Below are 57671 nucleotides of genomic sequence, written 5' to 3' on the forward strand. Positions count from 1 at the left end.
ACCACCGCTGGGGACGACAGCAACAGTCCGAGCACGGCGATGCCCGCCGACATCATCGTCATGAAGGCATAGCGCGGCGACCAGCCGCTATCCTCGACGATCCGTGCGATGACCGCTTCGTGATCGACCCGTCCGACGACCGCGCGCCGCCACCAGCGGTACAGCGCCATCCGGGCCAGTTTTTCGTTCAGGTCCGGACCTGCGTGCTCGGTGGTCTCAGCGGTCATGCGTGTTGCTCATGCGTCATCGGGGCTTTGCGGGATAGCGTGTAAAGCCACAGCGCCACGCCGATCGCGATCAGGTTGAGGTAGAAGGTGTAGTTCAGGCTGAAATCGGTCACGCGCTCGCGGATCGACACGGCGCGGTCGGGCACGAGGTGCAGCCAGGTGAAGGCGCCCTCCATGACGAGCGCGGCGATCGCCATCGTCACGAAGAACACGCCGCCCATATAGGCCGCCATGCGCCATCCGAAATAGCGGCGATAGGCGTCCAGCAGCGGCAGCACGATCAGGTCGGCATAGAGAAACGCGAGCACGCCGCCGAAGCTCGCGCCGCCCGCCCATAGGACCGCCGCCAGCGGCACGTTGCCGATCGAGCAGACGAAGGTCAGCATGGCGACGATGGGACCGATGACCGCGTTGGCCGGCGCCTGGATCGCCAGCGGCGCGTCGGTGAAGAACAGCGCGCGCCAAACGCTGTCGGGCACGAACGCCGAAATGATCCCGCCAATCAGGAAACCGGCGAGCAGGTCCTTCCATAGCATCCGCCATTCCATCGTGAAATTCCGCGCGACGGCGACGCGCGTGCCGGGGGCGGTCAGGCGCTGGCGCCAGGTTTCACCCTTGCCGGTGGCGCCTTCGTGCTGGTGGCCGGCGCCGGTCTCTTCGTGATGTCGGGCTTCGTCGACCAGCGATTTGGGTAGCGTGAGCTTCACCAGCATACTCATCACCGCGATCAGGACGAGCCCGCCGATCCATTCCGCGACCATGAACTGCCACCCGAGCAACAGATACAGGATGATCCCGAGTTCGATGACGAGATTGGTCGAGGCGAAGAGGAAGGCGAGGCTCGCGACCAGTGCCGCGCCCTTCTTGAACATCGTCCGCATGATCGCGGCGGATGCGTAGGAGCAACTTGAACTGGCCGCGCCCGCGACGGTGGCCAATGCGATCTGGCGGATACCGCCGCGTCCCAGCGCACGCTGCATCTGCTCGGCGGGCACGATCGCCTGTAACAGCGCGGAGATGCCGAAGCCCAGCACCAGGCTCCAGCCGGTCTGCCAAAACATACCGGCCGCCATCAGCAGCGCGTGCTCGATCTTGTCGATCATGCGTCGTCGGATACGCGAGCGGGACGACGTGCGGCTGGCGGGTTGGCGCCCGCAGGCCAGCCCTCGCGCTGCGCCGATCGATCGCCGTCGGTCGCCTCGCTCTGATCGTGGAACAGCATGACGGTGGTCGGATAGGGCAGATCGATCGCAGCCTCTTTCGCGGCCTTGTACAGAGCGAGAATGACGCGTGCTTGGGTATGCGCGACATTTGTGCGCTTGGAGTCTGTCCACCAGCGCGCGCGCAGCATCACATAGCTGTCGGCGAGACCCCAGGGCAGCACCTCCGGTGCGGGGTCGGCCTCGACCCCTTCGACCTTCGCGACCGCCTCCGCGAAGACGCGGCACGCCTCCTCGGGATCGTCGCCATAGCCGATGCCGACGTCGAACTGGCTACGGCGCGTCGGAAAGGCGGTGTTGACGATGACGGGCGAGGTATAGACGTCGGAGTTGGGGATGATGACACGCCTGCCGTCATAGGTCTTGATGAGCGTGGCGCGGCTCTGGATGTGTTCGACGGTGCCCTCGAAATCCTTGACGACGATCTGGTCGCCGCGCCGATAGGGCCGGTTGATGAGCAGCAGGATACCGGCCAGCAGATTCTGCAGGATGTCCTTGAAGGCAAAGCCGATCGCGACCGATCCGATGCCGAGGCTGGAGATGATCGTGGCCGGCTTGACGCTGGGGAAGACGATGACCGCCGCGATCATCACCGCCGCCGCCACGATCAGCCCGAACACGAGCGAGGAGATCACCCCGCCCAGATCGACCAGCCCCTTGTGATGGAACCCCTTGCGCACGCCGCGCGCGATCAACTTGCCCGCGAACCAGGCGATCACGACGAACACGATGCCGCCCAGGATATTGGGCGATTGCAGAAAGAAGTCGTTTGCCGCGACGTGGAGCTTGGCGACGATCAGGTCGACCGGGTTCTTGACGGGTGGGGGCGTAACGGGCTGCATCCTCTGCGAACGGGCCGGTGGCGACGTTGTTCCGGGCCCGTGACGGCTTTCCTTCCTTCAGATCAAGGCGTTGATCGCAAAGCAGGTGGCAAGGCCGACGATGACGTTCATCGGAATGCCGATCTTCACGAAGTCCGAGAAGCGATAATCGGCCGCCGCATAGACCATCGTATTGGTCTGATAGCCGATCGGCGTCGCAAAACTGGCCGATGCGGCGAACATCACCGCGATGATCAGCGCGCGCGGATCGTTGCCCGTAGCGTGCGCGAGGCCGATCGCGACCGGCGTCATGATGACGGCGACCGCATTGTTCGTCACCGTCTCGGTCAGCAGCGATGTCAGGAAATACAGGACGAGGATCAGCATCAGCGGCGACAACGTGCCGAGCCAAGGCGAAATCGTGTCGACGACAAGTCCGACCGTGCCGATCGCCTCCAGTCCGCTGCCGATCCCGAGCATCGAGAAGATCAGGACGAGGACGCTGCCGTCGATCGAGCGCCAAGCTTCTTCGGGATCGATGCAGCCGGTGATCAGCACGACGCCCACACCGATAAGGGCCAGCGCCACGACCGGCAGCACGCCTATCGCGGCCAGCACGATGACGCCCGCCAGCGTCAGGATCGCGATCGGCGCCCGGCGGCGGCGGAAGCGGCGGACATGGCTGGTGTCCTCGGCGATCAGATTCGTGTTCTCGCGCAGTTCGGCGATGGCGGATTCATCGGCGGCGACGAGCAGGCTGTCGGCGGCGCGCAGGCGGACGCTGCCGAGATCGGGACCCGGCAGATGGCGGGCGCGCCCGATCCCCAGCACCCGTGCCGGCAGGTTCGACAAGAAGGGGATATCGCGCAACTGGCGACCAAGGGCGGGATGCGACGGGGCGATCGTCAGGCCGATCAGGCGCACGTCGTCGGCGCGCTCGTCATCGGCCAGCCGGATCGGCCGCCCGACATTCTGCAACCCGACGACCACGTCATGGCTGCGCGCAAGCCCGTCGAGTTCGTCGGCCGAACTGGACACCACGAGCCGATCTCCGCGCAGAAGCCGCGTGTCCGGGGATGGATCACGGAGCAACTCGACGCCGCGACGGATCGCGACCAGGCGAACTGCGTCACGCTTCAGGAACGCCAGATCCTGGACGATGGCGTCGCGTTTCGAAAGAGCCACGGCCAGCGTCAGTTCGGTCAGATAGGTCAGTCGATGCCGGTCCGCAATGTCGTTGTCCGCGCGCGCCGGCAGGAGCTTGGGACCCAGAACGAGCATCGTCACGACGCCCGCCGCCATCGCCGCCAGACCGACCCCGGTGATCTCGAAGATTCCGAACGCGCGCTGTCCGTTCGCCCGCGCGACGCCATCGACCAGCAGATTGGTCGAGGTCCCGATCAGCGTCAGCGTGCCGCCCAGGATCGAGAGATAGGATAACGGGATCAGCAGACGTGTCGCGGGGATCCCGACCGTCTTGGCCAAGCGGCGCACGAGCGGGATCAGCACGATCACGACGGGGGTATTGTTGATGAAGGCAGGCGCGGTCGCGGCGCCCGCCAGCATCTCCGCAACGGTACGGCGCGGCGCCATGCCCGCGCGTCTGACGACGGTACTGGCCAGCGCCTCGATCGTGCCGGTGCGAACCAGCGCGCCCGACAGGATGAAGAAGGCGGCGATCGTGATCGGCGCAGAATTGGCGAAGGCGTCGGTCACGAGCTCGGGCGTCAGCCAGCCAAGCGCGATCATCAGCGCGGCGCCGAACACCGCGATCGTGACGGGAGGAAAGCGCTCGGTGGCGAAGGCAACGAACAGCGCGAGCACGAACACCAGCCCCAGAACGGACTGATGGGCGGTCATGATCGTCGTCAGTTCGTGCAGCAAGTCGCTATCCCGACGGTCATTTTTCGTTTCCGGCAGGACGACCGGTGGCTGTCCAACGCGCCGATCCGCGCTAAGGCACCACCATGTTTCGCCCGGACCTGCCCCCCGTCGAGCGCTCACCCGTCCTGCGCCAGCGCGGCCGCACACCAATATGGCTGGCGTTGTCGTGGCGGATCGGCCTGGCGCTGGCGCTGATCGGCGTCGCGCTGGCCGGGCACTGGTTCGACCGGACGGGATTGCGCGACAATGTCGATGGCAGCGTCAGCTTCGTCGACGTCGTGTATTTCACGATGATCACGGTGACGACGGTCGGTTATGGCGACATCGTCCCCGTCACCGACCGCGCGCGCATGTTCGATACTTTCGTGGTGACGCCGGTGCGGCTGTTCGTCTGGCTGATCTTTCTTGGGACGGCCTACGACTTCCTGTTGAAACGCGTTTGGGAGAGGTGGCGCATGCGCGTCCTGCAGAACGATCTTCACGGCCATATCATCGTGGCGGGCCACGGCACGAGCGGCACCGAGGCGGTCGCGGAGTTGATCCGTCGCGGCAACTACCGCGACAAGATCGTCGTGATCGACCCGCGTGCCGACGCCCTGGACAAGGCCGAGGGCGAAGGCGTCGTCGTGCTGGCCGGCGATGCCACGCGCAACACCACGCTGGAGGCGGTGCACGTGGCCCGCGCGAGCGCGATGATCGTTGCGGCGGGGCGCGACGACACCTCGATCCTGATCGTCCTGACGGCGCGACGGCTGGCGGCAACCCTGCCGATCAGCGTCGTGATCCGGTCGGAGGACAACGAAGCGCTGGCGACGCAGGCCGGTGCCAACACCGTGATCAATCCGGCGAGCTTTGCCGGTCTGTTGCTCGCCGGATCGACCAGCGGGCCGCATCTGGCCGATTACATGATGGATCTGGCCGGGCTTCACGGCGCGGTGTCGCTCCACGAACGCGCCGTCGCGCCGCACGAGATCGGCAAGCCGCTATCGGCGATCACCACCGGCATGGGGTTGCGCGTGTACCGGAACGAGGTGCGTTACGGTTTCTGGCAACCGGAAGTACACGTGCTGGAAACGGGGGACCGGATCATCGAGGTCGTACCAAGCAGGACGGTTTAAATCGCGTCTCCGGTCCGCCATCGGAGCAGATGATAAGTTGGCTGCCAAAACGATCCGACACGGAAAACTGAATGAATGCCAGAAACTGAATAGTCTCGGGTGCGTCGCGAATGTCCCAGTTTGGGTCACCTTCTCAGCGGCGGCCATCCTGGAGGTCGTCAGTCGTCAATCGGCTGTTCCTATCGATCTGTGACGTGGTTGGCCGTGGGCTGAACGTCTCCTTTTGACAGGTGCAGCCGTTCGGAATGCCGCATGAGTACGATGGTTTTGTCGCAGGCGCCCGTGTTCGGCTCCCCCGGACACGGGCTCCCACAAATTCAGATCTCGGTGTTTTCGGCAAGCGCGAGCGCGTCTTCCACGTCGATCCCAAGATAACGCACCGTGTTCTCGATCTTGCTATTGACGTGATACCGCGCTCGAACAGCAGGTCCTCGACATTCCGCAAGCTCAGTGGAAAGCGCACGTACATCATCACCACGAGCCGGATCACCTCGGATGACGAGTTGAAATAGCGAAATGGGCTGGGAGGCTTGCGATGGCGAGGCATCTCGCCGTGCTACCGGCTGGTTCCTAACATCCGGTGCATTTGCTCTGACAGAGTCCTCCGCAGTGACAGACCCTCTCCTGCTCGAACGGTACTATGACGGTGCCGGGCGGCGATATGAGCAAAGAGAAACAGCCTCCCCAAGAAGGCATTGGACGACAGCAACGCCGCTCCTCCAAGTTGACCGGCGGGTTGATGCAAGGGCCATGACCCTGTGGGCGGCCGGCTCGTACACCGCCCTAAGAACAAAAACGATATGGGAGAGACGCATGTCCACGCTCACGGCGCGTTTGAGACATTCCTACGCGAACCCCGCGACGGATGCCTCGTTCGATCTCACGGCCGCGCTCGAGGAGGTCCTCGGTGGCGTCGGCATGTCGGTGGCGGATGCTGATGGTAGCGTGACGCATGCCGGGGCGGATCCGGTCATCCGCAGTCCGTTGCGACTGGGCGGGGCGGCGACCATCGCGCTTCTCGCGAAATCGGTTTCGGCGGCGGCCTTTCATCGCTGGCGGGGTGGTGCCGGACAGGACATCGATATCGATCTCCGCAAAGCGCCGCATCGGCTATGCCCCTTCTACGACAACAAATGGGAGCGTATCGGCCGCTATCCGACTAAGACGACACTAGAAGTCGGTAACGAGATGATGTTCGATTTCTATCGGACGGCCGACGATCGCTGGGTCTTTCCGCAGGCTGGCTATCCCAATTTGCGCCTTCGCGCCCAGAAGTTGCTCGGGGTGCCGCTGACGCGGAATGCCATCGCTAAGGCGATCGGTGGCTGGAAGGCGGCGGACCTGGAGCAGGCGGCGCACGAAGCCGGCGTGGTCATGCCGGTGGTGCGCACACTGCCGGAGATGATGGAGGAGCGGCAATATACCGAGGTGCTGGCTGATCTGCCCCTGATCGAGGTGACGAAGATCGGCGAGTCCGATCCCGAGCCGCTGCGGCCGGTGGGGGCGCTGCCCTTCTCCGGCTATCGCGCGCTGGGCATGGCGCATGTGATCGCGGGGGCGGGGCTCGGCCGGTCGCTGGCGCTGCACGGATGCGATGTCCTTAATCTGTGGCGTCCGGGCGATGGCGAGCATGAGATCACCTATTGCTCGGCCCACGTCGGCATGCGTTCGGCATGGCTCGATCCGCGCGCCGATCGGTCGCTCGCGATCGAGCTTCTGCGGGGAGCGGACATCTTCTTCCAGAACCGGCGGCCGGCTTTCCTCCGCGAGATCGGCATGACGCCGGACGAGGTCGCGCGGGAGCGGCCCGGCATCATCTATGTGTCGGTCTCCCTGCATGGCAACGGCGGGCCATGGGCCGAGCGGCCGGGGTTCGATCAGTCCGCCGGTTCGGTGACGGGCATCATGGCGCTCGAAGGATCGCCGGATCGGCCCGCGCTGCCGCCAGTCGGCGTCGTCAACGATTTTCTGACACCGTGGCTGGCGCAGGCCGGTGTCGTGTCCGCGCTGCGTCGTCGCGCCGCGGAGGGTGGCTCGTACCATGTCCATGTCTCGCTATCGCGGGTCGCGCTGTGGATCCTCGCGCTCGGCATATTCGACAAGGATTGGGCCTATCGGACGGCCGGCATGTCCGAGCCGCATCGCTATCTGGACCCGGATATCTTCACCGCGGAGACGCCGTTGGGCGATTATCAGGGGGTGACGGATCAGGTGACGATGTCACGCACGCCCGGTGCCTACGATCCGGTTCTGGTGGCGCAGGGAAGCTCGCGACTGGAATGGCGGTGAGCGGCCGCGCCGTCAGATGAACGGCGCGGTCACGCCGAGCGCCCGGTAGGTCGCCGTCAGAAGGCGTGACAGGCGCTCGTCCGCGATGCGCGGATCATCGACGACCATGCGGTTCGGCGTATAGGCGAAGCTCAGGCGAAGTTCGGGATCGGCGAAAGCGATCGCGCCGCCCCAGCCCGAGTGGCCGAAGGTAGACCGGTTTGGCCCCATACGGCCGCCGGTGGCCAGTTGGTAGCCGGCCGAAAGCCGGCGATAATTGCCCGTGGCCTCGTCGATGCCGTCGATCCGTTCCAGTGAAGCGGCGGCGATCGTGTCCGGCGACAACAACCGGACATTGCCCAGTTGCCCACCGTTTGCCAGCAATGCGTAAAGACGGGCGAGACCGCGTGCGTTGGCCATGATGCCGCCTGCCGGTAGGCCGCCCTCCTGCCAATCCCGCTGGTTCGCCCAAGCGGCGGCCAGCGGGGGATTGAGCACTGCCGCGTCGAATGCCTCCTGATTGGGCACCACCTGTAGTGAATATTGCCGGTCGCCGGACGGGGGAATGGTCTCGGTCAGCCGAGACGCCTCCGCCACGGGCAGGCCCATGAAGATGTCCAGCGACAACGGCCCCGCCAGTTCCTGACGGAAGAATTCGGCGACCGTGCGGCCGTCGACCCGGCGGACCAGTTCATCCGCCAGAACGCCGATCGACAGGGCGTGATAGCCCCATGCCGAGCCGGGCGTGAAGAAGGGCTTTTCCAGCGCCAGCAGCCGCGCCACGGTGTGATGGCCGTAATAATCCTCGATGGTGATCGGCGTCCGCACGCCGCAGATGCCGGCCTGATGCGACATCATCTCCGCCACAGTGACCCGGCCTTTGCCCTCCGCCGCGAATTCCGGCCAGTAATCGGCGACCGGCCGCTCGTGATCCAGCTTGCCGTGTTCGACGAGCAGGGCGATGCAGGTCGCGGTGACGCCCTTCGATGCCGACCATATCGCGAACAGGCTGTCGCGATCGACCGGGCAGGTGCCGGCCTCGTCGGCATGGCCGCCCCACAGATCGACGACGATCTCCCCGCCCACGGTGATGGCGACCGCCGCGCCGATGTCGGCCCCGGTGGCGAGATGCTCCTGAAAGACCGTGGCGACATCCTCGAAGCCGGCCGCGACATAGGGGGCTGGGCTGATCGGCGGGGCGATCCGCTCTGGCATATCCATCTGGTTCAGCATCTCGGATCCTCGGATTGATGGCCTCAGGCGTTCGCGCCGGCTGGGGCGGGGCAATGCGTCAGTGAGAGACGGTGTGGCGGGTTTCGAAGCGATACGGCCCGAGCCGCGTGGCGAGCAGCGCGGCAAGGGCCGTCAGCGAGACGCAGGCGAGGATCGCGAGGTGATAGCTGCCGAAATGATCGAAGATCGCACCCGAAAGATAGGAGGCACAGCCGCCGGAAATCCCGAAGACGCCGAACATCCAGCCATAGATCGCGCCGAACTCCCGGTGGCCGAAATAGCGCGATGTGAAATAGGCGATCATGTCGATTTCCGACCCGAAGGCCAGGCCGATCAGCAGCACGGCGAAGGGCGCCGTGACCGGGCCGGGGAGCAGCAGGAGGATGCCGGCCGAGGCGACGATCGGCACCAGCACCGCGATGATCGGCCCTCTGGCGCGATCCAGCGCGAAGCCGACGAGCAGCCGCGCCGCCATCGAGGCCAGACCGAGGATCGAGGCGATCGCCACCGCGCGGGCCGGGGAGGCACCGGCATGGTGGAACAGCGGGATGAGGTGGCTCGTCATCCCGACGATCCCAAGTGTCAGCGCGGTACCGAGGATGATGAGCAGCCAGAAGGTCCGGGTCCGCGCCGCCTGATGGAGCGTCAGGCCGTCCAGCTCATCCTTTCCTGCATGCGTGACGGCCGGGGTCGCCGCAGCGTCGGCCGACGGCCCCAGCAGGAACCAGACGATGGGCGCGGCGGCGAACGACATCGCGCCGAGCGCATGATAGGCGAACCGCCAGCCGCCCTGCTCGATCAGCCATTGCGTCGCGAGCGGCACCCAGAAGGCGCCCAGACCGATACCGGCGAACGCCACGCCGAGCGCGATGCCGCGCGCCGCGAAGAAATTGTCGTTGATCGGCTTCGTCAGAGCGGCGGCGGTCGCCCCGGTTCCGGCGATGCTCGTGATGAAATAGATCAACCAGAAGGGGAGAAGGTGGATCAGATCGGGCGCCGACGCCAGCAGCGTACCGTACACCAGCAGCGATAATACCGCGACGCGCCGCGCCCCAAAGCGATCGGACAACGCACCCCAGCGCGCGCCGCCGAGCAGGACGGCCAGCCCGAAGGCGGTGATGCCCAGCGACAGATAGCTGCGCGACCAGCCATATTCGGCCTCCAGCGGGCCGATCAGCGCGCCATGGCTATATCCGAGGGTCGAGGCGGCCCCTGTACTCAGGCCGATGACGACCGCCAGCAGCGCGCGCCAGTGCGAGCGGAATTCCGCCACCTTCGCGGACGACCCCGAAGAGGGCCGCGCCTCGCCGTCGATGGAAGGCGCGATATCGCTCAAAACAGCCCGCCATCGATGGGGATGAGCGCCCCGGAGACGTATGATCCCAGGTCGGTGACCAGAAACTCGATGACCCCCGCGCAATCGTCCGGCGTGCCGAACCGCTGGAGCGAGATTTTCGACTTGGTATCGCTGCCCAGCGCGTCGTGGATCGGCGCCGTCCGGCCGGTGCGGATGATGCCGGGCGCGATGCAGTTGGCGGTGATGCCGAACGGGCCGAGTTCCTGCGCCAGATAGCGAGTATAGGCTTCGATCCCGCCCTTGGCCGCGCCATAATGGGCATAGCCGCCGCCCATCTCGGGGCGCTTGGCGGCGAGGCTGGACGTGGTAACGATCCTGCCGGATCGCTGCGCTTTCATGATGGTGGCGGCGGCGCGGCAGGTGTACATCGTGCCGTAAAGATTGCGCCTGATGACGGCGTCCAGCACCTCGTCCTCCAGTACGCTTCCACCGGTTTCGGCCAGACCGCCCATGCCGCCGCCGGCGTTGCAGACGACGATGTCCACCCGGCCGAACGTCTCGGCGACCTGCGTGACCGCTGCTGTCACCAGATCGGGTTGGGTCACATCGACCTCGATCCCGACGCTCCGGCAACCCATGGCCTCGACTTCGGCCATGGCCGTGTCGGCGGTCATCGCCGACTTCTCCTGCTCGAACGCCTCGAACGAGCGGAGATCGGCGTCGAGGATCGCGACATCTGCGCCCAGCGACGCCAGCCGGAGCGCATAGGCCCGGCCGAGGCCCCGCGCCGCGCCCGTCACGATGGCGCATTGTCCGGCCAGTTTGTGCTGAAGCTCCATTCCCGTCTCTCCAATCATTCGTCTGATATTCGTGCCTGCCGGGCGCCGATCGCTTGGTGCTACGACAGGATCACGTCACTGGGGGCGGGCTGGTCGTAGACCAGTGACCGGCCATCCCATTCAGCAGCGCATGTCCGCATGAAAGCGTAGAAGGCGTCGCTCGCCGGCAACAGCTCGATATATTCCTCGATCGCGTGCGGCGCGCCCTCGCGGCGGACCATGACGCACCGGGCGCCGCGTGGCGTTACCCCATAATGCAGGCTTTCGAGGCCATCGCTGCGAAGCGTCTCCGCCACCGCGTCGAAATCGCGCACGCCGAAGCCGAGATGGTGGAGGCCGTATCCCTGCCGATCGACCACCTCGCGGAAGATCGAGGGCATCTCCGGGCGCGGGCATGCGAGTTCGTACATCATGTCGCCGGCATAACCCAGCGCCACACGGGTGCCCATCGGTGTCGGCCGGCCACGATAGAGCGTCCGGTCGAGGTGGGCCGGCGGCTCCTTGTAGAGGAACCACGGGCCGGCCCCGAAAATCCGCGAATGGTCGGCCATGGCGGCCTCGAGATCCTCGACCACGAAGCAGAGCTGGATCAGCTTCGCCTGAATTCTGGTCGAGGGTGAGGCCGGAATGGTCATAGGTCGCGATGTCCTTCGATCGATGGGCGGAGTGGGGGGAGAGCGGCGGGCCCCCCGCCCTCAGATTTCCAGTTCGAACTGCACGCCGATCGTGCGCGGGCGGAGGCGGTCGGCATAATCGTTCACCGGCTGGGGACCGACGCGGCGGACACGGCCGTAATCGTCGGTGATGTTGTCGGCGAAGAGGGAGACGTTCCAGCCCTTAGTGGACGTGAGCTTGATCTCGGTGTCCACCTTGGTCGTGTTGTTGCCGTACAGCAGGGTGAACCCCGACGTATTGTAGATCTTCGACATGTGGGTGAGCGCGGTCGACAGGCGCAGGCGGAAATCTTCGGATACCGCGAAAGCATAACCGGCCTGGGCCGTCGCGGTCATCTTCGCCGATTCGGGCAGCCTGGACGATTTGCGGAACAGCACCGCCGTGCCCGAGATGATGTCCTGATCGAATTCGAGATTGTTCACGCTGATCGTGCCACCGAAATCGAAGCCGCGTGCCGGGCGCACGGTGACCGCGAGATCGGCGCCTAGGCCGCTTGCCGAGCCCGAGTTGATCGCCTGGTTGACGCCGAACTGACCCGCCGGCGTCTGGACGATGACGTTGAGGACCTGAACCGTGTCCTTCCAGTCGATATAGTAAAGCGCGGTGTCGAACTCGAACAGGCCGTCGGCAAGGCGCCCCTTCGCGCCGATCTCGTAATTGTGGAGGCGATCGGGCCGCACGGATTGGGCGGCATTGGTGATCCGCAGGACTTGGCCGTTCTGGCTGAAGCCGCTGCGGAAGCCTTGCGAATAGCTGGCGTAGAGCGACAGCGCCGTGTTCGGCCGGAACGCGATCACGGCGCGCGGCGTCACGGCGTCGAAATTCTCGCGCCGATCCGGGAGCAGCGGCCCGGCGACCCAGTAGGAAGTTTCGTGGTAGCTAGTCTTGTCCTTGAAGTAGCGCAGCCCGCCCGTCACCGTCAGCCGATCGTCGAGGAACTTGCGGCTGATCTCGCCAAACACGGCGTAAGACTTCGATCCATAATCGAAATCCAGGGTCAGGCCTGAGAAGAGCGTATCGAAATTCTGCCGCTGATTGTCCTGCGCATCGCGGTAGATGCCGCCGATCGACCATCCCCACGGGCCGTCATTGCTCGAAACCGCGCGAACCTCCTGCGACCACAATCTGGCCCCCAACTCGGTCAGATGGCGGGCGCCACCGACGGGCGCGTCGATGATGCTCGAATTCTTGAACTTGATGTGGCTGGTGGCGCTGAGGAGCGAGAAGGTCGGGAAGTCGTAGGAGACCGTCAGCCCGTAAGCGTCGAAATCGGTGCTGGCCGGCTGGCGGAAGCGGGCGAGCCAGGTCTTGTCGTCACGCGAATTGTTCGATGAGCCGATGTCGTTACGGTTGATCCAGATCAGGCCCTCGACATTCAGATTGTCGACCGGCTCGGCATTGGCCTTGAGCCGCAGGTTCTTGGTCTTGCTGTCGTTGACATTCTTGATGCCGGGGATCGGCAGGTCGATCCAGCCCGCATAGTCCGAATAGCCGCCGACCGCGCGCACGGCGAGGCGGCCCGGCACGATCGGGATGTTGACCGCCACGTCGCCGCGCAGATTGTCGCCGCCGTAGCGCGTGCTCGATGCCGAGCCGCGCGCCTTGAGCTGAAATTCGTTGAGGTTTGCATCCCGCGTCAGGACGCGGACCACGCCGTTGAGCGCGCTGGAGCCGTAGAGCGTACCCTGCGGGCCGCGCAGGATTTCGACGCGCTCCATGTCATAGGCATTCGCGTCCGGCGACACGGGGAAGCGGGCAAAGGCGAAGGGGATTTCATCGAGATAATAGCCGACGACGCTGCTGCCGTTGAACAGTGACGGGTTGGACGAGACGCCACGGACCGAGAATTTGGTCATGCCGCCCTGGAAGGAGTTATAACTCGTGATGCCGGGCACCGCGCGGAGCGCGTCGTTGACGCTTAGCACGGCGCTGGATTCGAGTGCGACGCCACCGAGAGCCGTCACGGATGCCGGAACATTCCGCAGCGATTCCGAGCGTTTCTGGGCAGTGACGACGATCTCCTGCACCGGGAGCTCGCCATTGGCTGGCGCCGCAGGGGTGGCCGAGGTCTGGGCCAGAGCGGGGGCCGCCAGCAGCGTGGCGCCCGCCGTGGAGCACAGCCAGAGTGAAATCCTGTTCTTCATCGCATCCCTCCCGGATTGCCGAGCTTGTTCTCTTTGCGGGGCAGGGCGGCATGCGCCGTTCTCCTGCCTTGGCCGGCCTATCACCACAGACCGGCCGGGTCGGGCAAATGCCTAGTCTTCCCGGCCTATTCCTGCCGGGAATGGCGAATTCGAGCCATGAAAGAAGGGGATGGGGCTTCGCTAAAAGGAATTGGACGCCGGGTCCCGCCGTGCCCCAGATCGAAGCCCGAAGATCAGGTCGGGCCAGCGTCCGCCCGACCCTGACAGCGGGCGAGCATCGCCCGCCGATGCGAAGCGCGAGGGGCGGGCCGACCGGTCGCCAGCCGCCTTCGATGGCTTGTGGAGAGGGCATTGATGAAGGTTTCCGACGTCGTCGCCGCCGCCTTGCAGCGGCATGGCATCAGCCTGTTCTTCGGGCAGAGCAATCCGATCTCGTTCAGCATCTCGGCCGAAGAGGCGGGGATGCGCCAGATTTTCTACCGCACGGAGAATGCCGGCGGCGTGATGGCCGATGGCTATTCGCGGATCACCCGCAAGATCAGCGTTCTCGTCGCGCAAAACGGCCCGGCCGCGACGCTCGCGGTCGCGCCGATGTCGGAGGCGTTGACGGCATCGCTGCCGATGTTGGTGCTGGTGCAGGAGGTTCCGGCGTCGCTCAGGGATCGCAACGCCTTTCAGGAACTCGATCACTTCGCTTTGTTCGCGGGCGTCTCGAAATGGGTGCGCCGCCTCGACGACCCGGCTCGGGCGGACGATTATGTCGATCTGGCGATCACGGTCGCTAATTCGGGGCGCCCCGGCCCCGTGGTGCTGCTGCTCCCCCGCGACGTCCTCGACATGGAGGCGAAGCCGGCGCGGTTCGCCCGTTCGCGGAGCAGCGGTACATTTCCGCTCGATCGCACGCGGCCTGATCCCGAAAGCGTCCGCGCCGCCGTCGATGCGCTCGCCACCGCGCGATCGCCGCTGATCGTGGCGGGCGGCGGCGTCCATCTGTCGGGGGCCGCGCAGGAATTGCAGCGGCTGGCCGAGATCGGCCAGATCCCGGTCGTCACCACCAACATGGGCAAGGGCGGGATTGGGGAGGACCATCCCCTGTCGCTCGGCGTCGCCGCCAACGTCACGGGCGAGAACGGGCCGGCCCATTTCCATATCCCGCTGATCGCGGGGGCGGATGTCGTGCTGTTCGTCGGTTCGCGCACGAATGAGAACGGCACCGATGGCTGGACCCTCACGTCGCCCGAGGCGACCTACATCCACATCGACGTCGATAGCCTGGAAGTGGGACGCAATTACGAGGCGATCCGCCTCGTCGGCGATGCCCTGCTGGCGCTTCAAGACGTGTCGGACGGGCTCGCACGGGCCGATCTGTCGCAGCGCACCGCCGGGGCCGCGTCGCTGCTGACCACGATCTCCGAGGGGCGCCGCCGACATAAGGAAGTGATGGCACCGATCTTCCGGTCGGATCAAACGCCGATCCTGCCCCAGCGCATGCTCGCCGAACTCGATGCGCTGCTCACCGCCGACGATATCGTTGTGGCGGACGCGAGCTATGCCTCGATCTGGGTGTCGAGCTACCTCACCGCCAAGCGGACCGGGCAGCGCTTCCTCCTGCCGCGCGGCATGGCGGGGCTTGGCTGGGGCATGCCGCTCGGCATGGGGGCCAAGCTGGCCTCGCCGGCATCGCGGGTCGTGGCGATCGTGGGCGACGGCGGCTTCGCCCATGTCTGGTCGGAGATCGAGACGGCGGTTCGGGAGAATATCCCGGTCGTCGTCATCCTGCTGAACAACGGGCTGCTGGGCTATCAGCGCCACGCCGAGAACCTCTTCTACGGCAAGACCTCGTCGGCGATCGCCTTCGCGCCGGTGGACCATGCGGCCGTCGCCCGCGCGGCCGGTGCGCTCGGTGTCAGGATCGAGGATCCCGCCGATCTGCGCGGCGCGCTCGAGGCGGCGCTCGCCGCCGATACGCTGACGGTACTCGATGTGATCGTCGATGCCGACGCTTATGCGCCCTCGAAATTGTGGGACGGCAACGCCGCGAAGATGAACCTGAAATAACCCTGCCCACGATCCCGGCCGGCTGCAAAACATAAGATGTGCGGAGCGGAACTGACCATGGCGAACATGCGCGACTTCGTGATGACGATCGACGGGCGATCCGTCACGACCGACGGGCGGCTGCCCGTCGTCAATCCGGCGACCGAGGAGGTTTTCGCGCATGCGCCGCACGGTTCGCCCGGCGATGTCGACGCAGCGGTCGCGGCGGCCAAGGCGGCCTTTCCCGCCTGGGCCGCGCTGCCGCTGGCGGAGCGGCAGCGCTATCTGCGCGCGATCGGGGATTGCATCGCCGAACATCGCGACGAACTCATCGAAATCCTGATCCACGAACAGGGCAAGCCGCGCGGCAATGCCAGCGGCGAGGTGGATGGCTCGATCTACTGGTGTCACGCCTTGTCGGAGCAGGATATCCCGGTCCAGGTGATCGAGGACAGCGCCGAACGGTCGGTCGAAGTCCATCATCTTCCGCTAGGTGTCGTGGCGGCAATATCGGCGTGGAATTATCCGCTGATGATCGTGGCGTTCAAGATCGCCCCCGCGCTGCTCGCCGGCAATACGCTGGTCGTCAAACCTTCGCCCTTCACCCCCTTGGCCACGCTCCGGCTGGGGGAGTTGCTCCAGCCGATCCTCCCGCCCGGCGTCGTGAATGTCGTGTCCGGCGAAGATGATATCGGCCCGGCACTCACATCGCATCCCGATGTCGCCAAGATATCCTTCACAGGATCGACCGCCACCGGACGCAAGATCATGCAGAGCGCTTCGGCCACGTTGAAGCGATTGACACTGGAGCTGGGCGGTAACGATGCCGCCATCGTGCTGCCCGACGTGGATATCGGCAAGACCGTCGAAGCCCTGTTTTGGGGCGCTTTCCAGAACAGCGGTCAGCTTTGCGTGGCGGCCAAGCGCATCTATGTCCACGCCGACATCTACGACGCTTTCCTGGCGGCTTTCGTAGCGTTTGCCGATGGGGTGCCGCTCGGCAGCGGCGTTGATCCGGCCGTAAAGTTGGGGCCGGTCCAAAACCGCATGCAATATGACAAGGTGCGTGGGCTGATCGCGTCATCGCGCGAAGCGGGGCACAGGTTCGCGCTGGGCGGTGAGGAGCGCCATGGTCCCGGATTTTTCGTCCCCGTCACCGTGATCGACAATCCACCGGACGATGCCGCGGTTGTGACCGAGGAGGCGTTCGGCCCGGTGGTTCCGTTCCTGAAGTTCGCCGACGTCGACGAGGCTATTGCGCGCGCCAACGACAGCCCCTTCGGCCTAGCCGCCTCGATCTGGACGAAAGATTGGGAGTTGGCACGCGGCATCGCTGGTCGGCTCGAGACCGGAACGGTGTGGATCAACGAGATCCACAGCATGTCGCCCGATCGGGTGTTCGCCGGGCGCAAACAATCCGGGCTGGGCGCCGAACACGGCCTGGCCGGCCTGCTTGAATTCACCAGCCCGCAGGCGGTCGTCATCAACAAGGCCGCCTGAGGCGATAAGAGGATCATGGCTTGGAACTGATGCGGGAGGCCTGCCTCATCGGCGGCGAATGGGTTACGGCCGAGCGGTGGATGGAGGTCGACGATCCCGCGACCGGGGCGATCATAGGCCGCGTGCCGATGATGGACGCCGCCGCGACCGGGCGGGCGATCGCGGCGGCACAGGCCGCGATGGGCGAGTGGGCTGCCCGTCCCGCCAAGGCCCGCGCGGATATCCTGCGCCGTTTCTTCGATCTCGTCCGGGCCAACCGGGCGGCTCTGGCCGACCTAATGGTGGCCGAACAGGGCAAGCCCCGTGCCGAGGCGCTCGGCGAGATCGATTATGCCGCTTCCTTCCTCGAATGGTTCGCCGAGGAGGCGCGGCGGGCCTATGGCGAGATCGTGCCGGCGCACGCCGCCGACAAGCGCATCATGGTGCTGAAGCAGCCGGTGGGCGTGGTCGCGGCGATCACGCCTTGGAATTTTCCGGCGGCGATGGTCACCCGTAAGATCGCGCCTGCGGTGGCGGCCGGCTGCGGCGTGGTGGTGAAGCCCGCCCCCCAGACGCCCTTTACGGCGTTGGCGCTGGCGGCGCTGGGCGAGGAGGCGGGCTTGCCGCCGGGCCTGCTCAATGTCGTCACGGGCGATGCGGCCGAGATCGGCGGCGTCCTGACCGCCAGCCCGATCGTCCGCAAGATCAGCTTCACCGGATCGACCGGCGTGGGGGCGCTGCTTTATGGACAGTCGGCGGCGACCATCAAGAAGCTCAGCCTCGAACTGGGCGGCAACGCGCCCTTCATCGTCTTCGACGACGCCGATCTGGACGCGGCGGTTGAGGGGGCGATGGCGTCCAAGTTCCGTAACGCCGGCCAGACCTGCGTGTGCGCCAATCGCATCTATGTGCAGGGCGCCGTCTACGACGCTTTCGTCGAGCGGCTGACGCATGCGGTGGAGGGCCTTTCCGTCGGTGCGGGCACCGAAGAGGGGGTGTCGATCGGCCCGCTTATCGACGCGGCGGCCGTCGCCAAGGTCGAGCGGCATATCGCCGACGCCATGGCCCTCGGGGGACGGGTGCTGGCGGGGGGCGAACGCCACGCGCGCGGCGGGCGCTTCTTCCAGCCGACCGTGATCCGGGACGTGACACCGGCGATGCTCATAACTCGGGAAGAAACGTTCGGCCCGGTCGCACCCGTCATCCGCTTCGACACGGAGGCGGAGGTCGTCGCGATGGCGAACGCGACCGATTTCGGCCTGGCCGCCTATTTCTACGCGCGCGATATGTCGCGCATCTGGCGGGTGGCGGAGGCGATCGAGGCGGGCATCATCGGGGTCAACACCGGCCTGATTTCGACCGAGGTCGCGCCGTTCGGCGGCGTAAAGATGTCGGGGCTTGGACGTGAGGGGTCGCACCACGGCCTCGATGACTATCTCGAGCTGAAATATGTCTGTCTCGGTCTGGATGCCGCGCCAACTGGGGCGACGGCATGACTTCGGCGACGAAGGCAAGCGAACTGCGCGCGGGCTGGCCCATCCTGCTCGGCGCGTTCCTGGGGCTGAGCGTCGGCGTGACGTCCACGATCGGCTACAGCTACGGGGCATTGGTGACGCCACTGGAGGCCGATTTCGGCTGGTCGCGCGCGTCTTTGTCGCTGGGCCTCACCTTCTACGCGGTCGGCGTGTTCGCGACCGGGCCGTGGTGGGGCATGCTGGCCGATCGCTTCGGGGCGCGGGGCGTGGCGACGGTGTCGCTGCTGCTCTACGGTGGGCTGCTGTTCGGCATGCCCTGGCTGGTCCCCCGCGCGCCTTTCTGGCTGCTGTATCTGCTGGCGGGCGGGATCGGATCGGGGACGGGGGCCGTGACGCTCCTCAAGCCGGTCGCCGATCGCTTTTCGATCGCGCGCGGCATCGCCATCGGGATCGTCTTCGCCAGCATCGGGCTGTCGGCCTTCTGGGTGCCGCGTCTGGCGGTATGGCTGATCGGCATCGGCAGCTGGATGCTCGTCTACAAGGTATTCGCAGGCTTTGCCTTCGCCGCCATCCCGATCGTCTGGCTCTGTCTGCCTGGCCGCAACGCTTTGCCATCGGCAGACGCCGCGCAGCCGGGCGAGAGCAGTCGTGAAGGGCTGTCCATCACGGAAGCGGCGCGCACGATCAGTTTCTGGCTGCTCATGGCGATCGGTCTGTCGCTGACGATCGGCCTGATCGGTCTGGCGAGCCATCTCATTCCCATGTTCCACCAATCGGGCGCCTCGCTCGGCGAAGCGGCGGCGCGCGCGTCGATGCTGGGCCTTTCGTCGCTCGGCGGGCGGCTGGTGGTCGGTCTGGTGCTGGATAGGACGAGAGGGCCTGTTGTTGCGGTCATCGTCGCGGCGCTGGCGACGGCCGGGCTTCTCCTGCTGCTGGCGGGGGCGGGATCGCCCGTCCTCAGCCTGATCGCCGTACTGCTGATCGGCTTCGCCTTCGGCTCCGAGATGGACATGATCGCCTATTTCGCCTCGCGCTACTTCGGCCGGCGGGCGTTCGGCGCCATCTACGGCTGGCTCGGCGGGGTGATCGCCATGGGGGGCGGGTGCGGTGCGCTGATCGCCGGCGCGGCCTACGATCATTATGGCGATTACAGCGTGGCGATCCTGATCTGCGCGGCGCTGACCGGCCTGGCCACCTTGCTGGCGATGCTGCTCGGCCCCTATCGCTTCGCGGCCGACTGAGACGGCGGCTTCCGGGCGTCCAGCGCCGCATAGATCGCCGCGAGCAGTTCGGACAGCCGTTGGTCGAGTTCGCCGGGGGGCGAGACCAGCATCCGGTTCGTCGTGTAGCCGACAGCGAGCCGGCCGGCCGGATCGGCGAAACCGATGCTGCCACCCCAGCCGGCATGGCCGAACGCATCGGGGTTCGGCCCCATCAGCCCGTGCATGTTGAGGTGGAAGCCCGCCGCCCAGCGACGATAGTTTCCGGTCACCTGATCGACGCCCTCGACACGCTGGCTGCGAGCGGCCGCGACGGTCGGCGCCGACAGCCATCGCCGCCCGTCCAGAACGCCGTTGTTGGCATGAAGAGCATAGAGCCGCGCGAGCCCGCGCGCGTTGCCGCCGAGGCCGGCCCCCGGAATACCCGCCAGCTTCCATGCCGTCGTATTGGCCATGCCGCCTTCCAGAACGGGATTCTGGAAAGCCGCCTCGAACGCCGCCGGGTTGGGTATCTCCACCAGTGCCTGCTGGCGGCCGGGAGGGGGCGTTATCGTCACCTGCCGATCAAGCTCGGCCGGGGGCAGCCCCATGAATAGTTCCAGTCCCAGCGGCCCGGCGAGATCCTCCTGAAAGACTCGCGCGACCGGGCGGCCATCAACCCGCCGGACCAACTCGTCCGCCAATATGCCGAAGGTGAGGGCGTGATAGCCCCAGGCCGAAGCCGGCGGAAAGAAGGGCGCCTGCGCGGCCAACTCCGCGGCCAGCCGGTGATGCGCATAATGGTCCTCGATCGTGGTCGGCCGGCGCATGCCGCAAAGGCCAGCCTGATGCGACAGCATCTCGCCGACCGTAAGCCGCTCCTTGCCTGATGCGGCAAACTCCGGCCAATAGCGGGCGACCGGCGCGTCATAATCGAGCACGCCGCGATCGACGAGCAGGGCGATGGTGGTCGCCGTTGCCCCCTTGGTTGCCGACCAGACCGGAAACAGCGCGTCCCGCTCGATCGGCCGCGTCAGTCCGTCGTCGCGATGCCCGCCCCACAGATCGACGACACATTCCCCTTCGAGGCTGACCGCGAATGTCGCGCCCAAATCGAGCCCGAGCGCGAGGAGTTCGGCGAAGACCTCGGCGACGGGCTCGAAGCCGGGCGCCAGATGCCAGCCCGGATTATGGGGCATCCGCTCAGCCATCGTCACCATCCTCGCAAAGAACGCTATGCGTTCATATTATTCGCTATGCGATCAAATGACGGATTTGGAATGTGCTGGCAAGCAGCATGAGCCTGCGATTTCGGGGGGCTGTCAGGATAGCGAAACGCGGCCGTCGCCGGACGCGGGCGGGCTCAGCCCCGGCCGGAACCACGCATCTTCGTGATGCCGGCCTTGTGGCCCAGATCGGTGCTGATCGAGGCGGCCAACTCGACCAGTTTGGGCACCACGCGATCCCGCATCTGCTTCGCGGTCGAACGCCCCTTCGAGGTCCATGAGGCGAGCGCCGCCACGACTTCGCCCTCGGCGTTGCGGACCGGTGCCGAGGCGGACAGGAGGCCCTGCTCCAGTTCCTCGTCGACGATCGAATAGCCGTCGTGTCGAACCTGTTCGAGCACGCGCCGCAATTCGTCCGGCGATTTCACGGTCTGCGCGGTGAACGGTTCGATGCTCACCTGGCCCAGATAGCTCTCGATGAATTCCGACCCACGCCACGCCAGCAAGATCCGCCCCATCGACGTCGGATAGGCCGCCGCCCGCATGCCGACGGAGACGTTCACGCTCATGATGCGCCGAACCGGCACGTCGGCGATGTGGACGACCTCGGTCCCATCGAGCGCGGCGAGCGAGGCCGGTTCGGACGTGTGTTCGGCCAAAGCGACGAGATGCGGCTGCGAGATTTCGATCAGCGCATGGGATGCGGTGTAATGCTGGCCGATGCTCAGCACGCGCGGCGTGAGCGTCCAGCGGCCGTTGCTGCCCGTCACATAGCCCAGCTGCTGGAGCGTGAGCAGGATACGCCGGACGGCGGGCCGAGAGAATCCGGTACGCTTGGCGATGTCGGCGAGGGTGGGACGGGGGGCGTCGGCATCGAACGCCGTCAGGACGGCGAAGCCCCGTTCGATGCTCTGGATGAAATCCCGCTCGTTGATCGTGTCCGTGGGCGCATCGGCGTCCGCCATCTCGTGTTCGTCCCGTCCAAGCGCCTGCCCGCTCCTTGACACACGCCCCACGTCAAGGCAAACGTGCCGCATAGCGCACAACATGACCGCAATGCGTTCAGTGATTGTTGCGCTAAAACCCCTGCGGCTCGCCGCGAGGGATTGGATGCACGGCGGAGATGCCGGCGTCGCGAACGGAAGGGGATGAGGGATGACCGACGCGCCGAGGGGCACCATCGCCGAGACGATCGAGAAACCACCGGTCGAATTCTTCGCCGCGCTGGAGCGAAATCTGCCGCGCATGCCGGGCCGCAGGGCGTGGGTCGAATATTTCGATTATGGCGTCACGGACGCCACCCACGGCCGGATGCGGGCGCAGCGGGCGATGGCCAAGGGCCAGACCGAGGGCACCGGCTGGCATTACCACATCTGCGAGATGCAGTTCATCTACCTGCTGGGCGGCGGCGTCACCATGCAGTTCGAGGACGGAAGCGTTCTGCGGCTGGAGCGGGGAGACTCGGCGCTCATCCCCGGCGGATACAAGCATAACGAACTCGACATTTCGGAGGATTTCGATGTCCTCGAAGTGACGGTTCCGGCCGTCATCGAAACGCGCCCCTGCGACATTCCCGAAGCATGGCGCGTCCCGGCCGAGGCCTGACACCCCCGCATTCCGCGCATCCGACATCGCTGGCCCCGGCGCGGGCCTCACCGAACAAGCAAGGAGATCATCGATGGAGAGTAACTCGTCCGGCGCCGTGCAGCGGCTGGCCCTGGTCACCGGTGCGGGTGGCGGTCTCGGCACCGCGATGGTGCTGGCGCTGGTCGATGCCGGCCATCGCGTGATCTGCGCCGAATATGATGCGGCGCTGCTCACGGCCCTGTTCGATCAGGTGTCGGACGAGGCGCGGGCGCGGCTCTATCCGCTGATCGTCGATCTCACCCAGGCGGACCAGGTCGATGGGCTGATCGATCGGGCCGAGGCGGAGCATGGCCCGATCGACATTCTCGTCAACAATGCCGGTGTCGCGACCGGCATCGTGCGGGGCGACATCTTCCGCCGACCCGTGATCTCCGACGAAATGTCGCCCAGGATCGCCCGGCGCATGTTCGAGATCAACGCGATCGCGCCTTTCTCGCTGTGTCTGCAACTGCTGCCGAAGCTGAAGGCGCGCGGTTGGGGCCGGGTCATCAACGTCACCACCAGCGCGGACTCGCTGCTGCGGCTCGGCAACATCGGCTATGGTGGCACCAAGGCGGCGCTGGAGGCCCATTCCGCCATTCTCGCCCAAGAACTGCCCGGCACCGGCGTCACGATGAACGTGATCGTTCCGGGCGGCATCACAAACACTGCCATCATCCCGGACGATTGCGGATGGGATCGGGCCAACATGCTCCAGCCTGACGTCATGGTGCCGCCGCTGATGTGGCTGCTCGGCGACGAGGGGGCGGCCGCCAACTGCAAGCGCATCGTCGGATCGGAATGGCAGCAGCCGGTGGGTGAGGCGGGCATCGCCGCGATGAACCCGATCGGCTGGCCGACGCCGAGCAAGGCGTTCTTCCCCACCTTGCCCTGAATGCCGTCCCGCCATCGCTCTGTTTTCTAAGAGGAAATTTAACGCACCAGGTCCCTGCACAATAAAGGCCGGAAAAAAGGCCGACTAAAGGGAGAGGAAAATATGAAAAACATCTTCGCCGCGCGTTGCGGATCGCTGCTGTTCGCTTCGGTCTCCACTTTCGCTCTTGCGCCTTCGGCGTGGGCGCAGGATCGGGTGGAGGCGAGCCCGGCCGCCACCCCGCCGGCGGAAGCGGGCGGCCTCGAGGAAATCGTCGTCACCGCGCGCAAGCGGGTGGAGACATTGCAGAATATTCCGGTCGCGGTGCAGGCTTTCACCCCCGCCCAGATCCAGCGCAACAACATCTCGTCGATCGAGCGGATCGCCGCCGCCACGCCGAACCTCACGGTCGGCAAGGCGACGTCGGGTTCGGGCGCGCAGATCTCGTTGCGGGGCATCGGCACGCCGGCCAGCGCCCTCGGCATCGAATCCTCCACCGCGATCATCGTCGATGGCGCCTATTACGGAAACGGCCGTATTTTGAACGAAGGCTTCTTCGATCTCGCCCGGATTCAGGTGCTCAAGGGGCCGCAGGCGCTGTTTTTCGGCAAGAACGCCACCGCCGGCGTGATCGCGATCGACAGCGCCAACCCGACGACCAGCTTCGAGGGGTCGGCCCGCGCCGGTTACGAGTTTCGCGCGCAGCAGGTTTATGGCGAACTGATGCTGTCGGGGCCGTTGACCGACACGCTGGGCGTGCGGGTCGCGCTCCGGGGCGCGAAGATGTTCGGCGGATACAGCCGCAATCGCGCGACGCCCGTCACCTACACGATCAACGATATCCTGAACCGGCAGCCGCTCCAGACCGTGACGGCGCCGCCCACGACGCGCAAGACGCCGCGGGAGCGCGAGTTCGTCGGCCGGGTGACGGTGCAGTGGGAGCCGATCGATGGCTTGACCAATGTGCTGAAGCTGTCCGGCGCGCTCAACCATGTCGAGGATCCGGGCTGGAACAACATCGTCTTTTCCTGCGCCAACGGCACCAGCACGCTACAGCCTGGCGTGCCGTGCGAACGCAAATGGCATTTCTATCATAATGACATGCCGGCGGAGATCGCGGCCGACTTCCCCTATGCTAAGGATGGCAAGCTCTATGCCGACTATCGCTCGTTCGCGATCACCAACAATCTGGAATATGCGCTTGAAGGGGTGACCCTGACGGCGAACACCAATTACCAGTTCCAGCGCAGCCAGTGGCTGTCGGACAGCGATTACCAGCAGCGCGTCACCCAGCTTTGGGCCGGCTCGTATGAGCGGTGGCGGGCCTTCTCCGAAGAAGTTCGCGCGACGACGAACTACGATTCCCCGGTGAATTTCATGGCCGGCCTGCTGTACCAGCGGACATGGTTGTTCGCGAACCAGCCGGTCTATTTCGGGAATTCGCGGGTCAGCACCGCTCCGGCTCGCGATCAATATATCGCTTATGAGAAATATTCGACGACCGACGGCGAGACAATCTCGCCTTTTACCCAGGTCGTCTGGAAGGTGGTGCCGCAGATCGAGGTTTCCGCCGGCATCCGCTACACGCATGAGACTAAGGACAGCTATTATATTCATCCGGTGGTGCGGCCCGGCCAGATCTATCGCCTGAACCAGCCGATCTTCACCAAGCAGACCTTCAACAATTACTCGCCGGAAATCGTCGTTTCCTACCGGCCGACGTCCAGCCTCAACATCTACGGCGGGTTCAAGACCGGCTACAAGTCGGGCGGCTTCTCGAACGAGAGCGCCTATACCAACGCCAGCGACCCCGCGGATCTCGATTTCGAGCCGGAAAAGGCAAAGGGTTTCGAGGGCGGCGTGAAGGTGACGACGCTGGACAATCAGTTGCGTCTGGGCCTCGCGACCTACAGTTACAAATACACCAATCTTCAGGTCGATTTCTTCGAAGCGCAGTCCTTCCGTTTCCTCACCACCAACGCCGGTTCGGCGCGGACGAAGGGCGTGGAGTTGAACGCCGACTTCGCGCCGCGCGCGGTGCCGGGGATGAGCCTTCGTGGTTCGGTGAACTACAACAAGGCTTATTACATCCGCTTCATCGCGCCGTGCGTGACCGGGCAGACTCCGGCACAGGGCTGTCAGACGACCACGGCCAGCCCGTTCGGCGGGCTGTTCGTGCAGGATCTGAGCGGTGCGCCGACCGCCAATGCGCCGCACTGGACCGGATCGCTTGGCGGTACGTATGAAGCGGAGGCGGGCGGGGGCCTCAAGATCGCCGTGTCGACGGACGCGCGCTACAGCGGCAGCTATAATGCGTCGCCGTTCCACAACCCGCTCGCGACGCAGGGGCGCTACGTCAACCTCGACGCCTCCTTATCGCTGCGCGCGGATCGTTGGGACGTGACCTTGATCGGCAAGAATCTGACGAATCGGTTCGTCATCAGCGGTGCGCTGGATACGCCCTCGACCGGTTCCGGCACGGGCACGGCCGCCGGGATATTGGGCGACCAGCGCGGCTACGCCAACAACCCGCGCACGGTGCAATTGCAGTTCACCTATCGTTATTGAGCGGGACAGGGGCGGGCCGTCCGATGTGGACGGCCCGCTTCGTCGATCACCCTCCGCTCATTCGGGGCGGACGACATTCTCGATCATGCCGATCCCGTCGATTTCCACCCGCACGACATCGCCCGCCGCCAGCCAGCGCTGCGGCCGCATCGCCGAGCCGATCCCGCCCGGCGTGCCGGTGAAGATAACATCGCCGGGCTCCAGCGTCATCGCCTGCGAGAGATGCACGATCTGGTCGTAGCAATCGTAGATCAGATAGCGGGTGTTGGACGCTTGCCGCTGCTCGCCATTGACGAGGGTACGGATGCCCAGTGCGTGCGGATCGAGGACGTCGCTGGTGACGATCCAGGGGCCGAAGGGCGCGTGGGTGTCGAACGACTTGCCGAGGGTGAATTGCGATGTCTTGAACTGCCAGTCGCGCACGGTCACGTCATTGCCGCAGCAGAAACCGAAGATCGCGGCCTTCGCCTCCTCCCGGGTAGCATGGCGGATGCGCCGCCCGACCACGAAGACCAGCTCGCCCTCATAATCCAGTGCCGACGAGACTTCCGGCAACTGGAGCGCACCATAGGGATCATTGACGCTGGTCGCCTGCTTGGAGAACCAGAGCTGCTCCTTGGGCGCCTCAATAGTCGCTTCGGCGACATGGTCGGCATAGTTCAGGCCGATGCCCATGATCTTGCCGGGGCGCGGCACCGGGGCATGGAGAATGACATCCTCCAACTGATGGGTCGGCGCGCGATAGGTCAGCGCCTCCACCGCCGCCTGCCAGTCTGGCCACTCGGCGATCAGGTCAATCATCGTGGCGGGCGCATCGGGCAGCTCCGACAAAGCGATGACGCCCGCATCGGTGACGATGCCAAGTCGCGGGCGCCCGTCTGCCTTCGCCGAAAAGGTCGCAAGCCGCATCATCCTCTCCTGTCGTGTAATCTGCTGGTCAGCGGTCGTCCGGGCGGATCGACGAGGGGTGGCGACAGAGAGGCGTGACCTCGATCGCCATGTAGGGAAACAGCGGAAGACCCATCAATATGTCGTGCAACTCGCCATTGTCCGCGACATCGAAGATGCTGACGTTCCGGTAGCGCCCCGCCACCCGCCAGATGTGCCGCCATGTGCCGGCCGCCATAAGGTCCGCGCACCGCTGTTTCTCGCTCGCCTTGAGGCGTTCGATCGTGGCCGGGTCGGCGTCGAGCGGGATGCGGACGTCCATCGTCACCTGAAACAGCATGGCTAGGCTCCCACGGCCTGATCGACGAACAGCCGCGCGGGGCGGTCGCGCCGCAGGGTCGAGACGGCATCCTCGTCGAGATCGATGCCCAGCCCCGGCCCGGCCGGCACGCCGAGAGAGAAATCCGAATAGTCCAGCGGCTGTTGCAGAATCTCGGTGGTCAGCAGGAGGGGGCCGAACAATTCGGTGCCCCAGTCCAGCTTCGGGAAGGTGACAAAGGCATGGGCCGAGGCGATCGAGCCGATGCCGGCCTCCAGCATCGTGCCGCCATAGACGCCGATGCCCGACACGTCGGCGATGGTCTGCACCTGTTGCGCGGCACGGAGCCCGCCGGACTGCTCGATCTTGATGGCGAACACGTCGCAGGCGGCATGGCTGGAATGGACGTGCGCGGAGGCCGGGCCGGTCAGGCCCTCGTCCGCCATGATCGGGATCGCCGCCGCCGCGCGCAAACGCGCCATTCCGGCCACGTTGGAGCCCGCGATCGGCTGCTCGACCAGATCGCAGCCGACATCGGCGAGCATGGCGATCCCCCGGCGCGCCTCCACCTCGTTCCACGCCATGTTGACGTCAACCCGCACCGACGCTTTCGTGCCGAGCGCTCGCTTGATCGCCCCGACATGCGCGACGTCTTCGGCTATGCTCCGCTTGCCGATCTTCAGCTTGAAGCAATCGTGGCGCCGCCGGGCGAGCATGTCCTCGGCTTCGGTGATGTCCTGCGCGGTATCGCCGCTGGCCAGGGTCCACAGCACCGGCAGCCGATCCCTCACCCGCCCGCCGAGCAACTCGCTGACCGGCAGCCCGGTGCGCCGGCCGAGGGCGTCGAACAGGGCCGTTTCGATGGCGCATTTGGCGAAGCGGTTGCCGACCACGGCCCGCGCCAGCCGCTGCATCGCCGCACCTGGCCTGTCCGCGTCCGTGCCCAGGATCAGCGGCGCGAGATAGGTATCGATCGCCAGCTTGATGCCTTCGGGGCTTTCCTCGCCATAGGCGAGCCCGGCGATGGTAGTGGCTTCGCCGATCCCAACGCTTCCGTCCGAGCAGTGAAGCCGCACGATGCAGAGCGTCTGATGGCGCATCGTCGCCATGGCGAGGACGTGCGGCCGGATCGTCGGCACGTCTAGGAGGATCGTCTCGATCCGTTCAACCCGAACCATGATCGGTCTTTCGATTGCGAGGGAGGGGCGCCGAACCGGCGGACGGGAGTTCAGGCGACGGCCCGATCGCGCCAGATCTCCGGCATGTCGCACGCCACAGTTCCGAGGTTCGACGGCACCGAGACTTCGAGGCAGTCGAAGTCCTCCGAAATGTCGATTTCGGTATGTTTGAAGCCGCCGGGAATGAACACGGTGTCGCCGGCTTCAAGGCGCAATGTCCGGCCGTCTTCGAGCTGGAAGACGATATAGCCGCCGAACAGATAGACGAACTGCATCTCGCAGAGATGATAGTGCCAGCCGGTGCCCTGGGTCTTGCCGGTCACGATGATCCGCTGCGCCCGCATCCGCCCGTTCGTGGCGTCGGTCACGCCGTAATCGAGATATTCCATCCAGTTGCGGCGGCCTTTCATGACCCGCACTTCCTTGGCGTGGGTCTCGGCGAACTGAAAACCCTGTTCCTTCCCGAGCGTGCCGGTGCGCGCGTCCGGCGCGATTGCAATGTCACCTTCGGTCATCGCCCAAATCTCCATGATCGCCTGCCGGCTGGTTGTCTTTATGGATGTACGCTATGCGGCCAAGTAAAGCGCTATGCGGACGATTGATGTGGCGTGATGACGTTCGCCTGTCAAGGCGATCGAACGGCGGCCGGTTGCTTAATGGCGCTTGACCAACGCCGGCCTTTCTGTGATTAATCCGCATAGCGGTCATACAAGACGCAATGCGTACATAACGAGCTAGGGTGGAGGGCAGCTTGATTTCGATTGTTGACACCTTGCCCCGCGCAACGACCGATACGCTCGCGCCGGACCTCTCCTCGGCCGGCCGATCGGCCGCAGCGGAATGGCCGGTGGTGATCGTCGGCGCATCGGTGGCCGGGCTCAGCGTAGCCGAGGCGCTGCGCCGTCACGGCTATTCCGGCGAGATCGTCATGGTGGATTCGGCCGATGGCTTTCCGGGAGATCGTCCGCCCTTGTCCAAGGCCGCGCTGTTTCCCGCCGGCGAGACGACCGTCTATGATGTGGTGCCCGCGATCCGCCGGGAGGCGTTGGCGATGAGCTGTATCTTCGGCGCTGCGGCGACGGGGGTCGACCGGCATGCCCGACTGCTCCGTCTCGCCGACGGCCGGTCGCTCGCTTATTCCGATCTGGTGATCGCGTCGGGCGTGCGCCCCCGTGCTTTCCCAGGCTCCAACCACCGGGAACCGATCGAGGGGCTTCACATGCTCCGCACGGCCGCCGATGCCGGCCGTCTGCGTGCGGCCCTGGCTCGCGGCGGCTCCATCGCGATCGTCGGCGGGGGCGTGCTGGGTCTCGAAGTGGCTGCAACCGCGCGGGGGCTGGGGTGCGAGGCGAGCGTGATCGAGCAGACGCCGGCCGGTCTGGCGGCGAAGCTCGGCGCGACGCTGGCGCAACGCCTGCTGGATCTGCATCGCGCCCATGGCGTCAGGCTCGAGTTCGGTGTGGAAGCCGTCGGTTTCGAGGCCGGCCAGTCCGGCAGCGGGCGCATCGAGGGGCTTCGCCTCACCGATGGCCGCGTCGTGCCGGCATCGGATATCCTCGTCGCGATCGGGTGCCGGCCGAACGTCGAATGGCTCGCGAAGGCCGGGCTCGATCTGTCGGACGGCGTCGTTTGCGATCCGTTCGGCATGGCCGTCGACCACATCTGGGCCGCCGGCGATGTCGCGCGGATTCCGGGCTTAACGGAAGAGGGGCGCCGGCAGGAGCATAAGCAGAACGCCATCGATCATGGCCGGCTTGTCGCCGCCAATCTCCTCGCCGCGCGCGCCGGGCTGCCGCTGAAACGCCTGGAGGCGGTGCCCTATTTCTGGACCGATCAGTTCGACGTGAAAATCCAGTTCGCGGGCGCCTACAGCCCGGCGGCGCGGGAGATGGTCGTGCCGGTCGAGGGGCGCGAGGGTGCGATCGCGGTGCGGTTCGAGGTGGAGGGCCGGCTGATCGGCGCCGCCACATGGAATGCCCCCAAGGCGATGACGCAACTCCGCCGGGAGATCGAACTCGCCTGTCTCCCCATCGACGCTCCAAAGGAGAGCATTTCGTGAAAATCAAAGTGGAAGAAAGCTGGTGTGTCGCCAGCGGGTCGTGCGTCCTGGCGGCACCCAAGGTCTTCGATCAGGACGAAAATGGCGTGGTCATCCTCCTTCAGGACCGGCCAGCCCCGGAACTGCATGCCAGCGTACGTACGGCGGCCTCGGTCTGCCCGAGCGCCGTGATCTCGATCGAAGAGGATTGAAGCGATGGACACGCAGGACGACCTCATCAATTTTCCGCCGCCGCGCAGCATGAAATGCCCGTTCGATCCAGCCCCCGTCCTGACGGACCTTCAGCGGTCCGCCGGTATCGGGCGCGTGAAGATCTGGAACGAAAGCCAGCCTTGGCTCATCACCCGGCACGAGGATGTGAAAGCGGTGTTCGCCGATGAGAGCCGGGTCAGCGCCGATCCGAGCAAGCCCGGCTATCCGGAACAGAACGCGGGTTACAAGGCAACCGTCGGCGCGGATCGCTCGCTCCGTACCCTCGACAATCCCGAGCACGACATTCAAAAGCGGATGATCATGGGTAGTCTCTCGGCCCATGCCGTCGAGGCGATCCGGCCGAAGATCCAGCAGACCGTCGACGGCCTGATCGACGATATGCTGGCAAAGGGGAACAAGGCGGATCTGGTCGCGGACTTCGCCGCCGTGATCCCGATGCAGGTCCTCTGCGACCTGCTGGGCATCCCTTACGCGGACCGCGAATTTTTCGCGAGCAACGTCGAAACCAGCTTCTCCCACGCGACAACCCAGGCCGAGGCCGAAGCCGCTGCGGCAGCCTTCTTCGAATATCTGGACCGGCAGGTCGATGCGAAGCTGGCACAGCCGGATGACGCGCTGATGAGCCGGCTCATTCACAATCAGATGGCGTCGGGCAAGCTGACCCGCCAGGACGTCAAGGAAATCGTCCGCTCGCTCGTGTTCGCGGGCACCGAGACCACGACCTCGGCGATCGGCCTCGGCATGCTGACGCTACTGCGACATCCCGATCAGATGGCCGAGATCGTCGCGACCGACGACCGCAAACTTCTCACCAATGCCGTGTTCGAACTGATGCGCTACCTGGGCATCACCCACACGGGGCGTCGGCGGGTCATCACCGCGCCAGTGCAGGTCGGCGATCAGATCCTCCAGCCGGGCGAAGGCGTCATCATCGCCAACACGCTGGCCGATCGCGACGAGCAGATCTTCCCGGATGCCGATCGGTTCGACATCCATCGGCCCAACGCCAAGAACACCTTGGCCTTCGGCTATGGCGTGCACCAATGCCCCGGCCAGTATCTTAGTCGCGTGGAGCAGCAGGTCGTACTGGCGACCCTTCCGAGGCGCATTTCCAGTCTGCGGCTTGCCGTCCCGTTCGATGCGGTTCGCTTCAAGGAAACGGGCACGATGTACGGCCTCCACGAGTTGCCCGTCGAGTGGGACGCCTGATCGACCCCCGACAGAGCAGGATGCCGGCTCCGCGGCGGAGCCCGATCGCAGGATAGAATCAAGATGGCAGATACGCTCCAGCAGGATCGCGCCGAAATCGTCGCATCCTTGCAGCAACTGGATATTCGGCTGCGCTGGCTTTCGTCGTGGATGGTCCACAACGCCACGCACATCCGCCCGAAGCGGGACGGGATAAAGGTCGGCGGCCATCAGGCGAGCTGCGCCTCGATGACGGCCATCATGGCGGCGCTCTATTTCCACGCCTTGCGCCCGCAGGACAAGGTGGCGGTAAAGCCGCACGCCGGCCCCGTCCTGCACGCCATCCATTATCTGCTCGGCCAGCAGTCGTGCGAGCAGATGCAGCGGTTTCGCGGGCTGGGCGGCGTGCAGAGCTATCCCAGCCGCACCAAGGATGCGATCCCGGTCGATTTCTCGACGGGCTCGGTGGGGCTGGGGGTGGCCGTCACGGCGTTCAGCAGCCTGGTGCAGGATTATCTGGTGGCCCACGGCCAGGTGCGGGCCGAGGATGCCGGCCGGATGATCGCGCTGATGGGCGATGCCGAACTGGACGAGGGCAATATCTACGAATGCCTGATCGAGGGCTACAAGCATGATCTGCGCAATTGCTGGTGGATCGTCGATTACAATCGCCAGTCGCTCGATTCGACCACGGCGGACCGGATGTTTCGCCGGTTCGACGACATTTTCGAGACGTGTGGGTGGCGCGTTGTCACGCTCAAGTACGGCAAACTTCAACGCGAAGCCTTTACTCGGCCGGGCGGCAAGACGATCGAGGAATGGATCGACAACTGTCCCAACGCCGAATTCGCCGCGCTCACCTATCAGGGCGGGGCGGCGTGGCGCGCGCGGCTACAAGCCGACGTCGGCGGCAAGCCTCATGTTGGAAAGCTGCTCGACAGTTATGACGACGAGGCGCTCGCCGCCTTGATGACCAACCTCGGCGGCCATTGCATCGAGACGCTGATCGATGCGTTCGACAGCGCCGACGACGACCGCCCGACCTTGTTCATCGCTTACACGGTGAAGGGCTTCGGCCTGCCCCTCGCCGGGCATAAGGACAATCACTCGGGCATGATGAATGTCCCACAGATGGAGCAGTTCCGCGCCAGCCTGGGAATTGTCGAAGGGCAGGAATGGGAGCCTTGGGGCGGCCTGGGCGAAAATGCCGCCGCGCAGCTCAAGGGGTTTGTTGAGGCCACACCGTTCGCGCGGAAATCGCGCGAGCCGGTTGCGTCGGCGGTCCCTGTGCCCGATCGACTGCCCGTGCCGCAGGGCGCCGAGCAATCGACGCAGGCCGCGTTCGGCCGCATCCTGCTCGATCTGGCGAAGTCCGCCGAGGCGCTGGCTGATAGGATCGTAACCACAGCGCCTGACGTGACGCAGACCACGAACCTCGGCGCCTTCGTCAATCAGCGGGGTGTCTTTCGCCGGCAGGAACTGGCCGACGTTTTTCACAAGGCCAAAATTCCGTCGGCACAGAAATGGTCTCAGCACGCGGCAGGGCAGCATATCGAACTCGGTATCGCCGAGAATAACTTCTTCATCCTGTTGGCGTCGTTGGGCTTGGCCGCGCCGCATTTCGGAACGCGCCTGCTGCCGGTGGGCACGGTATATGACCCTTTCATCGCGCGGGGCCTCGATGCCCTGAACTACGGCTGCTATCAGGATGCACGCTTCCTGTTGATAGGTACGCCGTCCGGCCTCACGCTGGCGCCCGAAGGTGGCGCGCACCAGTCGATCAACACCCCGCTGATCGCGATGGGACAGCCCAACCTCACCTATTTCGAGCCCGCCTATGCCGACGAACTGGCGCTCATGATGCGCTGGTCGTTCGATCATATGCAGCAGGCGGATGGCGGCTCGGTCTATCTCCGCCTGACCACCCGCTCGATCCCACAGATGGCCCGCGACAATGATGGGTGGGAGGCGGATGCGCTTGATGGCGGCTATTGGCTGCGCCGACCTGCGGAGGGGGCGGAGGCGGCGATCGTGTTCACCGGCGCGGTGGCCCCCGAAGCCCTTGCCGCGTGGGAGCAACTCTCCGAGGATCTGCCCGGCCTCGGCCTCCTCAACGTGACGTCGCCCGATCTGCTGCATCGTGGCTGGTCCGCCCGCCGCGCCTCGCGGTGGGGCGGCGGGGCGGATGACGCGTCACATGTCGAGCGCCTGCTATCGGTATTGGCGCCCGGCGCCGGGCTGGTGACCGTACTCGACGGCGCCCCATCGGCCTTGTCCTGGCTGGGCGGCGTGACCGGTCTGCGGGTCAGTCCGCTCGGCGTCGATCGCTTCGGTCAGACCGGCGACCTGCCCGATCTATACCACACCTATCGGCTCGATTCCGACGCGATCGTCGAGGCGGCTGCCGAACTCTTTCTGGGACACTGACATGGCGATCGAACTCAGGATGCCGGCCCTCTCGCCGACGATGGAAAAGGGCACTCTGGCCAAATGGCTGATCGCGGAAGGCGATTGGGTGAAGCCCGGCGACCTGCTGGCGGAGATCGAAACCGACAAGGCCACGATGGAATTCGAGGCGATCGACGAGGGGCGTATCGCGCAACTGCTCGTCGATGAGGGGACCGACGATGTCGCGGTCGGCACGGTGATCGCGCTGCTGGGGCAGGAGGCGGACAGCCCCGCGTCCCGCCCGCTCGAGGAGGCCGTGCCCGCCATCGCGGGGATCGTCGAAGCGGCACCGCCTGCTCCCGTCGTGCCGCCCTCCCGCACCGAAGCGCCGGCGACCAGCCGTGCCCGTCCGTCTCCGGCCGATCGCGTCAAGGTCAGCCCGCTGGCGCTGCGTATCGCCGAAGCCAAGCGCATCGACCTGTCGGGCATCTCCGGCAGCGGGCCGAACGGGCGGATCGTGCGTTCGGATCTGGGCCTGAAACCGATCGCCTCGCCCCCTCCGGCAAGCCAGGCCACCACGCCGGTCGCGGTTCTGCCCGTCGCATCGCCCCCGCCCGCCGGGGTGCCGGTCGAGACCGTCAAGCTGAGTTCTATGCGCCGCACGATCGCGCGGCGCCTGAGCGATAGCAAGCAGAGCGTGCCGCACTTCTATCTCACCGTGCGGTGCAATCTCTATGCGTTGCTCGGGCTGCGCGCCAAGTTGAACGACGGCCTTGCCGCTCGGGGCATCAAGCTCAGCGTCAACGACATGCTCATCAAGGCGATGGCGCTGGCATTGGTCGATGTGCCCGACGCCAACGTCCAGTTCGGTGGCGAGGAACTGCATCGCTTCGGCCGGGTCGATATCGCCATGGCCGTCGCGATCGAGGGTGGCCTGATTACCCCGATCATCCGCGACGTGGGTACCCTCTCTTTGTCGGCGATCGCGCAGGCCAGCAAGGCCCTCGCGACCAAGGCGCGCGAAGGGAGGCTCGCACCGGAGGAATATCAGGGCGGTACGGCTTCGATCTCCAATCTCGGCATGTTCGGGATCGACGAGATGGTGCCGGTCATCAATCCGCCGCAGGCCCTGATCCTCGGCATCGGCGCCGGCATCGAGCAGCCGTGGAAGGTCGACGGCCAGATCGCTCTGGCCACGATCATGGCGGCGACGGCGAGCTTCGACCATCGCGCGATCGACGGCGCGGTCGCGGCCCGCTTCATGGCGGCGTTCCGCAACTATGTCGAAACGCCGCTGCTGATCGTCGGCTGATTGCCAAATACCCCTTACCGGACTTGATCGATATGGACGACGCGACCGGCGCGCAGATTATCCTGCGGACGCTCGCCGACCTCGGCGTCGAAGTGATCTTCGGCTACCCCGGCGGCGCGGTTCTGCCCATTTACGATAAACTGCTGATGCAGGACCGTATCCGCCATATCCTGGTGCGACACGAGGCGGGCGCGGTGCATGCCGCCGAGGGTTATGCGCGATCGACTGGCCGGCCCGGAGTCGTGCTGGTTACCTCCGGGCCGGGCGTCACCAATATCGTCACCGGCCTGGCCGACGCCTTCATGGATTCCATCCCGCTGATCGCGATCACAGGGCAGGTGCCGACCCATCTGATCGGCACCGATGCCTTTCAGGAGTGCGACACGGTCGGCATTACCCGGCACTGCACGAAGCACAATTATCTGGTGAAGGAGACCGCGCGTCTCCAGCCCGTGATACACGAAGCATTCGCCATCGCCACGACCGGGCGGCCGGGTCCGGTGCTGATAGACGTGCCGCGCGACGTTCAGGTCGGGCGAGCCTCTGCGAAAACGGGTGGAGCCGCTCCAGCGTCCCGAACCTGCAAGCCTATCCATGATCCCGCGCTGCGCGATATCGAGGCGGCTGTAGCGATGTTGCACGGCGCCGAACGGCCGATCTTCTATACCGGCGGCGGGGTCGTGAACGCCGGCCCGCACGCGACCCGCCATCTGCGCGATCTGGCCGGGCTCGTAGGTGCGCCGGTTACATCGACTCTTATGGGTTTGGGTGCCTTCCCCGCATCGTCGCCGCAATGGCTGGGCATGCTGGGCATGCACGGCACCTACGAAGCCAATCTGGCGATGCACGAGGCGGACCTGATCGTCGCGATCGGCGCGCGTTTCGACGATCGGGTCACCGGGCGGATCGACGGGTTCAGCCCGCACTCGCGCAAGATCCACATCGATATCGATCGCAGTTCGATCAACAAGAATGTGCGTGTCGATCTTCCCATCGTCGCGGATGCGGGGGCGGCGCTTTCGGCGATGCTGGCGGCATGGCGGCGCAAGGGGCTCTCCCCGGCGCCGCTCGATGGCTGGTGGGAGCGGATCGACGGCTGGCGCGCGGCCGATTGCCTCGCTTTCGAGGGCAGGGCAGGGGAGCTGGCCCCGCAGGACGCCTTGCGCCGGCTCTGGGCACAGGTTCGCGATCGACGCCCGATCGTGACGACGGACGTGGGCCAGCATCAGATGTGGGCTGCACAGCATCTCGGCTTCGATCGGCCCAATGCCTGGCTGACGAGCGGGGGGCTCGGCACGATGGGCTACGGCCTGCCCGCCGCGATCGGCGCGCAGATCGGCCATCCCGACGCTCTGGTGGTCGGTATCACCGGCGATGCCTCGTTCCAGATGAACATGCAGGAGATGGCCACCGCCGTCCAATATCGCTTGCCGATCAAGATGTTCATGCTGAACAACCGCCATCTCGGCATGGTGCGGCAGTTGCAGGAGATCGGCTATGGCGAGCGATATGCCGCCAGCTATTCGGATGCCCTGCCGGATTTCGTCGAAGTGGCCGAGGCCTATGGCTGGGCTGGTATCCGCATCACCGGTCCGGATGATCTCGACGCCGGCATCGCCGCCATGCTCGCGGAGCCCGGCCCCGTGCTCGTCGATTGTACCGTCGCCAATCTCGACAATTGCTATCCGATGATCCGCAGCGGGGCGGCGCATAACGAGATGCTGCTCGGTCGCGATCTCTGCGGTGATGAGCCCGATCTCGCCAGCGCCGGCGTCTTCTAGCATCGGGCCTCGAAGCCTGTCGAACGCGGTGGCGACGCGGATGCCAGCGGTCTATTGAGTGATGCCATGATCTCGGTTCGCCACCAGTTTATCTCTTGTCGGCAATGCCCAGGCGACCGATCGGCGTGCCACCATGCTTGACCGACGCATCAGTCATGTGGTCGCGATCGCGCATGCCGGATCGTTTACGAAGGCCTCCCAGTCGGTCGGCATCTCGCAATCGGGCATTACGAAGAGCGTTGCCGATCTCGAGGAGGAACTCGGCTTCTCGCTGTTCCATCGCACTGCGCGCGGCGCGACGCTGACGGAGGAGGGGCGGGAGTTTGTCGATCGCGCCGAACGTCTGCTCGACGATGCCCGCACCCTGCTCGCGGGCAAACACCAGACCCGCGATGTCTTCGCCCAGACGCTCAGGATCGGCGTGTGCCCGTCCTCGCTCGATCTCCTGCTGGTGGAGCCGCTCGCAACCCTGCTGCATCATCACCCCAGCATCCGGTTCGACGTCGTGCGATCGACCTTCGAGCATGGTGCCCAACTTCTGCGTACCGGCGCGATCGACGTGGGCGTCGGTTTCGAGGAGGCTTTCGCGGAATGGGGCGAGTTCAAGTGCGAACACATCACAACGATGAATCTCAGCTTTTTCGTTCGCAAGGGGCATCCCATCCTCGCTCTGCCCGAGATCACATCGGCAGACCTTGGGCGATACAATCTTGTCCTGCCAAGTGACTCGCGCCCCTACGGCCCGGTCATCCGCGCCATGTTGGGCCAGGATGGGGATTGGCGTCGGCGGCTGCATGTGATCGATTACTTCCCGATCGTCACCCGCATTGTCGAAACATCGGACACGATCGGCCTTGCTCGTAGGGGTTTCACCTCGACAACGGACTTTCTAAAAACCTTCGCGCATGTGCCAGCGGATCACATGCTGCCCCAAATGCGATTGTGCTGCGCGACAAGTGTGCGGCGCGAGCCCGGGCCGGCCGTTCGCGCGTTCGTGCAGAGCGTGAGGGAAGCGCACTCGTTGAGTTTGTAGAGATATTCAGTCCGACATGCATTCAATCTATACATGGATCTGCCTAATCGACCGCTAGTCTGTTAGCGTGTGTATTGAAATAGTATCATAAAACTATCGACTTCACTGGCGGTTGGAGCGACAGCGTCGGGGCGACTCGCTGGTTGCGGCTTGCCTGATCCCGGGATGACGATCTTGCCGGGACTTCGGTCGGTGGGGCGGCGCGGTGCCGCTCTGCCGGACCGGAGGCCATCATGGCCAAGCTCACCGACACCCAGACGATCCTGCTCTCGACCGCCGCCCAGCGCGCCGACCGCAACCTGCACCCGCTGCCCGCTTCGATCACCAACCGCTCGCGCGTCACCATGGCGATCGCCTCCCTGGTAAGGGCGGGGTTGGTCGAGGAACGCGAGACCGGCACCTTCGCCACCGACGCGTGCCTCGCCGCCATCGGCGTTGAGGTCGGGCAGGGGGCCGCGCCCGAGAGCGCAGCGCCGAGGCGGCGGAGCAGCCGGTCGCCTCGCCGGCGCGCGCCACTGGTGCGGGAATGGAACGGGCAGGCCCATGTGGTGACGGTGGGCGAGGATCAGGTAATCCGCTGGGACGGGCGGGAATGGCGGTCCGTGATCGACGCGGCGGGACGGACCTGGCAGTATAGCTATGATTTTGGCCGCCTTTCCGGCATACGTCGCCCCGGCGCGTCGAGCGATGCCATCACGATCAGCTACTGGGACGCGATCAAGGTTCATCAAGTCATCCAGGCCGGGCCGGCCTGGACCTACAATTACGACGACACCAATCACGTTCGATCGATTACCAACCAGCGCGGTCACGAGCGACGCGTAACCTTGGACGCGAACGGCCGACTGATATGGAACAGGGACGAAACGGGCTGCATCACGACCTACGAGCGTGATGGATCAGGCCGTGTGACCAAGGTCACCGCGCCCGAGGGGAATAATTCCCAGATCGCCTATGATGCTCGCGGCAATGTCACGCACGTCTGGTACGTCAGCAAGCCCGGTAGCGGGACCGCCTGGACGCAGACGTTTGCCAGTTATCCGGCGACCTGCGACAACATTTTCAAATGTAACAAGCCTGAGAGCGCGACGGACGAGCGGGGCGGGGTAACGATCTACGACTATGACGACAACAACGGCCTGCCGAAGAAGGTGACGGCGCAGGCCGGTGCTGGTCCGCTCACGCCATCTGTGACAACCTATGGCTACGACATCTACGGCAACGTGACGGTCGTGACCGACCCGCTCAATAACGTGACGCGGAGCTATTATAACGCGGCGCGCCAGCCGACGATGGTGGTGGGTCCCGACCCGGACGGCGCCGGTCCGCTTCGGCGGCGCGCCGTTCAGATCGGCTATAACGCCGATGGCACGGTGGCCGCGCAGCGGCGCGGTGCCGCCGATGACCAGAATGGCGCGAACTGGACCGAGTTGCAGCGCACGGACTATGGCTATGACGCGCTGGGCCGGCGAACGAGCGAGGCGCTCGCCAAGGACGGCACCTTCCACCAATTGACCCAGCGCACTTATAGCGACGTCGGTCTGTTGGAGTGCGAGACCGTGCGGATGAACCCGGCGGTGTATAACGCGCTGCCGGACTGGGCGTGCACGCCATCGACGGAAGGGCCGGACGGTCCCGACCGGATCACGCTCTACGAATATGAGCCCAACGGGCTACTGTCGAAAGTGCATGACGGGATCGGCACCCCGCAGGGGCGGCGGGTCAGCTACTACACCTATCATCAGAACAAGCAGGTGGCCTCGGTACAGGATGCCAACAACAATACGACCAGCTATCTCTACGATGGTCTGGACCGCCCTCAGCGGACGACCTATCCTGACGGCTCCTACGAGGAGCTGAGCTACGATGGCGTGGGCAATGTGGTGGACCGTCGTCTGCGGGATACCAAGCATGTGACCTATGGCTATGACGCGCTGGGGCGTATGGCGCGGATGACGCCGCCCACGGGCGCGTGGCAGGATCGAGAGATCACCTACGCCTATGATCTGTTCAACCAGCTCGTGAATGCCGATGACTCGGTCTATGGCCACAATGTGCGGTTCGAGACCGATCCGCTGGGCCGCCCGACGCTGGAATATGGCCCTTACACCAACAAGACGATGCATCGCGACGTCATGGGCCGGCTGACCCGGATCGACTATGGCGACGGCTTCGCGGTCAATTACGGTTATGACGCGACCGGCGCGATGACCTGGATCAAGGACGGCAACGACACCACGATCGCGACCTTCACCTACGACGATCTGGGGCGTCGCACCCAGCTGTGGCGGAGCGGGGACATGGCCACGAGCTATGGCTATGACGGGGCGTCGCGGCTCTCGAGCCTGTCGCACACCTTCATCCATTCGCCGGGCGCGAACGTCGCCTACGGGTTCAGTTACAACGCGGCCGGGCAGATCATAAAGCGGGAGATGACCAACGACGCCTATCTGTGGGACCAGGAGGCGAGCGTCTACCGGACCTATGGGGTGAACGCGCTCAACCAATATACCAGCGCCGGTGGGCAGGGGATGAGCTACGACGAGCGGGGCAATTTGACCGGGTCGGGCTCGGGCGTGTACGGCTACACGTCGGCCAACCAGCTGGCCTGGACCGGCAACAACCAATGGTTCTTCTACGACGCGGTCGGCCGGCTCGACATCGACAGCAGCGCCGGCCAGTTGCTCAACTACATGGGCGACAAGCTGCTGATGGAGCATGACAGCAGCAACGGCCAGATCACGCGCCACTATGTCTATGGCCCGGGCACCGACGAGCCGCTGTTCTGGTTCGAGGGGAGCGGCTACGGCGACCGCCGGGCGCTGTTCGCCGACGAGCGGGGCTCGGTCGTGAACGTCGCCAACAGCGCGGGGCAGTCGATGGCGATCAACGCCTATGACGATTACGGCATCCCCAAGACGGGCAACCTCGGGCGCTTCGGCTACACCGGCCAGCAGTGGAACCCGACGCTGGGGATGTATTACTACAAGGCCCGCATCTACTCGCCCACCCTCGGCCGCTTCATGCAGACCGATCCCATCGGATACGGCGATGGCATGAACATGTATAACTATGTCCGTAGCGATCCGATTAACTTTAGCGACCCAATGGGGTTAGAAGACGAGGAAATTGGCGTCACTGCTGGCGTGAACTGCGGTCTGCATCGATCCGATCCTCGCTGTACGTCCGGGTATGGACCGCAACCAGGGACTGGATGGTGGTTTCAACTACGTATCAGCAATGGATATGGCGGTCCGGACGCCCGGGAAATGGAGATGCGCACGTTAATGTGCGCATCCGAAGGCGGATTTATGAATTGTGTTACGCCGCAAATGCAGCAGGTGGCGTATCAACCTGGACAATGCGTCCAATCTGCGGCGAATGCCAGCAAGCTGGACTACAGCAAGATGCTCCACAAAGGTCGAACGCAGAGCACACAAGATCATATTATTGATCGCCATCTGTCGGGCACAAGATGGGTGTCTCAGTATTATCAGAACGCCGGGTTCCGGGGCGTAATAAACAATAACTCTTTCACATATCAGTATGGTGTACAGAGCTTTGATCCGGTTCGAGGTCTCCATACTTTTGATGCACCCCATCCACTCGCATTCCTAAGCTACATAGGCATATACGCCTCATACGGAACTGATGCGTCGGACCAGCCGGCTTATACAAACCACCTGGTGACGTTGAGCGACTGTCAGACGGTGCTGACCTCGTACCCCCGATGAGAATGCCCGTGTCGAATGGTGCAATGATTACGGTGGTCGACTCTGAGGAGAAGCCGAGCCACGAGTGCTCCGGAGCAAAGTCCTTCATTGCAAATGTTGGGACATTCTATGGCGAGCTTGGGCTTGAACCTGGGCGATTTCAGAGGTGGACACTCGAGTTCGGTGCTGATTGCATGGGCGTTTCTCCGACCGGAGAGACGCTTATCCCTGAGTTTCCTGTGTTCTCTAAAGTTGCTTGGATGGATATCGATCCGGTCGTAATTAAAGATGCTGATTTGTTTGCTTTAATTGTTGAGTGCGCATTGATTTGCACGAAGGCTCTTAGCAGTGAAGTGGCGGCGGAGGCGGATGCTATTCGACGGCTTGCTGAATGTGCGATAAGCAAGCAACTTGCCCTTAAATTCGACCATAGCTAATGGCAATCGTTTAGCTGAGAGAGCCAGGAGGACGTCGGATGAGAATCAACTGGCTTGCAGGCGGCATGCTCCTGTCTGGAGCACTTGTTGTTGGTACGGTCGCGATTTACGCACGCCAGTTCACGACAAGCGTTCATGTGTCGATCTGGGGTATCATGCTGATTACTCTCATTGGCGGGTTAGCAGGTAACGTGGGGTGGAAGCTTCGTCGGATTTTCATTGCAAGATAATGGCAGCGCCTCCTCGCGGCTGCTAAGCGGTTGTCTGCACATCGAAATAAATTAAAGTGACAGTTTACTAAACCCCCAAATCTGTCACCATACTGCTATGGCCCGCCTCCCACGGATCGTCCTTCCCGGCATCCCGCATCATGTGACGCAGCGCGGCAATGGCCGGGCGCAGACATTTTTCGAAGAGGGCGACTATGCGCTGTATCTCGATCTGCTGGCGGATGCCGCGGACCGTGCAAGGGTGGAGGTGTGGGCGTACTGCCTGATGCCGACCCATGTTCATGTCGTGGTGACGCCTTCCGACCCCGACGGCTTGCGCGCGACGTTCGCAGATCTCCACCGCCGCTACACCGGCTATATCAATGCCCGCCGCCGCACGACCGGCCACCTCTGGCAGGGCCGCTACGACTCGGTGGCGATCGACGACGCCCACTTCGTCACTGCCCTGCGCTACATATCGCTCAATCCCGTCCGCGCCCGGCTCGTCGAGCGGCCTGAGCAATGGCGCTGGTCGAGCGTTGCGGCGCATCTTGCTGGCCGCGACGATCCCGTCGCGCGGGTCGCGCCGGGATTGGAGCGCGTCGGCGACTTCGCCACCTTCCTCGGCGAGGATTTCGACGAGGCCCTCGGCTACGCCGCCTTGCGGCGCGCCGAAAGCGTCGGCCGCCCGATCGGCTCGGAAGACTGGCTACGCGACATGGAAACGCGCATCGGCCGATCCCTGAGACCTGCCAAGCGGGGGCCGGTGGCTCGGCAGGCCCTATAGACCCACCGCAATGCGGGGGGTGCGGCCCCACGGGTGCCGATCGGCTATGAGGTGAGCCTGCGGCTGTTCAAACGCGGCGTTGCCTATCTCCAGACGCGCGACCGCCTCGCCGCCGCCGTGCGCTGGGGGATGAGCCAGTCGCTATGGCGCCAGTTGCTGGCCGAGATGATAGCTCAGGCCGAGCCGTTGCTCGCCCACCGGATCGTCGCCCGCGACATGTTCACCCGCGACCGTCCGCCCGATCCGGAGACGATTATCGACCTCGTCGAGTTTGCCATTCGCGGGCAGCGGGCCGTCATCCTCCTGATCCGGGGCGAGTACAGCCATTTCACCGTTGTCTCGGGGATCAGCGATACCCGCCTCCTGCTGCACGACAGCTTCGGGCTGAAATGGCTGGGCAAGCAGGCGGCCGACCGCACCAAGGCGGTGGGCAAGCGCTGGATCGCGGCAGAGTCGATCACGATGATCGAGTTGGGCGATCCGGTGACCAGGCCGATCGTCTTGCCGGCAGCGTCTTCAACCACAAAGAAGGCCGCCGCGATCGACGAGATATGGGACAATCGCCACGACCTCCACGCCGCCTACCTCGCCGATCCCGACAAGCTGACATTCTGTGCCGAGCTGCCGTTCATCGGCGAGATCACCAGATATCATCTTGCCAAGGACCTGGGCCTCGATGTCGCCAAGCCCGACATCCACCTCGCCCGCCTCGCCAGAGCCGAGGGTGTCACCGCGCAGGAGCTATGCCTGCGGCACGCCCACGAAGCGGGGTGCCGTGTGTCCACGGTCGATACCATCCTCTGGCGGGCCTGCGCCGAAGGCATCCGCGATTCCGAACTCTATCTTGAGCGGGGCTGGTCCGCTGAGTGTCTCCACCTGCCCGTCGACGGATTACTTTACGGCAACGGATGAGAGCCCGATCGCTCGCCAATGATCGCTCAAAGCCGTCAACAGCCATGCCGCAATTGGGCACGGAGTTAGACACAGACGTCCGATCCGGAAGAAAATGTAATGATTTCAATGATGCTTGGCGGAGCGGGAGGGATTCGAACCCTCGATACGCTTTTGACGTATACTCACTTTCCAGGCGAGCGCCTTCGACCACTCGGCCACCGCTCCGCATTGCACTGGAAGGCGTGCGCCCTAGCCGGTCGGGAAGGGTTCCGCAAGGCGTAGCGGGCGGGTCTATCGCGGGCGGCGGGGGCGTGGCAGGATATGCGCCATGACCAGACATATCCGCCTTGCGGCGCTGCTCGTGGCGACCGGATCGATCGGCCTCCTGCCGGCCGTGGCGCAGACGCCGCCCGCCCCGCCCCGCTATCAGCCCGTCAACCCGGCGGCGAGCCTGCCGCCGCCACCGCCGCCACCGCCGCCGGCCCCGGTATCGGCGGGCCCGGCGGCCGCGTCATCGGCGCCCGCGCGGCCGACGCCGGCATCGGTGCTGGCGGGCGCGCCGGCGGAGGCCTGGCGCGAGGTGCCGGCCGATCGGCTGCTGGTGATCGATTTCGCGGGCGGCGGCCAGGTGCTGATCGAACTGGCGCCGGAATTCGCGCCGGAGCATGTCGCCAACATCATCACCCTGGCGCAGGCGCGCTGGTTCGACGGGATCGCGATCGTCCGCAGCCAGGAGAATTACGTCACCCAATGGGGCGACCCGACCGAGAAGAAGCCGCTGCCGGCCGACATGCCGGCCAAACTGCCTGCCGAATATGAGCGCAGCGCCGCCGGCGTGCCGCTCGACGTGCTGCCTTATCGCGACACCTATGCCGCCACGGTCGGCTATTCGCGCGGCATGCCGGCCGCCAGCGAGGGCGGGCAGGCGTGGCTGGCGCATTGCTATTCGATGGTCGGTGTCGGCCGCGACAAGAATCCCGACGTGGGGACCGGCGCCGAACTCTATGCGGTGATCGGCCATCAGGCGCGCGCGCTCGATCGCAACATCGCGGTCGTCGGCCGGGTGATCGCCGGCATGGAGGTGCTGAGCGCCCGCCCGCGCGGCACCGGGCCGCTCGGCTTCTACACCGATCCCACGCAGAAGACCGGGATCGTCGCGGTGCGGCTCGCGGCGGACCTGACGCCCGCCGAGCGCCCGGCATGGCAGGTGCTGCGCACCGATACGCCCACCTTCACCGCCTGGCTGTCGGCGCGGGCCAGCCGGCAGGACGATTTCTTCCTGCGGCCGGCGGGGGCGATCGATCTTTGCACGGCGATGCCGCCGGTGCGGAAGACGCCGCCGGCTGGCTCCTGAACTTCGGGGACGGAGACGGAGACGGGGAGGGGGGGGCTGAAAAAGCCCCCTCAAATCTCGACCTGGCTGCCCAGTTCGACCACGCGATTGGTAGGCAGGCGGAAGAATTCCATCGCGCTTTCCGCGTTGCGCAGCATCCAGGCGAACAGTTTCTCGCGCCACAGCGCCATCCCCGGCCGCGACGAGGCGATCAGGGTCTGCCGGGCGAGGAAGAAGCTCGTATCCATCATGCGGAAGTCGGCGCCGCATTCGTCAGTCATCTTCAGCGCCAAGGGCACGTCCGGGTCTTCCATGAAGCCGTAGACGAGCAGCATCCGGTAGAAGCCCTGGCCGATATCCTCGATCTTCGCGCGGCCGGGTTCGTCGACATAGGGCATGTCGGCGATCTTCACCGTCAGCAGGATCACCCGCTCGTGCAGCACCTTGTTGTGCTTCAGATTGTGGAGCAGCGCGTGGGGCACGCCGTGCGGCGAGGAGGTCATGAACACCGCCGTGCCCGGCACGCGGGTGGCGGAATTCACCGCCGAGCGGACGAACACCTGCACCGGCATGGCGGCTTCCTTCATCCGCGCCTGCATCAGCGCGCGGCCGCGTGCCCATGTGGTGAGCAGGGTGAAGGCGGTGAGGCCGATCAGCAGCGGGAACCAGCCGCCATCGGGCACCTTGGTGAGGTTCGAGGCGAAATAGAGCGCGTCGAACAGCAGGAACAGCGCCAGCACCAGCGCGCCGACCCACTTGGGCCAGTTCCACACGCGGAACAGCAGCACCGCCAGCATACAGGTGGTGATGAACATCGTGCCCGTCACGGCGATGCCGTAGGCGGCGGCGAGGTTCGACGATTCGCCGAACATCAGCACCAGCAGGATGACCATGATCATCAGCGACCAATTGACCGAGCCGATGTAGATCTGGCCGGCGGTGGACGCGCTGGTGTGATCGATTCGCAGGCGCGGCATCAGGCCGAGCTGGACCGCCTGCTGCACGACGGAGAAGGCGCCGGTGATGACCGCCTGGCTGGCGATCACCGTGGCCAGCGTCGCGAGAATCACGAGCGGCAGGCGCCACGCCTCGCTCGCCATCAGGAAGAAGGGGTTGGCGGCGGCTTCGGGCGAGCGGATCATCAGCGCGCCCTGGCCCATGTAATTGAGCATCAGCGCCGGGAAGATCAGGAACACCCAGGCCCACTGGATCGGCTTCGCGCCGAAATGGCCCATGTCGGCATAGAGCGCCTCGGCCCCCGTCAGCGCCAGCACGACCGAGCCGAGCGCCAGAAAGGCGAGCATCGGATCGTGCAGCACGAAGCGTGCCGCCCAGATCGGGTTGAGCGCCCACAGTATCTCGGGATTGGCGACGATGCTGATCACGCCCAGCACGGAGAGAGCGATGAAATAGACCGTCATGATCGGCCCGAAGAAGCGGCCGATGAAGTCCGTGCCGTAGGACTGGATGATGAACAGGGCGACGAGGATGATGATCGCCGTCGGCAACACGAAGGGCGCGAAGCCCGTCTCCACCGTGGCGAGGCCCTCCACCGCCGACAGCACCGAGATGGCGGGCGTGATCATGCAGTCGCCGAAGAACAAGGATGTCGCCAGCACGCCGAGCAGTACGAGGCTCTTGCTCCATTTGCCGCCGCCCGTCCGCCGCTGGATCAGGGCGAGCAGGGCGAGGCTGCCGCCTTCGCCCTTGTTGTCGGCGCGCAGGATCAGGAAGACATATTTGCACGAGACGACGACGATCAGCGACCAGAAGATCAGGCTGATGACGCCGTTGATGTGAAGCAGGTCGACCGCCAGCGGATGGTGGCCGACGAAGACTTCCTTCATCGCATAGAGCGGGCTGGTGCCGATATCGCCATAGACCACGCCCACCGCGCCGAGCGCCAGCGCGCCCAGCCCCTTCTTGGGGTGATGATGGTTGTACGGCGGGTCGAGCGGATCGGCGTCGCCTTGCGGGGCAAGGCCGTCGGCCGTCGAAGGCGTTAGGGTGTCGTTCATCGAGGGGCCGATAGTCCGCGGATCATCATACGCTTCCATCCCACGCGGTCGGTGCCCCCGGCAGCGCGGGCGGCGCACTAGCACTTCGACTGTGCAGTCGCAACATCCCGTGCCCGGCAGGGTTCCTCAGGCGGACGGGAGAAATGCTCCATTTCGTCGCGCAACGGAGTTTGGCGTCTGCCGAAAACGATCGATCGGCGAGTCGGGGTGCCCACATTGGCATTGCGCGCGGGCCTGATCCGGCGTTGAACCGGTCTCCCTCCCGGAGCGCGCCGCCATGCTCGATCATCTCTTCACCGCCATCGCCAATCGCATCGCGGCCTTCGTCGGCGACAGCTGGGCCTTCATCATCGCGGCGCTGGTCGTGATCGTATGGGGCATCACCGGGCCGCTGTTCGATTATTCGGATACGTGGCAGCTCGTCATCAACACCGGCACCACCATCGTGACCTTCCTGATGGTGTTCCTGATCCAGAATTCGCAGAACAGGGACGCGGCGGCGATGCAGGCGAAGCTCGACGAGCTGATCCGCGCGGTGGACGATGCCCGCGCCCAGTTCATCGGCATCGAACACAAGACCGATCGCGAGATCGAGAAGATCCGCGCCGATCTGGAAAAGGAATGCCAGGACGCCGACGAGCAGGCGCGCGGCAAGCCCAACAGCGACGAATATGTCGATCGGCTGATGCGCCGCCGCTGATCGGGGGAACCGCTCTAGCAACGAAACGTAACACAGCCGGCGCCGATGTCTGGCGCCGGGAGATTTTGCACATGAAGATCAAAGCATGGGGCCTGGCCGCGATTGTCGCCGTCGGTTTCGGTGGCCTTGCCCTGCCCGCCGACGCGCAGCCGCCCCCCCGCGTGGTGGTGGTGGAGCGCCATCATGCCGGCCCGGTCCATCACTACCGCAAGAAGCGCAAGGTCTGCCGCGTGACCTGGTATCATCATCGCAAGGTCCGCCGCTGCACCTGGCGCTGATCGCCGAGGCGTTACCGGGGGGCGCCGCCGCCGGCCGCTGGCCAAGCGCCGTGGCGCTCCCCATATACGGGCCATCGAATCGCAACAGGGATCAGAACCCCCGATGGCCGCTACCCATTCCACCCGCATGCTCATCCTCGGCTCCGGCCCGGCCGGTCTGTCCGCCGCCATCTATGGCGCGCGCGCTGGCCTCGCGCCGATCGTGGTGCAGGGGCTCCAGCCCGGCGGGCAGCTCACCACCACCACCGATGTCGAGAATTACCCCGGATTCCGCGATGTCATCCAGGGCCCGTGGCTGATGGAGGAGATGCAGGCGCAGGCCGAGCATGTCGGCGCGCGGATGGAATGGGACATGATCGTCGAGGTCGATCTGTCCGCGCGTCCGTTCCGCCTCGTCGGCGATTCGGGCGCGGTCTATCTCGGCGACACGCTCGTCATCGCGACGGGCGCGCAGGCCAAATGGCTCAATATCGAGAGCGAGGAGCGGCTGCGCGGGCAGGGCGTGTCGGCCTGCGCCACCTGCGACGGCTTCTTCTTCCGGGGCAAGAAGGTGGCGGTGATCGGCGGCGGCAATACGGCGGTCGAAGAGGCGCTCTACCTCACCAACCACAGCCACGATGTCACGCTGATCCACCGCCGCGACAGCCTGCGCGCGGAGAAGATCCTTCAGGAGCGGCTGTTCAAGCATCATGGCATCAAGGTGCTGTGGAACAAGGAAGTCGCGGAGTTCGTCGGCGGCGAGGGCGCGGCCGGCCTCGTCGCGATGGATTTGAAGGACACGACGACCGGCGAGATCAGCCGCATCGACGTGGACGGCGGCTTCGTCGCGATCGGCCATCATCCCGCGACCGAGCTGTTCCAGGGCAAGCTCGACATGGATGCCGACGGCTATCTGGTGGTCGAGCCGGGCACGACCCGCACCAACGTCCACGGCGTGTTCGCCTGCGGCGACGTGGCCGACAAGATCTACCGCCAGGCGATCACCGCCGCCGGCACCGGCTGCATGGCGGCGCTGGACGCGGAACGCTTCCTGGGCGAGATCGACTTTCCGGTGACCGAGGAAGAGAAAGCCGAGGCGGCCGCCTGACCGCATGAAGGCGAAGCAGCAATCCTTTGTCTGGCTAGGAATTCACCTGGCCACGCCGTCGCGCCGCCTTGGCATCCCGTTCCAACCGATGATTCCACCGGCTGGTGTTGGCCGGTGAACAAATCCCGTATCGGCCGTGCGCTTCGCCGCCTCTATGTGCCTGCCATCCTGCTGTTCTTCGCGCTGATCGTGTTCGACAGCTATCTGATGAACGTCCGGCCGATCGTCGCGTGGACCATTCCGGCGAACCCGCCCACCGACTGGCTGTGTCAGAACCTTGTCAGGACGAGCTATTGCGTCCAGCCGACGCCCGGCGATCACTTGGTCCAGGGTGTCCTCGGGTTGTTCATGATCGGGTTCGCGATTCCCGTCATCATCGCGAACCTCGTGCTTCGAGGGCGCGACAAGATGCTGAAGCCACCGCATTTCGGACGGGATCGCAAGCCTTGGTGGATGGGGTGAGAGCGGCGTAGTTCCCGCCGTGCTCCTGCGCAGGCAGGAGCCCAGAGTCACATGCGCTGTGTTCCGCTGCGGGGCTCCTGCCGCCGCAGGAGCAACGCGGAAAGGCTACGCCGCCACCTCGTCGCGCGCGTCGCCCTCGCCCACTTCGCCGGCGGTGCCCATGGCGCTGTCGATCAGCCCCATCCGCATCATCAGCCAGAACAGCAGGATGCCCGGCACCGCGATGATCGTGGTGAGCAGGTAATAGTTCACATAGCCCAGCCCCTCGATCAGCGCGCCTGCCGTGGTGCCGGTGACGAAGCGGCCGACGATGCTCGATCCCGCCGAGATCAGCGCATATTGCGCGGCGGTGAAGCGCAGGTCGCACAGCGCCGAGAAATAGGCCGTCACGCACACGCCACCGATGCCGCTGGCGAAATTCTCGAAGCCGATCGTGGCGGACAAGGCCCAGTTATTGTGCCCCGCCGCCGCCAGCCCCGCGAAGCCGAGATTGGTGAAGGCCATCAGCACGAGGCTGAGCAGCACCGACCGCTTCAGCCCCATCCGCGCATAGAGGATGCCCCCGACGAACGTGCCGAGCAGGGTCGCGATCAGGCCGAACATCACGTCGTAGGTCGCGATCTCCTCATTGGAGAAGCCGTTGTCGTTGAGGAGCAGGCGCAGCGACAGATTGGCGAGCGTGTCGCCGATCTTGTGGAAGAGGATGAAGGCCAGGATCAGCAGCGCGACCTTCACGCCCTGCCGCTTGAAGAATTCCACGAACGGGCCGACGATCGAGCCGATCATCAGCCGCAGCCCACGCCGTTCGGCGGGCGCGCGGCGGCGTTCGGGCTCACCCATCAGCAGCGCGGTGACGACGGCGGGCAGCGCGAAGAGGGTGCAGGCCATGTAGCCGACCGTCCAGCCATGCTCGATCGTGTTGCCGGCGGCGACACCCGCCGCGCCCGCCACGAACAAGGCCAGCGATCCGGCGCCGACATTGCCCAGCCGATAGCCATATTGCGACATGCCCGCGCCCACGCCCAGCTGGCGCGGTTCGAGCAGTTCGATGCGATAGGCGTCGATCACGATATCGAAGGTGGCGCCCGCCACGCCCACCAGTACCGCCGCATAGGCCATGTCGAGCAGCCCGGCGGTGGGATCGAGCCGCGCCAGGTTGAACACCGCCAGCACCACCAGCACGGCGGCGAACAGCATCCACGACACGCGCTGGCCCAGCCGGCCGAGGATCGGCAGCCGCACGCCATCCACCATCCACGCCCAGAGCGGCTTGAGATTGTAGGCGAGGATCGCGAGCGCGAAGGTGGTGATGCTCTTCTTCTCGATCCCCGATTGCGCCAGCCGCGTGGTGAGCGTCGCCGCGATCATCGCGAAGGGGAAGCCCGACGACAGACCCAGCGCGAAGGCCGCCAGCGGCGCCCGCTCGCAATAAGGGCGGATGCTGGCGAGGATGCCGGGGCGGGAAGTGGTTTCGTCCATGGCACGACCATAGCGGGGCGTGTCGCGGGGGGAAGAGGGCGTGGGCGCCGAAATCAGCGCCCCAGTGCGGTCGCGATAGCGGCGGCGACGTCGGCCTGCCGGTAGGGTTTGGGCAGGACGGGGACGTGCGAGAAAGCGGGATCGGGCCCGCCCGAGCCATAGCCGGTGGTGAACAGGAACGGCGTGCCGCCTAGCTCCAGCGCGTGGGCGGCGGGCATCGAGCGTTCGTCGTGCAGGTTGATGTCGAGCAAGGCGATGTCGAAGCCCCCCGCCGCCACCGCCGCCATCGCCTCGCCCAGCGACGCGGCCGTCGCGTGGACGATCGCGCCCATGTCCTCGACCATATCCTCGGCCGCCATGGCGATGATCGTCTCGTCCTCCACGATCAACACGCGCACCCCCGCAATCCGGCCCGTCCCGTCGCTCATGCCTGCACTTTCCCCTGCGGCGCGTCCGCTGTCAGGCGGAAGCCGGCCTCTCCGAAATCCATCGTCACCTCGGCCGCCAGATCGTTGGCCAGCGCGCGTTCGATCATGCGCAGGCCGAAGCCGCGCCGCGCCGGGGCCCTGGCCGGCGGCCCGCCCTCCTCGCGCCAGTCGATCGTCAGCCGCCCGTCGGCGATGCCCCAGGCGACGGTGATGCGGCCCTCCGGCGTGCTGAAGGCGCCATATTTGGCGGCGTTGGTCGCCAGTTCGTTGAGTACCAGCACCAGCGACACGGCGGCCTTGGGCTGCAACCGCACCGGCGGCCCGGCGATCGTCAGCCGCCCGTCGGGATCGACATAATGGCCGAGCGCGGTGGCGGCGAGTTCGGCGAAGCCCGCTCCCTCCCAGCGCGAACGGGTGAGAAGGTCGTGCGCCGAGGCGAGTGTTGCGAGGCGATGCTGGAACACGTCCTGCGCCTCGGATGCCTCGCGATCGGCGCGGAAGCTCTGGAGGGCGAGGCCCTGCACCAGCGCCAGCGTATTCTTCACGCGGTGGTTGAGTTCGTCGATCAGCGCGGCCTGGCGATCCTCGAAGGCGCGGCGCTCGGTGATGTCGCGGGCGATGCCGTGGAGGCCGCTCGGCCGCCCGTCGGCATCGGTGGCGAGGGTGGAATTGACCTCGACCCGGATCGCCTCGCGCCCCGGCCGCTGCAACCGCACCTCATATTTGGTGGTGCCGCCGTGGCGCAGTTTCTGGCCGAGCATCGCGAGCGTGACGTCGCCATCGTCGGGATGGAGGAAATCGGTGAGGCGCCGGCCGATGAGATCGGCGACCGGCACGTCGACCGCCTCGGCACAGGTGAGGTTGGCGGCGGTGATGCGCTGATCGAGATCGGCGGTGAAGATCATGTCCTGCGCCTGTTCGAAGATCAGGCGGTAGCGCTGCTCGCTGTCGCGCAGCTGGATTTCGGATCGGGTGCGGGTCACTTCCTGCCACAGCCGCTCGGCCATGCGGCGGATGGTGCCGATCGGGCTCTCGCTCCAGAGGCAGGGCCGTCGCTCGTGCGCGAACAGGCCCGCCACCAGCCCGGTGCGGGTCAGCACCGGCACCACCACCGCCGCGACGATGCCGTAGCTCAGGAATTTGGCGCGCACCTCCGGGGGGAAGCGGTCATCGCTGTTGATATCCTCGATGACGAACACTTCGCCGCGTGCCAGCGCGCGATGCATCTGCCCGCCGAACGCCTCCAGGCTGTGCGTGCCGGTCAGGTCGGCCAGATCGGTGTCGCCCCAGCAGCGCTCGACCCGCGACAGGCCCGCCGCCTCGTCGATCTCCGAATAACCGACCCGCGCCACGCCGAGATGGCGGCCGAGCAGTTCCAGCCCGATCGCCAGCACCTCCTGCGGTGATCGCGCGCGGCGCACCCGCTCGCCGAAATCGACCAGCAGGGCGGCGCGGGCGAGGCTGGCCACCCGCTGGGTCGTCTCCTGCCCCTGGTTGAACAGGCCCGCGATCCGCCCGTCGCCCGCCACGATCGGCGTCACGCTGTAATTCCAGAAGGTCTCGACCGGATGGCCGTGCGGCCGCATCGTCAGCCGCAGGTCGTTGGTGACCGATCCCGTGCCGGTCCGCTCGGCCTCGGCGCAGATCCGGCCGATCACCGACCAGGCCGGCCAGACCGCGCCGGCCGCCTCGCCCAGCACCTCCACGCCGCGCCCGCCCGGTATCGCCACCCAGGCATCGTTGAAGATCATGCGATGATCCGGCCCCCAGTAGATCACTGTGGGGGAGGAGCAGCTGAGGCAGATGCCGACCGAGGTGACGAGTTCGGGCGACCAGCCGGCGATGGCGCCGAGCGGGGTTGCGGACCAATCATGGTCGGCGATGCGCGCGCCCATCACCCCGCCCGAACGGCGGAAATGATCGGCGGCGGCCACGCGCGGCTGGATTGATCCCGTCAACGAGCCCCCTTCGATACGCAACATGCCGTTTCGTAACGGCAGCACACAATGTCCCCAATGCCGCGAAACGCCAGGCTGCGACGCAGGTTCCCCGTTCGCGACGCTTGATCGAGATTAGTTGTGGGCGATCCGGTGGACAGTGGATCGCGCTTGCAACGCCAGTGTTGCGTTGTCATAAATTTACCTCATGGCGGATCGCAAACTCTTCGCTGGCTATGGCGTGCGGCGCGTCCGGCGGGCGCAGGGGCAGACCCAGGCGGCGATGGCCGAAGGGTTGGGCATCTCGGCCAGCTATCTCAACCTGATCGAGCGTAACCAGCGGCCGGTGACGGCCACATTGCTGATGCGGCTGGCGGACCTCTACGATTTCGATCCGCGCACCCTGTCGGGCGATGCGCCGGGCGGCGGGGCGGAGGCGATGCGGCGGCGGCTGGCCGATCCGATGTTCGCCGATCTGGCGATCGACCGCGCCGAGGTGGACGAATGGCTGGCGGCGGCGCCCGGCGGGGCGACGGCCTTCGCGCTGGCCTTCGACCGCTTGATCGCCGGGGGCGCGGGGCCGGCGATCGGCCCGGCCGACCCCGAGGTGGCGGTCGAGCGCGCCGTGGCGCGCTGGCGCAACCATTTCGCCGACCTCGACGCGCAGGCAGAGGCCATCGCCGACGAACTGCGGCTGGGCGCGGGCGACCTGTTCGGCGGCCTCTCCGAGCGACTGCGCGTCAAGCACCAGCTGTCGCTACGCATCCTGCCATGGGAGGTGATGCCCGATCGACTCGCCCGGCTCGACCTTCACGCGCGACAGTTGCAGCTGTCCGAACTGCTTTCCCCCGGCGACCGCATTCTCGAGATCGGCGTGCAGATCGCGCTGCTGGAGGCGCGGGCGGAGATCGACGCGATCGTGTCTGGCGCGGGCCTCGATGACCGGGCCGGCGAACGGTTGATGCGCCGTCGCGCCGCCGATTACTTCGCTGCCGCGCTGGCGATGCCCTACGGCCGTTTCCTGCGCGCCTGCGAGGCGACGGGCTATGATCCCGATCTGCTGGCGGCGCGTTTCGGCGTGGGCTTCACCGCGATCGCCGGGCGGCTGACCAGCCTGCAGCGGGTCGGCGCGCGCGGCCTGCCCTTCTTCCTCGTCGCGGTCGATCCAGCGGGGCAGATGGTGCGGCGCATCGCGGGCGCATCGGGATCGGCGCTGGCGGACGCCGATGGCCGCTGCCCCTTGTGGAATCTTCACACCGCCTTCACCGATCCGGGCCGCGCGCAGGTGCAGCTGATCGAGGAGGAGAGCGGCGCGCGCTGGCTCACCCTGGCGCGCGCGATCGACCGGCCGGGGCGTGGGCCGGGCGGGGTGACGGGTCGGATCGCGGTGGGGATCGGGGTGGAGGCGAGCCATGCCGGCGTGATGGCGGCGGCGCGCGGCATCGATCTCACCGGGCCGGGTGCCACCCCGATCGGCCTCGGCTGCCGCGCCTGCACGCGGCCGGACTGCCCGCAGCGCGCGCATCCACCGGCGGGGCGGCCGTTACGGATGACCGATCGGGAACGAGGGGTGAACCCCTATCCGTTCTCGGGGGATTGAGCGGCGGCTGACCCGGCTTACGCCGCCTTCAATTGCGCCACGAACCGGTCCGTCGCGATCCGCAATTCCTGCGCGGTCGAAGACAGCCCCGTCGCCGCGTGCGACACCTGGCCCGACAGGCTTTCGGTGGTGCCCGCCACTTCCAGGATCGTGCCGATCTCGCTCGCCATGTCGTGCGCGCCCCTGGCGGTGTCGCGCGCGGTCTGTTCGATCGCGGCGGCGGTGTCGCGCTGCCGGTCGATCTCCTCGCGGATCGCCTCGGCGGTGAAGGTGAGGTTGGCCACCATCGTGGCGATCTCGGCCAGCGCCTGATGCGCCGCGCCCGCGCCGTCGGTGACGGAGCCCACCAGCAGCCGGATCTCGCCCGTGGCCCCGGTGGCCTGCGCGGCCAATTGCTTCACCTCGTTGGCGACTACCGCGAAGCCGCGCCCCGCCTCGCCGGCGCGCGCTGCCTCGATCGTCGCGTTGAGCGCGAGCAAATTGGTGCGCTGGGCGATCTGCTGGATCGAATCGGTGAAGCCGCTGATCGTCGCCGATCGCTCGGCCAAGGTCGCCACGGCGGCGCGGCCCGAGCTGGAGGCGCCGCGCGCCTGCCCGCTGAGCTTGGCCTGCTCGTCCACCCGTGCGGCGATGGCCGCGATCGAGCCCGAAAGGTCGCGGATATTGTCCGCCAGCCGCTCGGCGCTGTCGGATGAGCGGTTCGCGCTGGAGGCGGTGTCGGCGGTCTTGCGCGAGGTGCGCCGCGCCAGTTCGTTGAGCGAGCGGGCGCTGTCCTCCAGCCCGGTCGAGGCCGATCCGACCGAGCCGACGATATCCGCGATCGACGCCTGGAAGGCATCGGCCAGCGCCAGCATGTCGCCGCGCCGGCGCTCGGCGGCCTCCCGCTCCAATTGCTCGCGGCGGGCGCGCTCCTGCGCCTCGCGGGCCTCGGCGGCGCGGGCGGCGGCGATAGCGGTCTCGGCCTCCTGGCGGCGGGCGACGGCCTCGGCGGTGAGCCGCTCGCTTTCGACCCGCGCCACATCCTGCTTCTTCAGCAGCAGCCGCAGCCGGCGGGTGACGTAGCTCAGCACCGCCAGTTGCAGCAGTACCGCGACGGCATGGATCATGACCCGGCCGATATTGCTGCCCCCGCCGACGAACACCCACGACGGCATCACCGTTTCGAGCAGCAGATGGTGGACCGCGACCAGCCCGGCGGCCAGCGCGATCGGCCGCCAGTCGCACAGCACCGTCAGCGCTGCGAGGCCGACGAAGAAATACATGTGCCCGTCCATCTGCCACGGATGCCCCGCCATCAGATACACGCCGAGCGCCGGATAGACCGCCGCCAGCGTGCCGGTCACGAGCCGTGCCTTGTCGTCGTGGCGGCCTCGCAGCGCCATCGCGGTGGGGGCGGCATTGGTGACGAGCGCGATGGCCAGCACCGCGCCGAGATGGTCGGCGCCGGTCGCCCAGCCGATGAAGATCAGCGCGACGAAGGCGATCCAGGCGGCGCCGACCAGCAGTTGCAGCCCGCGCAGGCGCAGCGCGTCGAGGGCGTCGGTGGTCATGCCCGGCTCTCCGGGGTGGTGCGGCAGCCGGTGGCCGGCGCGGCGAGCATCAGCACGCCCTCGGCCCGCAGCGGCGCGGCGAGACGATCACGATCCCCCTCGACCACGATTGAGGCGGGCAGGGGGCCGAGCCCGACCAGCCGCGCGCCATGCCCGGCCGCGACCGCGATCATCGCGGCGCCATGGCCGG

47 protein-coding genes, 1 tRNA gene and 2 pseudogenes (2 of these 50 only partly in view) are annotated in these 57671 nt (G+C 65.9%); 26 read left to right on the plus strand and 24 right to left on the minus strand.

Going from position 1 to position 57671, the window contains the following annotated elements; genetic code table 11:
- The 4 genes in view from PQ455_RS04580 to PQ455_RS04595 are tightly spaced (at most 57 nt apart) and all read right to left on the minus strand, a layout consistent with a single transcriptional unit that may run on beyond the window.
- On the minus strand, nucleotides 1-227 hold the 5' portion of the coding sequence (locus PQ455_RS04580; protein WP_273689578.1) for a DUF389 domain-containing protein. 1336 nt of this gene lie to the left of the window's left edge; 227 of the gene's 1563 nt are visible here — the first part of the coding sequence; its start codon is at nucleotides 225-227; its stop codon lies beyond the left edge, outside the window.
- Nucleotides 224-1330, minus strand: coding sequence for a permease (locus PQ455_RS04585; protein ID WP_273689579.1), 1107 nt, complete (start codon nucleotides 1328-1330; stop codon nucleotides 224-226). Before PQ455_RS04585 ends, PQ455_RS04580 begins: the two co-directional genes overlap by 4 nt.
- Complete coding sequence (locus PQ455_RS04590; RefSeq protein ID WP_273689580.1) at nucleotides 1327-2289, minus strand: mechanosensitive ion channel family protein; 963 nt, start codon at nucleotides 2287-2289, stop codon at nucleotides 1327-1329. The genes PQ455_RS04585 and PQ455_RS04590 overlap by 4 nt, the downstream gene beginning before the upstream one ends.
- Nucleotides 2290-2346: 57 nt before the next feature.
- A complete protein-coding gene (locus tag PQ455_RS04595; protein WP_273689581.1) occupies nucleotides 2347-4152 on the minus strand; it encodes an SLC13 family permease in 1806 nt (601 codons plus the stop codon).
- A gap of 83 nt (nucleotides 4153-4235) precedes the next feature.
- On the opposite strand from PQ455_RS04595, the gene PQ455_RS04600 reads away from it, so the two are divergent.
- A complete protein-coding gene (locus PQ455_RS04600) occupies nucleotides 4236-5270 on the plus strand; it encodes a potassium channel family protein (protein WP_273689583.1) in 1035 nt (344 codons plus the stop codon).
- 317 nt (nucleotides 5271-5587) lie between these two features.
- On the opposite strand, the pseudogene PQ455_RS04605 reads toward PQ455_RS04600, so the two are convergent.
- Nucleotides 5588-5671: pseudogene (locus tag PQ455_RS04605) on the minus strand (integrase); the annotation flags it as partial.
- Between the two features lie 5 nt (nucleotides 5672-5676).
- Nucleotides 5677-5817: pseudogene (locus tag PQ455_RS21055) on the minus strand (IS6 family transposase); the annotation flags it as partial.
- On the opposite strand from PQ455_RS21055, the gene PQ455_RS04610 reads away from it, so the two are divergent.
- A complete protein-coding gene (locus tag PQ455_RS04610) occupies nucleotides 5787-7559 on the plus strand; it encodes a CoA transferase (RefSeq protein WP_273689584.1) in 1773 nt (590 codons plus the stop codon). The pseudogene PQ455_RS21055 and the gene PQ455_RS04610 sit on opposite strands and share 31 nt — an antisense overlap.
- Nucleotides 7560-7571: 12 nt before the next feature.
- On the opposite strand, the gene PQ455_RS04615 is transcribed toward PQ455_RS04610, so the two are convergent.
- From PQ455_RS04615 to PQ455_RS04635, 5 genes are read right to left on the minus strand one after another with little or no spacing between them, the layout of a single operon-like run.
- Nucleotides 7572-8771, minus strand: a complete 1200-nt coding sequence (locus PQ455_RS04615; protein WP_273689586.1) for a serine hydrolase domain-containing protein — start codon at nucleotides 8769-8771, stop codon at nucleotides 7572-7574.
- Between the two features lie 58 nt (nucleotides 8772-8829).
- A complete protein-coding gene (locus PQ455_RS04620) occupies nucleotides 8830-10107 on the minus strand; it encodes an MFS transporter (RefSeq protein WP_273689589.1) in 1278 nt (425 codons plus the stop codon).
- Nucleotides 10104-10907: an SDR family NAD(P)-dependent oxidoreductase gene (locus PQ455_RS04625; RefSeq protein ID WP_273689591.1), complete on the minus strand. Its 804-nt coding sequence runs from the start codon at nucleotides 10905-10907 to the stop codon at nucleotides 10104-10106. The genes PQ455_RS04620 and PQ455_RS04625 overlap by 4 nt, the downstream gene beginning before the upstream one ends.
- A 59-nt stretch (nucleotides 10908-10966) precedes the next feature.
- Nucleotides 10967-11542 carry a VOC family protein gene (locus PQ455_RS04630; protein ID WP_273689592.1) on the minus strand — a complete coding sequence of 192 codons (576 nt, stop codon included), beginning with the start codon at nucleotides 11540-11542 and terminating at the stop codon, nucleotides 10967-10969.
- A 60-nt stretch (nucleotides 11543-11602) separates the two neighbouring features.
- Entirely contained in the window at nucleotides 11603-13726 is a 2124-nt protein-coding gene (locus PQ455_RS04635) for a TonB-dependent receptor (RefSeq protein ID WP_273689593.1), read from the minus strand.
- A gap of 354 nt (nucleotides 13727-14080) precedes the next feature.
- On the opposite strand from PQ455_RS04635, the gene PQ455_RS04640 reads away from it, so the two are divergent.
- From PQ455_RS04640 to PQ455_RS04655, 4 genes are read left to right on the plus strand one after another with little or no spacing between them, the layout of a single operon-like run.
- On the plus strand, nucleotides 14081-15784 hold the full coding sequence (locus PQ455_RS04640; protein ID WP_273689595.1) for an acetolactate synthase catalytic subunit: 1704 nt from the start codon (nucleotides 14081-14083) through the stop codon (nucleotides 15782-15784).
- A 57-nt stretch (nucleotides 15785-15841) separates the two neighbouring features.
- On the plus strand, nucleotides 15842-17263 hold the full coding sequence (locus PQ455_RS04645; RefSeq protein ID WP_273689597.1) for an aldehyde dehydrogenase family protein: 1422 nt from the start codon (nucleotides 15842-15844) through the stop codon (nucleotides 17261-17263).
- Between the two features lie 29 nt (nucleotides 17264-17292).
- Nucleotides 17293-18738 carry an NAD-dependent succinate-semialdehyde dehydrogenase gene (locus PQ455_RS04650; RefSeq protein ID WP_273691231.1) on the plus strand — a complete coding sequence of 482 codons (1446 nt, stop codon included), beginning with the start codon at nucleotides 17293-17295 and terminating at the stop codon, nucleotides 18736-18738.
- Nucleotides 18735-19958: an MFS transporter gene (locus tag PQ455_RS04655; RefSeq protein ID WP_273689599.1), complete on the plus strand. Its 1224-nt coding sequence runs from the start codon at nucleotides 18735-18737 to the stop codon at nucleotides 19956-19958. Before PQ455_RS04650 ends, PQ455_RS04655 begins: the two co-directional genes overlap by 4 nt.
- Here the strand turns inward: PQ455_RS04655 and PQ455_RS04660 are convergent.
- Both PQ455_RS04660 and PQ455_RS04665 read right to left on the minus strand, forming a co-directional pair.
- Nucleotides 19937-21127, minus strand: a complete 1191-nt coding sequence (locus PQ455_RS04660; RefSeq protein WP_273689600.1) for a serine hydrolase domain-containing protein — start codon at nucleotides 21125-21127, stop codon at nucleotides 19937-19939. The two genes, PQ455_RS04655 and PQ455_RS04660, sit on opposite strands and share 22 nt — an antisense overlap.
- A gap of 152 nt (nucleotides 21128-21279) precedes the next feature.
- Nucleotides 21280-22107: an IclR family transcriptional regulator domain-containing protein gene (locus PQ455_RS04665; protein WP_273689601.1), complete on the minus strand. Its 828-nt coding sequence runs from the start codon at nucleotides 22105-22107 to the stop codon at nucleotides 21280-21282.
- Nucleotides 22108-22297: 190 nt separating this feature from the next.
- Here PQ455_RS04665 and PQ455_RS04670 point away from each other — a divergent pair, with 190 nt between their 5' ends.
- The 3 genes from PQ455_RS04670 (at nucleotide 22298) to PQ455_RS04680 (ending at nucleotide 26210) form a co-directional block, all read left to right on the plus strand.
- A complete protein-coding gene (locus tag PQ455_RS04670) occupies nucleotides 22298-22747 on the plus strand; it encodes a cupin domain-containing protein (protein WP_273689603.1) in 450 nt (149 codons plus the stop codon).
- A 73-nt stretch (nucleotides 22748-22820) separates the two neighbouring features.
- Nucleotides 22821-23663, plus strand: coding sequence for an SDR family NAD(P)-dependent oxidoreductase (locus PQ455_RS04675; protein WP_273689605.1), 843 nt, complete (start codon nucleotides 22821-22823; stop codon nucleotides 23661-23663).
- A 102-nt stretch (nucleotides 23664-23765) separates the two neighbouring features.
- Nucleotides 23766-26210: a TonB-dependent receptor gene (locus tag PQ455_RS04680; protein WP_273689606.1), complete on the plus strand. Its 2445-nt coding sequence runs from the start codon at nucleotides 23766-23768 to the stop codon at nucleotides 26208-26210.
- Nucleotides 26211-26267: 57 nt separating this feature from the next.
- Here PQ455_RS04680 and PQ455_RS04685 read toward each other — a convergent pair whose 3' ends face one another.
- The 4 genes from PQ455_RS04685 to PQ455_RS04700 are packed head-to-tail and all read right to left on the minus strand — an operon-like array spanning nucleotide 26268 to nucleotide 29110.
- Nucleotides 26268-27119 (minus strand): fumarylacetoacetate hydrolase family protein, encoded by an 852-nt coding sequence (locus PQ455_RS04685; protein WP_273689608.1) that lies wholly within the window; start codon nucleotides 27117-27119, stop codon nucleotides 26268-26270.
- Between the two features lie 28 nt (nucleotides 27120-27147).
- Complete coding sequence (gene catC, locus PQ455_RS04690) at nucleotides 27148-27438, minus strand: muconolactone Delta-isomerase (protein WP_273689609.1); 291 nt, start codon at nucleotides 27436-27438, stop codon at nucleotides 27148-27150.
- A 2-nt stretch (nucleotides 27439-27440) separates the two neighbouring features.
- Nucleotides 27441-28595, minus strand: coding sequence for a muconate cycloisomerase family protein (locus tag PQ455_RS04695; protein WP_273689611.1), 1155 nt, complete (start codon nucleotides 28593-28595; stop codon nucleotides 27441-27443).
- A 50-nt stretch (nucleotides 28596-28645) separates the two neighbouring features.
- Nucleotides 28646-29110 carry a cupin domain-containing protein gene (locus PQ455_RS04700; protein WP_273689614.1) on the minus strand — a complete coding sequence of 155 codons (465 nt, stop codon included), beginning with the start codon at nucleotides 29108-29110 and terminating at the stop codon, nucleotides 28646-28648.
- A gap of 236 nt (nucleotides 29111-29346) precedes the next feature.
- On the opposite strand from PQ455_RS04700, the gene PQ455_RS04705 reads away from it, so the two are divergent.
- From PQ455_RS04705 to PQ455_RS04755, 11 genes are all read left to right on the plus strand, one after another.
- A complete protein-coding gene (locus PQ455_RS04705) occupies nucleotides 29347-30654 on the plus strand; it encodes an NAD(P)/FAD-dependent oxidoreductase (RefSeq protein WP_273689617.1) in 1308 nt (435 codons plus the stop codon).
- Entirely contained in the window at nucleotides 30651-30845 is a 195-nt protein-coding gene (locus PQ455_RS04710; protein ID WP_273689619.1) for a ferredoxin, read from the plus strand. The genes PQ455_RS04705 and PQ455_RS04710 overlap by 4 nt, the downstream gene beginning before the upstream one ends.
- A 4-nt stretch (nucleotides 30846-30849) precedes the next feature.
- Nucleotides 30850-32076 (plus strand): cytochrome P450, encoded by a 1227-nt coding sequence (locus PQ455_RS04715; protein WP_273689621.1) that lies wholly within the window; start codon nucleotides 30850-30852, stop codon nucleotides 32074-32076.
- 63 nt (nucleotides 32077-32139) lie between these two features.
- Complete coding sequence (locus PQ455_RS04720; RefSeq protein WP_273689625.1) at nucleotides 32140-34482, plus strand: transketolase; 2343 nt, start codon at nucleotides 32140-32142, stop codon at nucleotides 34480-34482.
- Nucleotide 34483: 1 nt separating this feature from the next.
- The gene (locus PQ455_RS04725; protein WP_273689643.1) at nucleotides 34484-35755 is read left to right on the plus strand and encodes a dihydrolipoamide acetyltransferase family protein; all 1272 of its coding nucleotides are present in this window, start codon (nucleotides 34484-34486) and stop codon (nucleotides 35753-35755) included.
- Nucleotides 35756-35787: 32 nt separating this feature from the next.
- The gene (ilvB, locus tag PQ455_RS04730) at nucleotides 35788-37536 is read left to right on the plus strand and encodes a biosynthetic-type acetolactate synthase large subunit (protein ID WP_273689645.1); all 1749 of its coding nucleotides are present in this window, start codon (nucleotides 35788-35790) and stop codon (nucleotides 37534-37536) included.
- Between the two features lie 133 nt (nucleotides 37537-37669).
- Nucleotides 37670-38569 carry a LysR family transcriptional regulator gene (locus tag PQ455_RS04735; RefSeq protein WP_273689646.1) on the plus strand — a complete coding sequence of 300 codons (900 nt, stop codon included), beginning with the start codon at nucleotides 37670-37672 and terminating at the stop codon, nucleotides 38567-38569.
- Nucleotides 38570-38802: 233 nt separating this feature from the next.
- Complete coding sequence (locus PQ455_RS04740) at nucleotides 38803-42303, plus strand: RHS repeat domain-containing protein (RefSeq protein WP_273689647.1); 3501 nt, start codon at nucleotides 38803-38805, stop codon at nucleotides 42301-42303.
- Between the two features lie 8 nt (nucleotides 42304-42311).
- Nucleotides 42312-42719 carry a hypothetical protein gene (locus PQ455_RS04745; protein WP_273689649.1) on the plus strand — a complete coding sequence of 136 codons (408 nt, stop codon included), beginning with the start codon at nucleotides 42312-42314 and terminating at the stop codon, nucleotides 42717-42719.
- A 327-nt stretch (nucleotides 42720-43046) separates the two neighbouring features.
- On the plus strand, nucleotides 43047-43715 hold the full coding sequence (locus tag PQ455_RS04750) for a transposase (protein ID WP_273689651.1): 669 nt from the start codon (nucleotides 43047-43049) through the stop codon (nucleotides 43713-43715).
- A gap of 33 nt (nucleotides 43716-43748) precedes the next feature.
- The gene (locus PQ455_RS04755; RefSeq protein ID WP_273689653.1) at nucleotides 43749-44627 is read left to right on the plus strand and encodes a hypothetical protein; all 879 of its coding nucleotides are present in this window, start codon (nucleotides 43749-43751) and stop codon (nucleotides 44625-44627) included.
- A gap of 116 nt (nucleotides 44628-44743) precedes the next feature.
- Here the strand turns inward: PQ455_RS04755 and PQ455_RS04760 are convergent.
- Nucleotides 44744-44834: transfer RNA gene (locus tag PQ455_RS04760), tRNA-Ser, on the minus strand.
- Nucleotides 44835-44937: 103 nt separating this feature from the next.
- Here PQ455_RS04760 and PQ455_RS04765 point away from each other — a divergent pair.
- Nucleotides 44938-45963, plus strand: a complete 1026-nt coding sequence (locus PQ455_RS04765; RefSeq protein WP_273689655.1) for a peptidylprolyl isomerase — start codon at nucleotides 44938-44940, stop codon at nucleotides 45961-45963.
- Nucleotides 45964-46013: 50 nt separating this feature from the next.
- Here PQ455_RS04765 and PQ455_RS04770 read toward each other — a convergent pair whose 3' ends face one another.
- Nucleotides 46014-47960 carry a potassium transporter Kup gene (locus PQ455_RS04770; protein ID WP_273689657.1) on the minus strand — a complete coding sequence of 649 codons (1947 nt, stop codon included), beginning with the start codon at nucleotides 47958-47960 and terminating at the stop codon, nucleotides 46014-46016.
- 277 nt (nucleotides 47961-48237) lie between these two features.
- Between PQ455_RS04770 and PQ455_RS04775 the strand changes: the two genes are divergently transcribed.
- From PQ455_RS04775 to PQ455_RS04790, 4 genes are all read left to right on the plus strand, one after another.
- Nucleotides 48238-48660: a low affinity iron permease family protein gene (locus PQ455_RS04775; RefSeq protein WP_273689659.1), complete on the plus strand. Its 423-nt coding sequence runs from the start codon at nucleotides 48238-48240 to the stop codon at nucleotides 48658-48660.
- Nucleotides 48661-48731: 71 nt separating this feature from the next.
- Entirely contained in the window at nucleotides 48732-48938 is a 207-nt protein-coding gene (locus PQ455_RS04780) for a hypothetical protein (protein ID WP_273689661.1), read from the plus strand.
- Between the two features lie 103 nt (nucleotides 48939-49041).
- Nucleotides 49042-50025 (plus strand): thioredoxin-disulfide reductase, encoded by a 984-nt coding sequence (gene trxB, locus PQ455_RS04785; protein WP_273689663.1) that lies wholly within the window; start codon nucleotides 49042-49044, stop codon nucleotides 50023-50025.
- Nucleotides 50026-50139: 114 nt separating this feature from the next.
- Nucleotides 50140-50487, plus strand: coding sequence for a hypothetical protein (locus PQ455_RS04790; RefSeq protein ID WP_273689666.1), 348 nt, complete (start codon nucleotides 50140-50142; stop codon nucleotides 50485-50487).
- A gap of 105 nt (nucleotides 50488-50592) precedes the next feature.
- On the opposite strand, the gene PQ455_RS04795 is transcribed toward PQ455_RS04790, so the two are convergent.
- The 3 genes from PQ455_RS04795 to PQ455_RS04805 are packed head-to-tail and all read right to left on the minus strand — an operon-like array spanning nucleotide 50593 to nucleotide 54352.
- Complete coding sequence (locus tag PQ455_RS04795; protein ID WP_273689669.1) at nucleotides 50593-51966, minus strand: AmpG family muropeptide MFS transporter; 1374 nt, start codon at nucleotides 51964-51966, stop codon at nucleotides 50593-50595.
- 53 nt (nucleotides 51967-52019) lie between these two features.
- Nucleotides 52020-52394 carry a response regulator gene (locus PQ455_RS04800; protein WP_273689672.1) on the minus strand — a complete coding sequence of 125 codons (375 nt, stop codon included), beginning with the start codon at nucleotides 52392-52394 and terminating at the stop codon, nucleotides 52020-52022.
- The gene (locus PQ455_RS04805) at nucleotides 52391-54352 is read right to left on the minus strand and encodes a sensor histidine kinase (protein ID WP_273689675.1); all 1962 of its coding nucleotides are present in this window, start codon (nucleotides 54350-54352) and stop codon (nucleotides 52391-52393) included. Before PQ455_RS04805 ends, PQ455_RS04800 begins: the two co-directional genes overlap by 4 nt.
- Before the next feature lie 187 nt (nucleotides 54353-54539).
- On the opposite strand from PQ455_RS04805, the gene PQ455_RS04810 reads away from it, so the two are divergent.
- A complete protein-coding gene (locus tag PQ455_RS04810) occupies nucleotides 54540-55931 on the plus strand; it encodes a helix-turn-helix domain-containing protein (protein WP_273689678.1) in 1392 nt (463 codons plus the stop codon).
- A 17-nt stretch (nucleotides 55932-55948) separates the two neighbouring features.
- Here the strand turns inward: PQ455_RS04810 and PQ455_RS04815 are convergent, their stop codons facing one another.
- Together PQ455_RS04815 and PQ455_RS04820 are read right to left on the minus strand one after the other, a co-directional pair.
- Complete coding sequence (locus tag PQ455_RS04815; RefSeq protein ID WP_273689681.1) at nucleotides 55949-57481, minus strand: methyl-accepting chemotaxis protein; 1533 nt, start codon at nucleotides 57479-57481, stop codon at nucleotides 55949-55951.
- Nucleotides 57478-57671 carry the 3' portion of a hypothetical protein gene (locus PQ455_RS04820; protein ID WP_337958562.1) on the minus strand. The gene runs 91 nt beyond the window's last position, so the window shows 194 of its 285 coding nt (coding positions 92-285); the start codon falls outside the window, past its right edge; the stop codon is at nucleotides 57478-57480. Before PQ455_RS04820 ends, PQ455_RS04815 begins: the two co-directional genes overlap by 4 nt.

The organism is Sphingomonas naphthae (assembly GCF_028607085.1).
Lineage (GTDB): Bacteria > Pseudomonadota > Alphaproteobacteria > Sphingomonadales > Sphingomonadaceae > Sphingomonas_Q > Sphingomonas_Q naphthae.

What these genes read in the sequence shown, in the direction of transcription:
- PQ455_RS04740 (WP_273689647.1), top strand. Translation starts at nt 38,803, where the DNA reads ATGGCCAAGCTCACCGACACCCAGACGATCCTGCTCTCGACCGCCGCC.
- PQ455_RS04780 (WP_273689661.1), top strand. Translation starts at nt 48,732, where the DNA reads ATGAAGATCAAAGCATGGGGCCTGGCCGCGATTGTCGCCGTCGGTTTC.
- PQ455_RS04680 (WP_273689606.1), top strand. Translation starts at nt 23,766, where the DNA reads ATGAAAAACATCTTCGCCGCGCGTTGCGGATCGCTGCTGTTCGCTTCG.
- PQ455_RS04715 (WP_273689621.1), top strand. Translation starts at nt 30,850, where the DNA reads ATGGACACGCAGGACGACCTCATCAATTTTCCGCCGCCGCGCAGCATG.
- PQ455_RS04670 (WP_273689603.1), top strand. Translation starts at nt 22,298, where the DNA reads ATGACCGACGCGCCGAGGGGCACCATCGCCGAGACGATCGAGAAACCA.
- PQ455_RS04700 (WP_273689614.1), bottom strand. Translation starts at nt 29,110, where the DNA reads ATGACCGAAGGTGACATTGCAATCGCGCCGGACGCGCGCACCGGCACG.
- PQ455_RS04630 (WP_273689592.1), bottom strand. Translation starts at nt 11,542, where the DNA reads ATGACCATTCCGGCCTCACCCTCGACCAGAATTCAGGCGAAGCTGATC.
- PQ455_RS04655 (WP_273689599.1), top strand. Translation starts at nt 18,735, where the DNA reads ATGACTTCGGCGACGAAGGCAAGCGAACTGCGCGCGGGCTGGCCCATC.
- PQ455_RS04770 (WP_273689657.1), bottom strand. Translation starts at nt 47,960, where the DNA reads ATGAACGACACCCTAACGCCTTCGACGGCCGACGGCCTTGCCCCGCAA.
- PQ455_RS04590 (WP_273689580.1), bottom strand. Translation starts at nt 2,289, where the DNA reads ATGCAGCCCGTTACGCCCCCACCCGTCAAGAACCCGGTCGACCTGATC.
- trxB (WP_273689663.1), top strand. Translation starts at nt 49,042, where the DNA reads ATGGCCGCTACCCATTCCACCCGCATGCTCATCCTCGGCTCCGGCCCG.
- PQ455_RS04660 (WP_273689600.1), bottom strand. Translation starts at nt 21,127, where the DNA reads ATGGCTGAGCGGATGCCCCATAATCCGGGCTGGCATCTGGCGCCCGGC.
- PQ455_RS04675 (WP_273689605.1), top strand. Translation starts at nt 22,821, where the DNA reads ATGGAGAGTAACTCGTCCGGCGCCGTGCAGCGGCTGGCCCTGGTCACC.
- PQ455_RS04765 (WP_273689655.1), top strand. Translation starts at nt 44,938, where the DNA reads ATGACCAGACATATCCGCCTTGCGGCGCTGCTCGTGGCGACCGGATCG.
- catC (WP_273689609.1), bottom strand. Translation starts at nt 27,438, where the DNA reads ATGCTGTTTCAGGTGACGATGGACGTCCGCATCCCGCTCGACGCCGAC.
- PQ455_RS04795 (WP_273689669.1), bottom strand. Translation starts at nt 51,966, where the DNA reads ATGGACGAAACCACTTCCCGCCCCGGCATCCTCGCCAGCATCCGCCCT.
- PQ455_RS04625 (WP_273689591.1), bottom strand. Translation starts at nt 10,907, where the DNA reads ATGGAGCTTCAGCACAAACTGGCCGGACAATGCGCCATCGTGACGGGC.
- PQ455_RS04720 (WP_273689625.1), top strand. Translation starts at nt 32,140, where the DNA reads ATGGCAGATACGCTCCAGCAGGATCGCGCCGAAATCGTCGCATCCTTG.
- PQ455_RS04810 (WP_273689678.1), top strand. Translation starts at nt 54,540, where the DNA reads ATGGCGGATCGCAAACTCTTCGCTGGCTATGGCGTGCGGCGCGTCCGG.
- PQ455_RS04645 (WP_273689597.1), top strand. Translation starts at nt 15,842, where the DNA reads ATGGCGAACATGCGCGACTTCGTGATGACGATCGACGGGCGATCCGTC.
- PQ455_RS04725 (WP_273689643.1), top strand. Translation starts at nt 34,484, where the DNA reads ATGGCGATCGAACTCAGGATGCCGGCCCTCTCGCCGACGATGGAAAAG.
- PQ455_RS04665 (WP_273689601.1), bottom strand. Translation starts at nt 22,107, where the DNA reads ATGGCGGACGCCGATGCGCCCACGGACACGATCAACGAGCGGGATTTC.
- PQ455_RS04750 (WP_273689651.1), top strand. Translation starts at nt 43,047, where the DNA reads ATGGCCCGCCTCCCACGGATCGTCCTTCCCGGCATCCCGCATCATGTG.
- PQ455_RS04610 (WP_273689584.1), top strand. Translation starts at nt 5,787, where the DNA reads ATGGGCTGGGAGGCTTGCGATGGCGAGGCATCTCGCCGTGCTACCGGC.
- PQ455_RS04735 (WP_273689646.1), top strand. Translation starts at nt 37,670, where the DNA reads ATGCTTGACCGACGCATCAGTCATGTGGTCGCGATCGCGCATGCCGGA.
- PQ455_RS04695 (WP_273689611.1), bottom strand. Translation starts at nt 28,595, where the DNA reads ATGGTTCGGGTTGAACGGATCGAGACGATCCTCCTAGACGTGCCGACG.
- PQ455_RS04800 (WP_273689672.1), bottom strand. Translation starts at nt 52,394, where the DNA reads ATGAGCGACGGGACGGGCCGGATTGCGGGGGTGCGCGTGTTGATCGTG.
- PQ455_RS04635 (WP_273689593.1), bottom strand. Translation starts at nt 13,726, where the DNA reads ATGAAGAACAGGATTTCACTCTGGCTGTGCTCCACGGCGGGCGCCACG.
- PQ455_RS04615 (WP_273689586.1), bottom strand. Translation starts at nt 8,771, where the DNA reads ATGCTGAACCAGATGGATATGCCAGAGCGGATCGCCCCGCCGATCAGC.
- PQ455_RS04685 (WP_273689608.1), bottom strand. Translation starts at nt 27,119, where the DNA reads ATGCGGCTTGCGACCTTTTCGGCGAAGGCAGACGGGCGCCCGCGACTT.
- PQ455_RS04815 (WP_273689681.1), bottom strand. Translation starts at nt 57,481, where the DNA reads ATGACCACCGACGCCCTCGACGCGCTGCGCCTGCGCGGGCTGCAACTG.
- ilvB (WP_273689645.1), top strand. Translation starts at nt 35,788, where the DNA reads ATGGACGACGCGACCGGCGCGCAGATTATCCTGCGGACGCTCGCCGAC.
- PQ455_RS04640 (WP_273689595.1), top strand. Translation starts at nt 14,081, where the DNA reads ATGAAGGTTTCCGACGTCGTCGCCGCCGCCTTGCAGCGGCATGGCATC.
- PQ455_RS04600 (WP_273689583.1), top strand. Translation starts at nt 4,236, where the DNA reads ATGTTTCGCCCGGACCTGCCCCCCGTCGAGCGCTCACCCGTCCTGCGC.
- PQ455_RS04585 (WP_273689579.1), bottom strand. Translation starts at nt 1,330, where the DNA reads ATGATCGACAAGATCGAGCACGCGCTGCTGATGGCGGCCGGTATGTTT.
- PQ455_RS04775 (WP_273689659.1), top strand. Translation starts at nt 48,238, where the DNA reads ATGCTCGATCATCTCTTCACCGCCATCGCCAATCGCATCGCGGCCTTC.
- PQ455_RS04650 (WP_273691231.1), top strand. Translation starts at nt 17,293, where the DNA reads ATGCGGGAGGCCTGCCTCATCGGCGGCGAATGGGTTACGGCCGAGCGG.